At 42.7% G+C, this 57,671-nt stretch carries 55 protein-coding genes and 4 tRNA genes (1 of these 59 running past the window's edge); 29 read left to right on the top strand and 30 right to left on the bottom strand.

Translation table 11 applies throughout. The annotated features are described in order from the left end of the window. On the bottom strand, positions 1–116 hold the start of the coding sequence (locus ACHUFW_RS07160) for a M2 family metallopeptidase (RefSeq protein ID WP_394201805.1). Its footprint begins 1,732 nt before the window's first position; only the first 116 of its 1,848 coding nucleotides appear in the window; its start codon is at positions 114–116; its stop codon lies off the left edge, out of view. Between the two features lie 430 nt (positions 117–546). Here ACHUFW_RS07160 and psrA point away from each other — a divergent pair, with 430 nt between their 5' ends. Both psrA and ACHUFW_RS07150 read left to right on the top strand, forming a co-directional pair. Further along, positions 547–1,191 (top strand): TetR family transcriptional repressor PsrA, encoded by a 645-nt coding sequence (psrA, locus tag ACHUFW_RS07155; protein WP_394201803.1) that lies wholly within the window; start codon positions 547–549, stop codon positions 1,189–1,191. 10 nt (positions 1,192–1,201) lie between these two features. Continuing rightward, positions 1,202–3,478, top strand: coding sequence for an acyl-CoA dehydrogenase (locus ACHUFW_RS07150; protein WP_394201802.1), 2,277 nt, complete (start codon positions 1,202–1,204; stop codon positions 3,476–3,478). A 65-nt stretch (positions 3,479–3,543) separates the two neighbouring features. On the opposite strand, the gene pyk is transcribed toward ACHUFW_RS07150, so the two are convergent. Further along, on the bottom strand, positions 3,544–4,983 hold the full coding sequence (gene pyk, locus ACHUFW_RS07145; protein WP_394201801.1) for a pyruvate kinase: 1,440 nt from the start codon (positions 4,981–4,983) through the stop codon (positions 3,544–3,546). Positions 4,984–5,166: 183 nt separating this feature from the next. Beyond that, the gene (locus tag ACHUFW_RS07140) at positions 5,167–6,021 is read right to left on the bottom strand and encodes a MurR/RpiR family transcriptional regulator (RefSeq protein WP_394201799.1); all 855 of its coding nucleotides are present in this window, start codon (positions 6,019–6,021) and stop codon (positions 5,167–5,169) included. A 308-nt stretch (positions 6,022–6,329) separates the two neighbouring features. On the opposite strand from ACHUFW_RS07140, the gene zwf reads away from it, so the two are divergent. From zwf to ACHUFW_RS07120, 4 genes are read left to right on the top strand one after another with little or no spacing between them, the layout of a single operon-like run. Further along, positions 6,330–7,802 (top strand): glucose-6-phosphate dehydrogenase, encoded by a 1,473-nt coding sequence (gene zwf, locus ACHUFW_RS07135; protein WP_394201797.1) that lies wholly within the window; start codon positions 6,330–6,332, stop codon positions 7,800–7,802. A 12-nt stretch (positions 7,803–7,814) separates the two neighbouring features. After that, entirely contained in the window at positions 7,815–8,513 is a 699-nt protein-coding gene (gene pgl / locus ACHUFW_RS07130; RefSeq protein ID WP_394201796.1) for a 6-phosphogluconolactonase, read from the top strand. A 9-nt stretch (positions 8,514–8,522) separates the two neighbouring features. Further along, positions 8,523–10,349, top strand: a complete 1,827-nt coding sequence (gene edd / locus ACHUFW_RS07125; RefSeq protein ID WP_394201794.1) for a phosphogluconate dehydratase — start codon at positions 8,523–8,525, stop codon at positions 10,347–10,349. Positions 10,350–10,369: 20 nt separating this feature from the next. Further along, positions 10,370–11,011, top strand: coding sequence for a bifunctional 4-hydroxy-2-oxoglutarate aldolase/2-dehydro-3-deoxy-phosphogluconate aldolase (locus ACHUFW_RS07120; protein ID WP_394201792.1), 642 nt, complete (start codon positions 10,370–10,372; stop codon positions 11,009–11,011). A gap of 53 nt (positions 11,012–11,064) precedes the next feature. Here the strand turns inward: ACHUFW_RS07120 and ACHUFW_RS07115 are convergent, their stop codons facing one another. From ACHUFW_RS07115 to eco, 3 genes are all read right to left on the bottom strand, one after another. Beyond that, on the bottom strand, positions 11,065–11,892 hold the full coding sequence (locus ACHUFW_RS07115) for a GGDEF domain-containing protein (protein ID WP_394201790.1): 828 nt from the start codon (positions 11,890–11,892) through the stop codon (positions 11,065–11,067). Next, the gene (locus tag ACHUFW_RS07110) at positions 11,892–12,149 is read right to left on the bottom strand and encodes a hypothetical protein (RefSeq protein WP_394201788.1); all 258 of its coding nucleotides are present in this window, start codon (positions 12,147–12,149) and stop codon (positions 11,892–11,894) included. Before ACHUFW_RS07110 ends, ACHUFW_RS07115 begins: the two co-directional genes overlap by 1 nt. A 197-nt stretch (positions 12,150–12,346) precedes the next feature. After that, entirely contained in the window at positions 12,347–12,907 is a 561-nt protein-coding gene (eco, locus tag ACHUFW_RS07105) for a serine protease inhibitor ecotin (RefSeq protein ID WP_394201786.1), read from the bottom strand. Between the two features lie 339 nt (positions 12,908–13,246). Between eco and ACHUFW_RS07100 the strand changes: the two genes are divergently transcribed. After that, positions 13,247–14,275 carry a GGDEF domain-containing protein gene (locus ACHUFW_RS07100; RefSeq protein ID WP_394201784.1) on the top strand — a complete coding sequence of 343 codons (1,029 nt, stop codon included), beginning with the start codon at positions 13,247–13,249 and terminating at the stop codon, positions 14,273–14,275. 91 nt (positions 14,276–14,366) lie between these two features. On the opposite strand, the gene ACHUFW_RS07095 is transcribed toward ACHUFW_RS07100, so the two are convergent. From ACHUFW_RS07095 to ACHUFW_RS07075, 5 genes are all read right to left on the bottom strand, one after another. Further along, the gene (locus ACHUFW_RS07095; RefSeq protein WP_394201782.1) at positions 14,367–17,060 is read right to left on the bottom strand and encodes a bifunctional acetate--CoA ligase family protein/GNAT family N-acetyltransferase; all 2,694 of its coding nucleotides are present in this window, start codon (positions 17,058–17,060) and stop codon (positions 14,367–14,369) included. A gap of 159 nt (positions 17,061–17,219) precedes the next feature. Beyond that, positions 17,220–17,296: transfer RNA gene (locus ACHUFW_RS07090), tRNA-Val, on the bottom strand. Between the two features lie 9 nt (positions 17,297–17,305). After that, positions 17,306–17,382, bottom strand: a tRNA-Met gene (locus ACHUFW_RS07085). A gap of 16 nt (positions 17,383–17,398) precedes the next feature. Further along, positions 17,399–17,475: transfer RNA gene (locus ACHUFW_RS07080), tRNA-Val, on the bottom strand. A gap of 189 nt (positions 17,476–17,664) precedes the next feature. Then, positions 17,665–19,035 carry an MATE family efflux transporter gene (locus tag ACHUFW_RS07075; RefSeq protein ID WP_394201780.1) on the bottom strand — a complete coding sequence of 457 codons (1,371 nt, stop codon included), beginning with the start codon at positions 19,033–19,035 and terminating at the stop codon, positions 17,665–17,667. A 33-nt stretch (positions 19,036–19,068) separates the two neighbouring features. Here ACHUFW_RS07075 and ACHUFW_RS07070 point away from each other — a divergent pair, with 33 nt between their 5' ends. Next, positions 19,069–19,683: a riboflavin synthase subunit alpha gene (locus ACHUFW_RS07070; protein WP_394201778.1), complete on the top strand. Its 615-nt coding sequence runs from the start codon at positions 19,069–19,071 to the stop codon at positions 19,681–19,683. Between the two features lie 283 nt (positions 19,684–19,966). On the opposite strand, the gene ACHUFW_RS07065 is transcribed toward ACHUFW_RS07070, so the two are convergent. From ACHUFW_RS07065 to ACHUFW_RS07055, 3 genes are all read right to left on the bottom strand, one after another. Beyond that, a complete protein-coding gene (locus tag ACHUFW_RS07065) occupies positions 19,967–20,167 on the bottom strand; it encodes a CPXCG motif-containing cysteine-rich protein (protein ID WP_394201776.1) in 201 nt (66 codons plus the stop codon). Beyond that, on the bottom strand, positions 20,167–20,907 hold the full coding sequence (locus tag ACHUFW_RS07060) for an SDR family oxidoreductase (protein ID WP_394201775.1): 741 nt from the start codon (positions 20,905–20,907) through the stop codon (positions 20,167–20,169). Before ACHUFW_RS07060 ends, ACHUFW_RS07065 begins: the two co-directional genes overlap by 1 nt. Positions 20,908–21,072: 165 nt before the next feature. Further along, positions 21,073–21,324 carry a hypothetical protein gene (locus ACHUFW_RS07055; RefSeq protein ID WP_394201774.1) on the bottom strand — a complete coding sequence of 84 codons (252 nt, stop codon included), beginning with the start codon at positions 21,322–21,324 and terminating at the stop codon, positions 21,073–21,075. Positions 21,325–21,630: 306 nt separating this feature from the next. Here ACHUFW_RS07055 and thrS point away from each other — a divergent pair, with 306 nt between their 5' ends. The 4 genes from thrS (at position 21,631) to rplT (ending at position 24,764) form a co-directional block, all read left to right on the top strand. Beyond that, the gene (gene thrS, locus ACHUFW_RS07050; RefSeq protein WP_394201772.1) at positions 21,631–23,559 is read left to right on the top strand and encodes a threonine--tRNA ligase; all 1,929 of its coding nucleotides are present in this window, start codon (positions 21,631–21,633) and stop codon (positions 23,557–23,559) included. A gap of 3 nt (positions 23,560–23,562) precedes the next feature. Then, positions 23,563–24,105 (top strand): translation initiation factor IF-3, encoded by a 543-nt coding sequence (gene infC, locus ACHUFW_RS07045; protein WP_394202251.1) that lies wholly within the window; start codon positions 23,563–23,565, stop codon positions 24,103–24,105. Positions 24,106–24,191: 86 nt separating this feature from the next. Further along, positions 24,192–24,386: a 50S ribosomal protein L35 gene (gene rpmI, locus ACHUFW_RS07040; protein ID WP_011865828.1), complete on the top strand. Its 195-nt coding sequence runs from the start codon at positions 24,192–24,194 to the stop codon at positions 24,384–24,386. Between the two features lie 18 nt (positions 24,387–24,404). Next, a complete protein-coding gene (rplT, locus tag ACHUFW_RS07035; RefSeq protein WP_028775125.1) occupies positions 24,405–24,764 on the top strand; it encodes a 50S ribosomal protein L20 in 360 nt (119 codons plus the stop codon). Positions 24,765–24,877: 113 nt separating this feature from the next. Here rplT and trxB read toward each other — a convergent pair whose 3' ends face one another. Both trxB and ald read right to left on the bottom strand, forming a co-directional pair. Further along, positions 24,878–25,828, bottom strand: coding sequence for a thioredoxin-disulfide reductase (gene trxB, locus ACHUFW_RS07030; protein WP_394201771.1), 951 nt, complete (start codon positions 25,826–25,828; stop codon positions 24,878–24,880). Between the two features lie 143 nt (positions 25,829–25,971). After that, on the bottom strand, positions 25,972–27,087 hold the full coding sequence (ald, locus tag ACHUFW_RS07025; protein WP_394201769.1) for an alanine dehydrogenase: 1,116 nt from the start codon (positions 27,085–27,087) through the stop codon (positions 25,972–25,974). A 180-nt stretch (positions 27,088–27,267) separates the two neighbouring features. On the opposite strand from ald, the gene lrp reads away from it, so the two are divergent. From lrp to serS, 6 genes are all read left to right on the top strand, one after another. Further along, positions 27,268–27,771 carry a leucine-responsive transcriptional regulator Lrp gene (lrp, locus tag ACHUFW_RS07020; RefSeq protein WP_394201767.1) on the top strand — a complete coding sequence of 168 codons (504 nt, stop codon included), beginning with the start codon at positions 27,268–27,270 and terminating at the stop codon, positions 27,769–27,771. Between the two features lie 197 nt (positions 27,772–27,968). Continuing rightward, entirely contained in the window at positions 27,969–30,464 is a 2,496-nt protein-coding gene (locus tag ACHUFW_RS07015; protein ID WP_394201765.1) for a DNA translocase FtsK, read from the top strand. A 46-nt stretch (positions 30,465–30,510) separates the two neighbouring features. Beyond that, positions 30,511–31,137, top strand: a complete 627-nt coding sequence (lolA, locus tag ACHUFW_RS07010; RefSeq protein ID WP_394201764.1) for an outer membrane lipoprotein periplasmic chaperone LolA — start codon at positions 30,511–30,513, stop codon at positions 31,135–31,137. A gap of 6 nt (positions 31,138–31,143) precedes the next feature. Beyond that, a complete protein-coding gene (locus tag ACHUFW_RS07005; RefSeq protein ID WP_394201763.1) occupies positions 31,144–32,475 on the top strand; it encodes a replication-associated recombination protein A in 1,332 nt (443 codons plus the stop codon). Next, complete coding sequence (gene crcB, locus ACHUFW_RS07000) at positions 32,468–32,842, top strand: fluoride efflux transporter CrcB (protein ID WP_394201761.1); 375 nt, start codon at positions 32,468–32,470, stop codon at positions 32,840–32,842. The genes ACHUFW_RS07005 and crcB overlap by 8 nt, the downstream gene beginning before the upstream one ends. A 19-nt stretch (positions 32,843–32,861) precedes the next feature. Next, positions 32,862–34,148 (top strand): serine--tRNA ligase, encoded by a 1,287-nt coding sequence (gene serS, locus ACHUFW_RS06995; RefSeq protein WP_394201759.1) that lies wholly within the window; start codon positions 32,862–32,864, stop codon positions 34,146–34,148. Positions 34,149–34,406: 258 nt separating this feature from the next. On the opposite strand, the gene ACHUFW_RS06990 is transcribed toward serS, so the two are convergent. The 6 genes from ACHUFW_RS06990 to punR all read right to left on the bottom strand — a co-directional run bounded on the left by ACHUFW_RS06990 (position 34,407) and on the right by punR (position 37,556). Further along, positions 34,407–34,745 carry a TusE/DsrC/DsvC family sulfur relay protein gene (locus ACHUFW_RS06990; RefSeq protein ID WP_394202250.1) on the bottom strand — a complete coding sequence of 113 codons (339 nt, stop codon included), beginning with the start codon at positions 34,743–34,745 and terminating at the stop codon, positions 34,407–34,409. Then, entirely contained in the window at positions 34,739–35,026 is a 288-nt protein-coding gene (gene tusB / locus ACHUFW_RS06985) for a sulfurtransferase complex subunit TusB (RefSeq protein ID WP_394201757.1), read from the bottom strand. The genes ACHUFW_RS06990 and tusB overlap by 7 nt, the downstream gene beginning before the upstream one ends. After that, positions 35,023–35,376 (bottom strand): sulfurtransferase complex subunit TusC, encoded by a 354-nt coding sequence (tusC, locus tag ACHUFW_RS06980; RefSeq protein ID WP_394201756.1) that lies wholly within the window; start codon positions 35,374–35,376, stop codon positions 35,023–35,025. Before tusC ends, tusB begins: the two co-directional genes overlap by 4 nt. 15 nt (positions 35,377–35,391) lie before the next feature. Continuing rightward, positions 35,392–35,781 carry a sulfurtransferase complex subunit TusD gene (tusD, locus tag ACHUFW_RS06975; RefSeq protein WP_394201754.1) on the bottom strand — a complete coding sequence of 130 codons (390 nt, stop codon included), beginning with the start codon at positions 35,779–35,781 and terminating at the stop codon, positions 35,392–35,394. 84 nt (positions 35,782–35,865) lie between these two features. After that, positions 35,866–36,525 (bottom strand): Bax inhibitor-1/YccA family protein, encoded by a 660-nt coding sequence (locus ACHUFW_RS06970; RefSeq protein WP_179024708.1) that lies wholly within the window; start codon positions 36,523–36,525, stop codon positions 35,866–35,868. A 128-nt stretch (positions 36,526–36,653) separates the two neighbouring features. Next, positions 36,654–37,556 (bottom strand): DNA-binding transcriptional activator PunR, encoded by a 903-nt coding sequence (gene punR / locus ACHUFW_RS06965; protein ID WP_394201752.1) that lies wholly within the window; start codon positions 37,554–37,556, stop codon positions 36,654–36,656. Between the two features lie 119 nt (positions 37,557–37,675). Here punR and punC point away from each other — a divergent pair, with 119 nt between their 5' ends. Together punC and ACHUFW_RS06955 are read left to right on the top strand one after the other, a co-directional pair. Beyond that, on the top strand, positions 37,676–38,932 hold the full coding sequence (gene punC, locus ACHUFW_RS06960; RefSeq protein WP_394201751.1) for a purine nucleoside transporter PunC: 1,257 nt from the start codon (positions 37,676–37,678) through the stop codon (positions 38,930–38,932). Positions 38,933–39,012: 80 nt separating this feature from the next. Further along, positions 39,013–39,103: transfer RNA gene (locus tag ACHUFW_RS06955), tRNA-Ser, on the top strand. A gap of 412 nt (positions 39,104–39,515) precedes the next feature. On the opposite strand, the gene ACHUFW_RS06950 is transcribed toward ACHUFW_RS06955, so the two are convergent. The 4 genes from ACHUFW_RS06950 to ACHUFW_RS06935 all read right to left on the bottom strand — a co-directional run bounded on the left by ACHUFW_RS06950 (position 39,516) and on the right by ACHUFW_RS06935 (position 46,208). After that, positions 39,516–42,692, bottom strand: coding sequence for an efflux RND transporter permease subunit (locus ACHUFW_RS06950; protein WP_394201749.1), 3,177 nt, complete (start codon positions 42,690–42,692; stop codon positions 39,516–39,518). A gap of 5 nt (positions 42,693–42,697) precedes the next feature. Continuing rightward, a complete protein-coding gene (locus ACHUFW_RS06945) occupies positions 42,698–43,888 on the bottom strand; it encodes an efflux RND transporter periplasmic adaptor subunit (protein ID WP_394201747.1) in 1,191 nt (396 codons plus the stop codon). 151 nt (positions 43,889–44,039) lie between these two features. Beyond that, positions 44,040–45,017, bottom strand: a complete 978-nt coding sequence (locus ACHUFW_RS06940) for an ABC transporter substrate-binding protein (RefSeq protein WP_394201745.1) — start codon at positions 45,015–45,017, stop codon at positions 44,040–44,042. A 219-nt stretch (positions 45,018–45,236) separates the two neighbouring features. After that, positions 45,237–46,208: a phosphotransferase gene (locus ACHUFW_RS06935; protein ID WP_394201744.1), complete on the bottom strand. Its 972-nt coding sequence runs from the start codon at positions 46,206–46,208 to the stop codon at positions 45,237–45,239. Positions 46,209–46,400: 192 nt separating this feature from the next. Here ACHUFW_RS06935 and ACHUFW_RS06930 point away from each other — a divergent pair, with 192 nt between their 5' ends. The 7 genes from ACHUFW_RS06930 (at position 46,401) to ACHUFW_RS06900 (ending at position 50,746) form a co-directional block, all read left to right on the top strand. After that, positions 46,401–46,706, top strand: a complete 306-nt coding sequence (locus tag ACHUFW_RS06930; protein WP_394201743.1) for a hypothetical protein — start codon at positions 46,401–46,403, stop codon at positions 46,704–46,706. 101 nt (positions 46,707–46,807) lie between these two features. After that, the gene (locus ACHUFW_RS06925) at positions 46,808–47,503 is read left to right on the top strand and encodes an SDR family oxidoreductase (protein ID WP_394201741.1); all 696 of its coding nucleotides are present in this window, start codon (positions 46,808–46,810) and stop codon (positions 47,501–47,503) included. A gap of 28 nt (positions 47,504–47,531) precedes the next feature. Next, positions 47,532–48,092, top strand: coding sequence for a GNAT family N-acetyltransferase (locus ACHUFW_RS06920; RefSeq protein WP_394201740.1), 561 nt, complete (start codon positions 47,532–47,534; stop codon positions 48,090–48,092). A 1-nt stretch (position 48,093) separates the two neighbouring features. Continuing rightward, positions 48,094–49,443 carry an NAD(P)/FAD-dependent oxidoreductase gene (locus tag ACHUFW_RS06915; protein ID WP_394201738.1) on the top strand — a complete coding sequence of 450 codons (1,350 nt, stop codon included), beginning with the start codon at positions 48,094–48,096 and terminating at the stop codon, positions 49,441–49,443. Positions 49,444–49,503: 60 nt separating this feature from the next. Then, positions 49,504–49,779 carry a hypothetical protein gene (locus ACHUFW_RS06910; protein WP_394201737.1) on the top strand — a complete coding sequence of 92 codons (276 nt, stop codon included), beginning with the start codon at positions 49,504–49,506 and terminating at the stop codon, positions 49,777–49,779. 111 nt (positions 49,780–49,890) lie between these two features. Beyond that, positions 49,891–50,280: a glycine zipper family protein gene (locus tag ACHUFW_RS06905; protein WP_394201735.1), complete on the top strand. Its 390-nt coding sequence runs from the start codon at positions 49,891–49,893 to the stop codon at positions 50,278–50,280. A 127-nt stretch (positions 50,281–50,407) separates the two neighbouring features. Then, on the top strand, positions 50,408–50,746 hold the full coding sequence (locus tag ACHUFW_RS06900; RefSeq protein WP_394201734.1) for a hypothetical protein: 339 nt from the start codon (positions 50,408–50,410) through the stop codon (positions 50,744–50,746). A 55-nt stretch (positions 50,747–50,801) separates the two neighbouring features. Here the strand turns inward: ACHUFW_RS06900 and bfr (ACHUFW_RS06895) are convergent, their stop codons facing one another. Both bfr (ACHUFW_RS06895) and bfr (ACHUFW_RS06890) read right to left on the bottom strand, forming a co-directional pair. Next, positions 50,802–51,281 (bottom strand): bacterioferritin, encoded by a 480-nt coding sequence (gene bfr / locus ACHUFW_RS06895; protein ID WP_394201733.1) that lies wholly within the window; start codon positions 51,279–51,281, stop codon positions 50,802–50,804. Position 51,282: 1 nt separating this feature from the next. Beyond that, positions 51,283–51,753: a bacterioferritin gene (gene bfr, locus ACHUFW_RS06890; protein ID WP_394201731.1), complete on the bottom strand. Its 471-nt coding sequence runs from the start codon at positions 51,751–51,753 to the stop codon at positions 51,283–51,285. A 330-nt stretch (positions 51,754–52,083) separates the two neighbouring features. Between bfr (ACHUFW_RS06890) and ACHUFW_RS06885 the strand changes: the two genes are divergently transcribed. Further along, positions 52,084–53,400: a transporter substrate-binding domain-containing diguanylate cyclase gene (locus ACHUFW_RS06885; RefSeq protein ID WP_394201729.1), complete on the top strand. Its 1,317-nt coding sequence runs from the start codon at positions 52,084–52,086 to the stop codon at positions 53,398–53,400. Positions 53,401–53,532: 132 nt separating this feature from the next. Here ACHUFW_RS06885 and gap read toward each other — a convergent pair whose 3' ends face one another. Continuing rightward, the gene (gap, locus tag ACHUFW_RS06880) at positions 53,533–54,543 is read right to left on the bottom strand and encodes a type I glyceraldehyde-3-phosphate dehydrogenase (RefSeq protein ID WP_394201727.1); all 1,011 of its coding nucleotides are present in this window, start codon (positions 54,541–54,543) and stop codon (positions 53,533–53,535) included. Between the two features lie 234 nt (positions 54,544–54,777). Then, a complete protein-coding gene (locus tag ACHUFW_RS06875) occupies positions 54,778–55,611 on the bottom strand; it encodes a DUF2989 domain-containing protein (protein WP_394201726.1) in 834 nt (277 codons plus the stop codon). Positions 55,612–55,815: 204 nt separating this feature from the next. Between ACHUFW_RS06875 and ACHUFW_RS06870 the strand changes: the two genes are divergently transcribed. After that, positions 55,816–57,252, top strand: a complete 1,437-nt coding sequence (locus ACHUFW_RS06870) for a glyceraldehyde-3-phosphate dehydrogenase (RefSeq protein WP_394201725.1) — start codon at positions 55,816–55,818, stop codon at positions 57,250–57,252. The last annotated feature ends 419 nt before the right edge of the window (positions 57,253–57,671 follow it).

The following is a 57,671-nucleotide window of genomic DNA, read 5'->3' as shown; positions in this document are numbered from 1 at the left end:
CTATTACTTGTTTGTTCTTCAGCCAAATTTTCTTTTTGGTTCGAACAAGCTGTTGCGAGTAAAGTCACTGAGATTGCAGCGCTAACTAATGATAGTCGTGAGGGGATTGTTATCATTTGTTCCATCCTTGTTATTATTTTCGACTCTAGTGTACCTAAATTAGTGCGGTGCTGTTTATCTTTCGAGCGGAAATTTTTAGAACTCACCGGATTGAGTGTAAAGCAACGAATTTAGTTGCCTTGCGAGCTAAGCAACTAGCTCTTTCTACAAGCATCATGAGTGGTAGCGCAGTGCTTTAATTCGCTTTAATGTCTTTATTGGTTTACTACAGTAAAACAGCGAGCTAATCATCAGCGCCACTTTGCATAGAAGCGTAAAACCTCATTGCAACAAAACCCATTAAAGGTCAACAGCCCCCTGTGATTGTAGTTTTTCGACAAAAATTGAGCTTACTAAGGTGTAAAGCAGGGGGACGTGTGAATTATGTTTGACAATAAGTGAACTAGTGTTTAATTTAAACGCACGTTTTAAATAAGAGGTCATGGAATGGCTAATCGATCCGACACAAAAACAAGAATATTGGACGCAGCTGAAAAACTATTTGCTGAACGTGGATTTTCCGAAACATCATTGCGACTAATCACCAGCAAAGCCGAAGTCAACTTAGCGTCTGTTAATTATCATTTTGGCTCTAAAAAAGAATTGATTAGAGCGGTATTAGCTCGTTATCTCGATCGGTTTATGCCGGCTGCTGCGACTGCGATAGTGAAACTTCAACAAGATGAGAGCGCGTCACTCAACGATATTTTTTCATCACTTGTGCAGCCATTACTTGATTTAAATGATTTTAAAGTAGAAGGAACTCGCACCTTCCTGCAATTACTGGGTCGTGGCTATATCGAAAGCCAAGGTCATTTACGCTGGTTTATCACTACTCACTATGGCGAATACCTGTCAGAGTTTGTCAAAGCGGTTGCCGACAGTGCGCCACATATTCCGCCTGCTGAAATGTTTTGGCGACTTCACTTCACCTTAGGAACGGTAGTGTTTACCATGGCATCGGCAGATGCACTGACAGAAATTGCAGAAGCTGATTTTGGCGAACATAATGATATAGAAGATGTGATTAGAAAAGTCATACCTTATTTGTCAGCGGGTGTATCTGTACCAATATCCGCTAAAATGGAGTAGGAGTGCTAGTATGACACTGTTTATTTTACTGCTACTGATAATCATCGTGTTATTTGCAGTCAAGAATATCCGGATGCAGTTTATAACGCGTCCGGTTTTTAGTTTTTTTAAGAAAGTACTACCGCCACTTTCAGCTACCGAAAAAGAAGCGATGGAAGCAGGCGATGTTTGGTGGGAAGGTGAGCTGTTCAGAGGTAAGCCAAACTGGGATACCTTGCATAGTTACGGCAAACCGCAATTAAGCGCTGAAGAAAAAGAGTTTATCGACAATCAAGTGATGACGGCATTGTCGATGATTGATGATTTTGACATCGTCCATAACCGCAAAGATTTGCCTCCTGAGTTGTGGGATTACTTTAAACGCGAAGGCTTTTTTGCACTGATCATTCCTAAACAATACGGTGGTAAGGCTTTTTCTGCCTACGCCAACTCGACGATTGTGAGTAAATTGGCGAGTCGTAGTGTCAGTGCTGCCGTCTCGGTTATGGTACCCAACTCGCTAGGTCCTGGAGAGCTGCTAACCCATTATGGGACTCAAGAGCAGCGCGACCATTGGTTACCTAAGCTGGCAAAAGGCGAAGCGGTTCCATGTTTTGCATTGACTGGTCCAGAAGCGGGCAGTGATGCCGGTGCCATACCTGACGAAGGAGTAGTGTGCCGCAAGGAGTTCCAAGGTGAAGAGGTTCTCGGCCTGTCACTGACTTGGGATAAACGCTATATCACCCTAGCGCCAGTCGCCACCGTATTAGGTTTAGCGTTTCAAATGCGCGATCCTGAAGGTTTATTAGGTGGTGAGTCAGATTTAGGTATTACTTGCGCATTGATACCAACCGATCATCCTGGTGTAGAAATAGGCCGGCGCCATAACCCATTAAATATGGGCTTTATGAACGGCACCACCAAAGGTAGTGATGTATTTATTCCATTAGATTGGATTATAGGTGGCCCCCAATACGCTGGTAGAGGTTGGAGAATGCTGGTTGAATGCTTATCTGCAGGGCGGGGCATTTCTTTGCCCGCGTTAGCTACCGCATCAGGGCATACCGCCACTAAGACCACCACAGCTTACAGCTATGTTCGTCATCAATTTGGTCTGGCTATTGGTCAATTTGAGGGCGTGCAAGAAGCGTTAGCACGTATCATCGCAAATACCTATCAGCTTGAAGCAGCAAGAAGACTAACCACCACAGGAATCGATCTTAAAGTTAAACCGTCTGTGGTGACAGCGATTGCAAAATACCATATGACCGAATTAGGTCGTGATGTGGTGAATGATGCAATGGATATTCAGTCAGGCAAAGGTATTCAGCTTGGTCCAAAAAACTATTTAGGCCATGGCCATATGGCAACGCCCATTTCAATCACGGTTGAAGGCGCTAATATTTTGACCAGAAGCTTAATGATTTTTGGTCAAGGTGCGACGCGTTGTCACCCTTATGTACTCGCTGAGATGGAAACTGCTGCAATGGACAATGAAGCCGATGCCTTAGAGCGTTTCGACTCATTGCTGCTTGGTCATATGGGATACGCTGCGCGCAACGGTATTCGTGCTTTTATTAGTGCGTTGACTGCAAGCTGGTTTAATACTTCTCCTGTATCAGGTGAAACCAAACAGTATTATAAAGACATGACACGTATGTCATCAGCGCTTGCATTAATGACTGACTTATCGATGTTAATACTCGGTGGTGATTTAAAACGAAAAGAGATGTTGTCTGCAAGAATGGGTGATGTGCTCAGTGAGTTATATTTAGCCTCTGCGACATTGAAATTATTTGAGGATAATGGCCGTCAACATGACGACTTGCCTGCGGTTCATTATGTCATGCAATTACGTCTTAAGCGCGCGGCAACGGCGTTGCAGGGTGCCACAAGGAATTTCCCTAATCGTCCAGTTGCATGGTTAATGCGTTTGATCATGTTCCCATTAGGTAATCACTTTAATGGTCCTACGGATAAGTTAGCTAGTGAGCTTTGCCAGTCTATGTTACAACCTGGGCCAGCCCGTGATAGATTGACTTTCCTTTGTCCAGATTTTGACGCTGATAAAGGCGGGATTGCTGAAGTTGAAGCGGCGTTTTTAGCGCAGTATCAATGTAAAAGTATCTATGGCAAGCTAAGGCAGGCGCAAAAATCTGGCCTTGTCGCTAGAAAGCTATCTAATCTTGCATTATTTGACGCGGCCAAAGCCAGTGATGTGATATCTGAGGATGAATACCAACTACTTGTAAATGCAAATGAACTACGTTTAGCAGCCATACATGTAGATGATTTTGAAAGCCTATAGCTTATAATGGGTTAAGTAAGATAAAAAAAGGAACGCGCTGCGTTCCTTTTTTTAAGACTTTGACTTTAGGCAACAATTAATACTTTGCAAGTATTCGTTCCGCCAATGGTCTCCATCGCATCACCTTTGGTCATCAATACCATGTCGCCGCTTTGCAGATCACCACTTTGAGATAGCGCTTCAAGCGCTTTTTGAGCTAACTCATCAGCTGCACACTGAGTTGAATCAAAGTGAACTGGCTTGACGCCACGATAAAGTGCCATCTTGGCTAAAGTGACATCATGACGAGACAGGGCATAGATTGGCAATGCAGAGCTGATACGGCTCATTAGCTGCGGCGTCGCGCCAGACTCTGTTAATGCAACAATCGCTTTGACCCCCTCAAGGTGGTTAGCGGCATACATCGTTGATAATGCGATGGTCTCTTCAACTGAGCTGAATTTCTCATCTAAGCGATGTTTTGACACCTGGACGCTTGGGTGTGCTTCGGCACCTAAACAAACGTTAGCCATTGCTTGTACGGTTTCTTCAGGGAAGTCACCTGCTGCAGTTTCAGCGGATAGCATTACCGCATCGGTGCCATCTAGCACGGCATTTGCTACGTCCATGACTTCTGCACGAGTCGGCATAGGGCTGCTGATCATCGACTCCATCATTTGAGTCGCAGTAATCACGCTCTTGTTCAACTGGCGAGAGCGACTAATTAGCTTTTTCTGTACGGCTACAAGTGCTGGATCGCCAATTTCGACGCCTAAATCACCGCGCGCAACCATGACAGCATCAGATGCTTTAATTACATCATCCATCGCTTCATCACTGGCTACAGCTTCAGCGCGCTCTACTTTAGAGACGATTAGCGCGTTACTGCCTGCTTGACGGGCAAGGTCTCGAGCATAGTTAAGATCAGCACCGCTACGAGGGAAAGATACTGCTAAATAGTCCACTTTAATCTGCGCAGCTGTAACAATATCTTGCTTATCTTTCTCGGTAAGTGCAGCGGCTGATAAACCACCACCTTTCTTATTGATACCTTTGTTGTTAGATAAAGGTCCCGCTACAGTAACTGTTGTGTGTACTTTTTTACCTTCTACACGCTCAACTTTAAGCTGTACACGACCATCATCAAGCATAAGGATATCACCAATTGTGACATCTTCTGGCAGGGCTTTATAGTCAATACCAACCTGGTTTTCATCACCAAGTCCTTTGTCTAACTCTGCATCTAGGATAAAAGCTTGGCCTAAATTAAGCTGAACTTTCTTGTTGTCTTTGAAGGTAGATACTCGGATCTTTGGACCTTGAAGATCACCAAGAATAGCAACATGAACACCTAGCTCTTTAGCTATGTTACGAACATCAGTCGCACGCTTTAAGTGATCCTCAGGCGAACCGTGAGAAAAATTTAAACGTACTACGTTAGCACCGGCTTTGATGATACGTCTTAAGTTATCGTCTCTATCGGTTGCTGGACCCAAAGTCGTAACAATTTTGGTTCTGCGGAACATGAGATACTCCGTTAAGTTTTAATTAATCTAACCCTATATTAACAGAGAATCTTATTTTTTGTAGGAAAATTACGAACAAATTGATCTATTTCAATATTATAATTTTGTGACGAGATTCATTCATTTGAGCAAAAAAAAGCGCAAGGATGACTCCTTACGCCTTACTTTTGTTACTAAACTGTCTTAAATCATCGGATCTTTGTCGATACGAGATTCTTTTAAAACCTCTTTGACGCGCTTCAAGCTCTCTCTAAATCTCGGCCCACGTCTTAAGGTAAAGCCGGTAGCCAGTACGTCAATAATCACTAATTGCGCCAATCTAGAGGCCATAGGTAGATACATGTCTGTATCTTCAGGTACTTCCATAGTGACTGGAAGGGTACATTCTGTTGATAACGGTGAGTTTCGCGCGGTAATTGCGATAACTGCTGCGCCATTTTCTCTAGCCAGTCTAGCTATATCAATCAGAGACTTAGTACGCCCCGTATGGGAAATTAACACCACAACATCCCCTTCAGTGCTATTGATACAGCTCATACGCTGCATCAGTACATCATCAAAGCAAATGACAGGGACATTAAAGCGGAAAAATTTGTTTTGTGCATCGTGAGCAACAGAGGCTGAAGCCCCTAAGCCAAAGAAAGAGATTTTCTTAGCTTGGGTTAAGATATCCACGGCTTTATTGATGGCAGCCGTATCCATGCTTTGCCTAGCGGTATCCAGTGATGCCATTGAAGACTCAAAAATTTTAGTGGTATATGAGTCAGGGCTATCATCTTCTTCAACATGACGGCTAACGTACGGCGTACCGTTGGCTAAGCTCTGTGCCAAATGGAGCTTAAAGTCTGGAAAGCCTTTAGTATCAAGGCGTCGGCAAAAGCGATTCACGGTCGGTTCACTGACGTCTGCCATCTTTGCTAAGGTGGCGATACTAGAGTGAATGGCTGTTTGCGGTGAAGCCAAAATAACCTCGGCCACTTTGCGTTCAGACTTACTAAAATGGGTTAGGCTCTTTTGAACCTTTTCTAGGGTATTCATATGCGTACATCCACTCAATAGTAATGTAATTATATTTATTCTTTTATGTCATTAACGAACCAAACTAGAAAGTGCTAAAGTTTGGTTGGTATGCCGAATTATGATCCAATTACTAGTTAAAGTTTGTACTAGATATAGTAATTTAATCACAAAAAGCATATCAGATATTGACCGCTTGTTGCTAGTTTACAAAACAGCGTTTTTTTATAAAATTTAGATGCAATTAACAAATTCTGTTGTTATATTACAACAAACATGTGAAAACCTCATTGAAATGTGGACACAGCGAAATAGGAGATTTAGCAGCTATGGGCATAACAACACCAGAAGCCAAAGCTTGTGATTTTGTGCTATTCGGTACCAAGGGTGATTTGGCTAGACGTAAGTTGCTGCCTTCGCTTTACCAATTAGATAAAGCGGGTTTGTTAAACGATGAAACTAAAATCTTGGGCGTCGCCAAAGATGCATTTACTCAAGAAGAATATCAAGAGCTAGTCAGCACCGCCTTAAACAGTTTTGTCAAAGAGCCATTGTGTGATGAAACTTTGCCTCGATTCATGAAACGCTGCATTTACATAGGCACTAACTTTACCGATGCTGCAGGCTACGCCGCTTTCCATGATGTATTAGAGCCAGAAAAGCGAGTTATGGTAAATTACTTCGCCACTCCGCCTGCTATTTTTGGTGATATCTGCCGTTGTTTACACGAACAAAACCTCATTTTCCCTGATACACGCGTCGTCCTCGAAAAGCCCATTGGTTCAGATCTCGCTTCTTCTAAAGTGATTAACGATCAAGTTTCAGCTTACTTCAACGAGAATCAAGTTTACCGAATTGACCATTATCTCGGTAAAGAAACAGTACAAAACCTAATTGCCTTGCGTTTTGCTAACTCATTGTTTGCCTCTAAATGGGATAACCGTACCATCGACCATGTACAGATCACCGTGGCTGAAGAGGTGGGTATTGAAGGGCGCTGGGGCTACTTCGATAAAGCCGGTCAAATGCGTGACATGATCCAGAACCACTTATTACAAGTGCTTACCTTGGTTGCGATGGACCCACCAGTAAATCTTGATGCAGACAGTATTCGTGATGAAAAAGTAAAAGTGCTTAAATCACTGCGCGAAATCAATTCTGACAATATCTATGAAAACACCGTACGTGGTCAATACTCTTCAGGATTTCTAAAAGGTGCGCCAGTACCTGGTTACCTAGAAGAAGAGGGCGCTAATACTCAGTCGAATGCTGAAACCTTTGTTGCTTTGCGCGTAGATATTGATAACTGGCGTTGGGCTGGCGTTCCATTCTACTTACGCAGTGGCAAACGCATGCCAACTAAGAGCTCTGAGATTGTGGTTTATTTTAAAAACCCACCACATAACTTGTATCGTTCTAGCTATCGCAATCTTCCACCGAATAAGTTAACTATTCGCCTCCAACCTCATGAAGGGGTTGAGATTCAAATGATGAACAAGGTACCTGGACTCGAGCAAAAGCAGCGCCTTCAAACAACCAAACTGGATTTGAGTTTCTCCGATACCTTTAAAAACGATCGTATTGCCGATGCTTATGAGCGTTTGTTATTGGAAGCAATGTTGGGTAACCAAGCACTGTTTGTTAGACGTGATGAAGTTGAACAAGCTTGGAGCTGGGTAGATGGCATTATCCAGGCATGGGAACAAAGCAATGAGAAACCTAAGCCGTATCCTGCAGGAAGCTGGGGTCCAGTAGCATCAGTTGCTTTGATAGCAAAAGATGGCCGTTCTTGGGATGAGTAGAGGATTATTGCAATGATTAAAGAATCTGTATTCAAATCTTTTGACGATAAAGCTGCATTAGAAACCCAGTTGGCTAAGCGTATCGCTGGACAGTTACAAGATGCAATTGATAGCCGTGGTAAAGCAAGCCTGGTGGTTTCAGGTGGCTCAACACCTTTACAGCTTTTTAAACTGTTAAGTAAACAAGCAATCGAGTGGAAAGATGTCTGCATCACATTGGCCGATGAAAGGTGGGTTGATGCAGAAGCTGACGATTCTAACGAAAAACTAGTTAGAGCGCACTTGCTGCAAAATTTTGCAAGTAGTGCCAAATTTACTGGTTTGAAGAATATGTTTGCTTCCCCTGAAGAGGGCTGTGCGATGGCCGTTGAGCAATTGGGTCATTTCCCAAAGCCTTTTGATGTGGTGGTACTCGGAATGGGTAATGATGGTCACACCTGCTCATGGTTTCCATGTTCTAAAGAAATTGATGAAGCACTAACGACATCGTCATTGTGTGTTGCAGTCAACCCAGGTGCAGCGCCACACCCGAGGATTTCTCTATCAAAGTCGGCGATTCTTGCTAGTCGACAAATCTATTTACATATCGTGGGTGAGCAGAAGCTGACTGTTTACCGCCAAGCGCTAGAAAATGAAGATGCGACGTCGATGCCAATACGCGCCGTATTGGCTCAGCACAAAACCCCTGTCGACGTATATTGGAGCGCTTAAGGAGATAACATGCACGCAGTAGTACAAGCTGTCACTGACAGAATTATTGAACGAAGTAAGGAATCGCGCGCGAAATACCTTGCAGCCATGAATGAAGCCCGATTAAAGGGTGTGCATCGTAGTAGCTTAAGCTGCGGTAACCTTGCTCACGGTTTTGCTGCGTGTAGTCCAAGTGAAAAAAGTGCCATTCGAGGTTTAACCAAGGCCAATATCGGCATTGTAACCGCCTTCAACGACATGTTGTCAGCGCACCAACCTTACGGCGAATATCCTGACTTGCTAAAGGCAGCTTGTGCTGAAGTTGGTAGTGTTGCACAGGTTGCTGGCGGTGTGCCAGCAATGTGTGATGGCGTTACCCAAGGTCAGCCAGGTATGGAGCTAAGCCTACTTAGCCGTGAAGTCATCGCTATGTCAACGGCGGTAGGCTTATCACACAATATGTTTGATGGCGCATTGCTACTGGGGATTTGCGATAAAATCGTTCCAGGCTTGTTGATAGGCGCATTAAGTTTTGGCCATTTGCCTATGCTTTTCGTACCAGCAGGTCCGATGAAGTCAGGCATTCCCAATAAAGAAAAGGCACGCATTCGCCAAAAGTTTGCCCAAGGGCAAGTTGATCGCGAAGCGCTACTAGAAGCCGAATCCAAATCATACCATAGTGCGGGTACTTGTACTTTTTACGGTACCGCTAATAGTAACCAGTTAATGCTAGAAGTGATGGGGTTACAGTTACCTGGCTCTTCTTTTGTTAATCCCGATGATCCACTGCGAGAAGCGTTAAATAAGACCGCGGCGACGCAGGTATGTCGCCTAACTGAGTTAGGTACCCAATACACGCCAATTGGTCAAATTGTGAATGAAAAGTCAGTTGTTAACGGTATCGTAGCGTTACTCGCGACGGGTGGTTCAACCAACTTAACCATGCACATTGTCGCTGCCGCAAGAGCAGCTGGAATCATTGTTAACTGGGATGATTTCTCAGAACTATCAGATTCAGTCCCGTTACTCGCCCGTGTATACCCTAATGGTCACGCTGATATTAACCATTTCCACGCCGCAGGCGGCATGGCGCTGTTAGTTAAGGAACTATTGGATGCGGGTTTGCTGCATGAAGATGTGGATACAGTTGCAGGACCTGGGCTACGCCGTTATACCCAAGAGCCGCGCTTAATTGATGGTGCATTGACTTGGGTTGATGGGCCTACTGCCAGTTTAGATGCTGAAGTACTCACAACTGTAGCAAAGCCTTTCCAGGCAAATGGTGGCCTTAAGCTGCTTAAAGGTAACCTTGGCCGCGCCGTGATTAAGGTATCGGCAGTGCAAGAGCAACATCGCGTTGTTGAAGCCCCCGCCATAGTTATTGACGATCAAAATAAACTCGACGCGCTATTTAAAGCCGGTGAGTTAGATAAAGATTGTGTGGTTGTGGTTAAAGGCCAAGGGCCTAAAGCGGTCGGTATGCCCGAGCTACATAAGCTCACGCCAATTCTTGGTACTTTGCAAGACCGTGGTTACAAGGTGGCATTGTTGACAGATGGTCGAATGTCAGGTGCATCAGGAAAGGTACCAGCGGCAATTCATTTAACACCAGAAGCGTTAGATGGTGGCTTAATTGCCAAAGTACAAAATGGCGATTTAGTCAGAGTTGATGCATTAACCGGTGAGCTTACTTTGTTGGTAGACGAGCAAGAAATCGCTAATCGCGTAGCAGAGCAAGTTGATTTACGCAGTACAAGTTATGGAATGGGACGTGAGCTATTTGGTGCGCTACGTTCAAATTTAAGTAGCCCAGAGACGGGCGCTCGCTGCACTTCTGCAGCGGATGAAATTTATTAATTTAGAGGAAGAATAACGCAATGGTTGAGAATAACTGGTCAATACAGCCACAGGATATTTTTAAGCGAAGCCCAATTGTTCCTGTAATGGTGATTAATAAAATCGAAGATGCCGTTCCACTAGCTAAAGCGCTAGTTGCTGGCGGGATTAGTGTACTAGAGGTGACTTTACGTACGCCGTGTGCGCTTGAAGCAATTACTAAAATTTCAAAGGAAGTACCAGAGGCTTTAGTTGGGGCAGGTACTATCTTGAATGAAGAGCAGTTACATCAAGCCGTGGAAGCGGGCGCTCAGTTTATTATTACCCCCGGTGCAACAGTCAACCTGTTAAAAGAGGCAATGAAGGGTAAAGTGCCATTGATTCCTGGTGTAGCGAGTATTTCTGAAGTGATGGAAGGTATGAGCTTAGGATATAGCAACTTTAAGTTCTTTCCTGCTGAAGCATCTGGTGGTGTTAATGCACTTAAAGCGTTTTCAGGTCCATTAGCTAACGTACGCTTCTGTCCAACAGGTGGGATCACGCCAAGCAGCTATAAAGACTATTTGGCGCTTAAGAATGTTGATTGTATTGGTGGTAGTTGGATTGCACCCACTGATGCAATGGAGCAGGGCGATTGGCAACGTATTACCGACTTGTGTAAAGAAGCGATTGCAGGGATCTAACCCTAAGTTAATCATTCAAAAGGCTGCTTCATGCAGCCTTTTTTCTTTGTCGACTAAGCCGTTTGTTGGCTTAGTTTAATACAGTTTCTACCTGCTTCTTTGGCTTGATATAAGGCTTTATCTGCCTTAATTAATAACCCTTTCAGACCATCAATTTTATGTTCGCTACTGGCGACTCCAAAGCTAGCAGTGCACTGAAGTATTTGTTCATCATCAATCATGATCTGCGAAATGGCAATTTCTTTGCGCATTCTTTCCGCGGCAGTTTTAGCGTCTTCAATTGATGTGTTTGGCATGGCTATCACAAACTCTTCACCGCCAATACGGGCACAAAGGTCGTGTTCTCTACAAATTTTTCTCAGGGTTTCAGTGACATGAACTAGGCACTTATCACCGACAAGATGTCCGTACTTATCATTGATATTTTTAAAGAAATCTAGATCAAGCAATACCAAAGAAAAGGGACGGTTATGTTTAGCTGCTTGCTCGTACAGAGAGTTTCCAGCATCAAAGAAATGATGTCGATTTGCTAAGCTGGTTAATGCATCTGTACTGGCTTGTTTAATCAATCTTTGTTCATGATGGTCAATTTGCTTGGCAAAAAGATAAAGTACCACAATCACTTCTAACATAGTAAACAGCACTACGGATTGGTAAATAAGTCCGTTCATTTGTTCACTTAATACAATCAATGGATTGGGGTTAGGCGTATTCTCACAGACGAAGAACAAAATCATTGCCACTAGGCTTAATGCTATCTGCTCTTTACGTTCTTTGAGTTGGAACAGTATAAATGCGCCGGTAGGCACAAGAAAATAATACAGATGAAAACCACTTTCATTAGTGACGTAAAAATTGGTACAGACCCATAGATGAACCATTAATACGACAAAAACCAGATTTTTGCAATTTTAGCTTGTCTGATTGCGGTCAGCAGGTTTGTACCTGCATAAGCGATGGTAAAAATCAGGTTAATCAGTCCAACCGTTTGATTACCAATGACTATTAAGTAATTTAATGAGTACAGCAATGAAATGAATACCGTGATTAAACCGATAACATTGGTTGTACGTATACGACTGGCAGCAGCAAATGGCAGTTCTGTAGCGCCTTTGTTTATTATTGTTTTTAATATCATTGGTGTGAAGCTAAGGTTGCAGACTTGTAAGCATTACCATGAATTCTGCTAAGGATCGCCTATTAAAAGCCGTGATTTAGTCTTCAGAGCAGCGGATTAACAAGATCGCAATCTTGCGAAATAAGCTTAGAAAGCGGGTAAAACAGAAAGTGGACCACTTTTTTATAAGGGGTGATTAAAGAGGTCCACCAATGGCCTTACTCGCTGTAGTGGTATTGGTTAGTAGTTTGCCATACTTTGTAACGTAACTGCGCGTCTTGTGGGATATAGAAAACTTTTGGGAGACGGCTATCATAATCAATTGTTAACGACTGTGTTGTGGTAACAAAAGCACGCTTGCTACTTCCTTCTGGGCATGCCATTAAGGTAGAAGGACCTTGGGTGAGCGTATCGACCTGATAATAACTATATCCCCAACCCTGAACAGTATGTTTATCTATGCTGCCAGCCAATCTAGCGCGATTACAGTCTTGCATCTGCCACTTACCGATTTCAAATTCGATTTTTAAACCAGTTTCATTGGTTTTAGCTGGCAAAGTGACAATGACCTGTTTCATACCATCTGCAGGTTTCGGATACATTTTCGACTGTTCATGACTTTGGTAGTTGTCAACAGTGTAGGTATTGATGGTTATCATGTTTGCTCCTTCAGCGGCAGGCTTTGTCGGAGATGTCGCGTGTGCAGCCAAGGCAAAGTTAGCGCCAATTAAAACCAAAATTGATGTTAGCTTAAAAGTGTTGGTTAGTGATCTTTTCATAATTAATACTCTCTAATTGGGTGTCGCTGTATTGTTGTTACTGGTATAAACGCGGTGGGTTGCAAAAAGGGTTATTTATTTTAATTATTTTTTTTATAGCGACTTTTAATCGGCTAAAGGGAGATTAACAAGCCTTAAATGTCATCATTTAGTCTTAAGGCAAAGGATAGCTATTGTCCTTTTGACTAATTACATTGTTTTGTTCTGGTTTGCTGTTTATTTGTACAAAAATGCTGGCAAGCAACTTTTTGTTATGCTTATATAAACTCTATACCTTTGGGCAGGTGCACTGAGTAAGTACTCTAGCCTAAACTCACATCTAGAGCATGGCGATCATATATGAATTTAGCAAAGCATATATCTGATACTGAACTATCCGCAAAAATCTTAAGACATGCCGTTCCGCAAATGTCTGAACTCAACATTCCAGTCACTCCCGATAATTATGCCGTGTGGTATGAATATTACCGTGGCGTTAATTTGGACTTAAAAAGAGCCATAGATGGGCTATTAGCTAATGGCGTGACCTTTACTGAAGAAGTGAATGCCGGATTACACAGTAACTTTGTACAGGAAAAGTCACCCGAAGTGATTGAGAATGTGCAAATCGAGACTCAGTTATTAATTAATAATCTGATCAGTAAAATCGCCCAATTAAGTCAAGGTACTGAAACACTCAATGCGTCTTTATCTGGGGTACAAGAAGAACTATCGCATTCACCGGATGAAGCAACGCTAATGCGATTGATAGATGGGTTAGCAGAAGAGGTCAACTCCGTTATCAGTAATAATGCTGAGATGGCGCAAAGTCTAAAGGCGATGGATGAGGAGGTCAGCTCGTTAAAGTCTGAAATGGAAAATCTAAACTTAGCGGCGATGACTGATCAACTTACTTCCTTGCATAATCGTCGGGCTTTTGAAGAACAAGTTTTGGGGCATATTCAGGATTTTCGTAAGAAAGGGTTAAATAGTAGTTTACTGATTGTTGATATTGATCACTTTAAGTCTTTTAATGATACCCATGGTCATGTGGTTGGCGATAAAGTGCTAGCTTATATTGCGCTGGCGCTTAAACATGGTGTTAGAGGCGAAGATTTTGTTGCTCGTTACGGTGGCGAAGAGTTTGTGTTGCTGTTACCAGACACTAACCATTCAGGCGCCTTGGTTGTTGCTGAACAGCTCAGGCAAAAAATTGCAGATAAAAAGCTCACCATCGGTAAAGATAAAAAGTTATCTCTTGGCAATATTACAGTGTCAATTGGCGTCGCTAGCTTAAAGTCTGACGATGATAAAGAGAGTTACTTTGTACGGGCAGATGAAGCCTTGTATCGGGCAAAATCAGCAGGCCGGAATTGCGTTATGGGCTAGCTTATAGGTTAAACAGAGCAATAAGTTGACAATATTGCAGCCTTATTCCGGCTATAAAGATCGTGAAGATAGCCGGAATATAAGCTAATAATTAAGACGTCAAGTCCATGTCCATTCTAATAAGTTGCTCTTCCATATCAAAGGTAACCGTAAACCCAAGGCGTTTAGCAAGGCTTGCCATAGAACGGTTTTCAAACATGGTGAAACCACTTAGCTTTTGAGTATCATTGTCTTTGTAGTAATTTATTAGCTTCTCTAGCAATAATTTACCAAGCCCTTGTCCTTGATGGTCGCTACGTACCGCCATGGCAAACTCTGCTTCTGTATTGTCAGGATCAATGGATGCCCTAATAGCACCTAAGGTGATCTCATCTCCATCTTCTTGTTTTGCGGTAGCAATAAAGGCCATTTCCCTTGCATAATCAATTTGGGTCAGGACAGCCATCTCTTCATGAGTCATTTTAGAGCGCACGCCAAAATAACGTTTATAGCGGTCTTCATCACTTAAGCTATTATCAAACGCCAAGTGTTTAGGTTCATCTTCAGGCAGGATAGGGCGAAGCATGATTTTGTCGCCGTTTTTAAGTTCGGCTTCTTGTTCTAGCTCTTTTGGGTAAGGTTGAATGGCTAAGCGATTATTGTTGTCGTCGATAGTATCGTGAAGCTGAATATTTACGTCGAGTAAAGTCACCTTTTCACCAGCACATAATACGGGATTAAGATCTAAACTGGCGATTTCAGGACAATCGATAATCAGGTGGCTCAATTGGGTCAACATCACACACAAAGAATGCATGTCTAAACCTAAAGGAAGGTGTCTGTCTTTCAATTTATTGGTTTTAAGCGCTTGAATCACCATGTACCTTGCCAAAGTCATGTTTAATGGCGGCAGGGCAACTGCGGCGTCTTTGGTTGGCTCCCATTCAGAGCCGCCTTCTCCTAATAAGATTGCTGGGCCAAATACCGGATCGTTTATCACTGCAACGCGGATCTCCTGTGCACCAGCCGTTAGCGCCATCTTTTGAACAATCACGCCTTCTATGCGCGCGTGCTCATTCAATTCTTTCACTCTAGCAATAATACTGTCTGTAGCATGGGCTACTTCATCTGCATTGGCTAAATTTAGCATCACACCGTGAACATCGGATTTGTGGTGAATATCGGGTGATTGAACTTTAATCGCGACTGGAAAACCAATTGTTTTTGCAAGTGAAACTGCAGCTGGTGCATTGTCTGCAAAATGCGTTTCTATAGTTGTTAATCCATAAGCTGCTAGTATCTGGCTTGCTTCGTGAGTCTCAAGAATTCGTCTGCCTTTACTATGGGCACTTTGCAACAACGAGCGCGCGGTTTGACTATCGGTTGGAATGTGTTGGGTGATTGATTGTGGTACTTCCTGCAACAGCTTTTGGTTTCTGCGGTATTCAACCATGTGCATAAAAGCGCCGACTGCCCCCTCGGGTGTACGATAGGTTGGTATGCCAACTTGGTTAAAATGTTTACGTGCTAGATAGGATGAGTCCTCACCGCTCCAGTTGGTTAAAATGTTAACTCGGTTGCGATTTGGATGGGTCGCTATCATGGCTGATATTGCCTCAGCGATGTCGACACTGTCACCAATTGCTGATGGGGAGTGAAGTACCAAAATAGCGTCGGCTATTTGGCTATCCATCAAAATCTTTAACGCTTCAGTATACCTTTTGGCATCTGCATCACCACCAATATCAACGGGGTTTTGCCCGGACCAGGTCGAGGGTAACAATGTGTTAAGTTTGTCATAGGTCTCAGTGTCTAACGTGGCGTTCTTTCCGCCTCCTAACATCAATTCGTCTAACGCAAGAACAGCAGGGCCGCCACCATTAGTGACAATAGCCAAGCGTTCCCCCTGCAATGCCGAGGAGTGTGCTAGCGTCTCTACCGCTGCAAATAGTTCGATCAAATCGTTGACGCGCAGCATACCTGCTCGGCGAAATGCGGCTTCATAAACGGCGTCGTTTCCAACAACTCCCCCCGTATGCAATTTCGCTGCATCGGTGCCTTCGAGGCTACGGCCAGATTTGATAACCAGTATGGGCTTGTTGCGTGCTGCCGCTCTGGCTGCCGATAAAAAGTGCCTCTTCTCGTTTATCGAGTCGATATACAACATAATGGCACTGGTTTTACTATCACGCCCCAAATAGTCCAATAGCTCATCAAAATCGATATCTGTTGCATCACCAAGAGAAATGAAAGATGAAAATCCAATGCCTTTGTTATTGGCCCAATCTAAAACTGTGGTGCAGATAGCAGCGGATTGTGACACAAAGGCGATTTTGCCTTGATGGGCGTTGCTATGGGCAAGACTTGCGTTGAGTCCAAGGGTAGGGAGGATCATCCCTAAACTATTTGGCCCGAGTAGTCGCATGCCATATTTTTTAGCGTGCTGCTTAGCGAGTGTTAAGCAGTCAATACCAGCACTATCAATTTCTTGGGCCATGCCTGACGCGTTAATAATGGCGACTTTACAACCAAATTGTGCCAGTGTTTCTACTATGTTCGGTACGCGGTGTGCTGCGGTACAAATAATTGCAAGATCAGGTATCAACGGCAAAGATTCAATATTTTGATAGGCCAATACACCTTGAACAGCTTGATACTTGGGAGTAACCGGCATGATAGGACCGGAGAAGGTGCCAGCTAATAAGTTTTTCATTATTACATAGCCAGCGCGCCTATGAGTATTTGAAGCGCCGATGATAGCGATAGACTTAGGGTTGAATAAGCTATTCAGGGTTCGTTGACTCATCTAGTACTCCGATCAAATACATGGCTAAGTCAGTGTACAATAAAGAAAAACAAAATGATGCTATAAAGCGAAGTTATGCGACCAATGGATAGGTTATTTACAGACTATTTCTTGGAAATGAGGTGCAAAAAAACCAGCAATTATGCTGGCTTAATAATATGGTACAACCGAGTGGATTCGAACCACCGACCCCCACCATGTCAAGGTGGTGCTCTAACCAACTGAGCTACGGTTGTATTATATATTGGTTGCGGGAGCCGGATTTGAACCGACGACCTTCGGGTTATGAGCCCGACGAGCTACCAAACTGCTCCATCCCGCGTCCGATATGACGTTAATGGTACAACCGAGTGGATTCGAACCACCGACCCCCACCATGTCAAGGTGGTGCTCTAACCAACTGAGCTACGGTTGTATTGTTTAACGCTGTTCTTGCATCTGTGCTTGAGAACGAGCGCTATATTACGGGATACAGCGCCCGTTGCAAGTAAAAATATGAAATTTTGCGATCAAATGGCTATTTGATGTGCAAGTTGATTCCATATCCGCCAAATTGGATTGCACTTAGGTATCAATACGCTATGACTAATTTAATTTAGACGAGTTAATCATTTTCAATTAAACGATGACCAAGCTGTTCAGACTTTTGAATGTAACCTAAGCGAATGGCAAACATCACTGCAGCACTGGTTAAACCGGCAATTAACCCTATCCAAAAACCATGAGCTCCCATAGCAGGGACCAATATGTCTGTCATAGCGAGCATATAGCCCAACGTCATGCCAATAAACCAATATGAAACTAATGTGATATACAGCGCGCTACGGGTATCTTTGTATCCGCGAAGCGCGCCGGCTGCAACCACTTGAATGGAGTCAGACAGCTGATAAAGGGCCGCTAAAAACATTAAACTACCTGCTAGCGTGATAACCTCAGGATTATCGTTGTATAACAAGGCGATCTCGGTTTTGAATACCACAGTTATAATGGCGGTAATGGCGGCTAATGAAAATGCCAAAATTAACCCCACTTTTGTCACTAACTTGGCAATGATGAGCTTATCTTGTCCAAGATAGTAGCCAACCCGAATTGATACCGCGATACCAATAGAGAGTGGCAACATGAATACGATAGATGAAAAGTTAAGTGCGATTTGATGGCCTGCGACCACATTGGCACCTAATGGTGCAAGTAACAGCGCAATGATGGCAAACAAGCTAACTTCAAAGAATAAAGCCATTGCAATAGGGAACCCATGCTTGGTCATGGTCCATATTGTGCCCCATTTAGGTTTGTGAAAAGCGCTAAATGGTGCAAGCTCGGCAAACTTTTTATGCAGTTGCATATAAATAACCATGGCCAAAAACATTGCCCAAAAAACTAATGCGGTAGCAATGCCACAGCCAGCGCCGCCCATCGCAGGCGCACCAAAATGGCCATTAATAAAAATGTAGTTAGCAGGAATGTTAACCGCTAACCCAACAAAACCGATGACCATGGTCGGCAGAGTATAGGAAATACCTTCGGCACAGCCACGCAATACTTGGTACAACACAAAAGCAGGTACACCCCACATAAAGCCATGTAAATATTGCTCACTCAAGTTAGCCAAATCTTCGTCGAGGGCCATCATTTTAAAGATATCGCCTGAAAATGTGAGGAAAACTAGCACACCTAGGCTTCCCATTATGGCAATATAAGCTGCTTGAAAGGCTAATGGTTGTATTGCTTTTTGATTATTAGCGCCGTGTTCGTGGGCAAATACCGGTGTAAAAGCGATAAGTAGCCCCTGTACAAAAAGCAGTGCTGGCAACCACAAGCTGGTACCAATGGCCACAGCGGCCATATCCACAGCACTGACTCGACCAGCCATGACAGTGTCGATAAAGCCCATCATAGTCTGCGTAACTTGGGCGATAAGTACAGGTAAAGCTAGCTGTACCAATTTTTTGGCCTGAAAGCCGAATTGATTCATGAATATAACGCCTTAATAGAGCGAGTTAAAAATATGTTTACAGGTATTGTTCAAGCCACATGTCGAGTGGCGGCGATTACACAGAAAAACGGTCTAAACACCATTGAGGTTTTCTTGCCAGCTGAATTAAGAGAGGGATTAAAAACAGGGGCGAGCGTGGCTAATAACGGTGTTTGTTTAACAGTGACAGCTATCGAGGATGATAGGGTGTTTTTTGATGTAATGGAAGAGACCTTGAGTGTGACAAACCTCTCAAATCTAACAATTGGTAGTGAGGTGAATATTGAGCGCTCTTTAAGTTTCGGAAGTGAAATCGGTGGCCATATTTTATCTGGTCATATCCACACCCAAGCGAATGTCAAAAAGTTGAGCGTCACTGAGCATCACCATAATCTTTATTTAGAAGTCGCGCCTAAGTGGATGGCGTATATTCTCTATAAAGGCTTTGTTGGGGTAAATGGCTGCAGTTTGACCGTTGGTGAAGTTACTGAAACAGGATTTTGGTTGCACCTTATTCCTGAAACTTTGGCGTTAACCAATTTAGACTCAGTTAAAGTCGGCCAAGGGCTGAATATTGAGATTGACAGTCAAACCCAAGCAATTGTTGATACGGTTGAGCGTGTGCTTGCCAAACGAAACTTAGTATAAAAATCATTCTATGGCCCGAGTTTACATGACTTGGCCATTAAGCCAGTTAGCCTGTAATTACGATAAAAGAACAGGTTAACTGGTTTATTAACGGGGCTAAAGCGGATCTAACGCCCACGGTTAACGTGTCTAGCCATCTTTTTTGCTTCTTTTTTGCGTCCTTTTTGTGTCTTAGCGTATTTATTTATAGATCAAACTGGCGCTAATTTTATCTCGCTGTCAATCACCTTTATCATCTAAGTGGCTAATTTTATTAACTAATATAAGCGCCCAATATAAAGGATTAGTAATACTGTTCATCGTCATCATCGATAAAAATGGTGAGTTTTTGGTGCACCCTGTCTAAGTGGGTTCGAAAGTGGATCGGGTTACAGCAAATTTTACAATCTTGGTAATATTCTTGATCATTGCCACTTGTATCTATATCTACATGTTGATGATGTCCACAATGTGGGCAACTTATGGTTTTATTGATCAGTTTCATTAGACTGCTCCTTGGTAACCCACTGCGCTTCTGCCACCATCGACATTAATCACTTGCCCCGTTATGTATGGCGCTTGCACTAAAAACATCACCGCATCGGTAATATCTTTAACGGTGCCGGGCTTACCCAATGGGATTGAGTTAACTACCTGACTGATTTGTTCATCGCTACCTTCTTTTGGCCAAAGAATCGCGCCTGGCGAAACCCCATTAACTCGAACGTCAGGGGCTAACTCTTGAGCGAGAGTTAATGTCGCCATTTTCAAGCCAGCCTTTGAAATTGAGTATAGTCCATGACCAGCTAAAGGTTTGTCTCCATGGATATCAATTAAGTTGACAATCGCGCCCTGTTGTTGGCCTATTACCTGACTTAAACCCGATGCTAATGTTATTGGTGCAACAAGATTTACCGATAAAACATCATCTATTTGTTGTTTAGCAAGCTGCTTCATGTCATTGGGGTAAAACACGGATGCATTGTTTATTAGGACTGCAAGATCTGGATAGTGTGCGTTAACATGCTCGATGAGTCGCTGAATGTCGTTTGGGTCAGCGAGATCCGCTTGAGTAGTCGCTGCGGAATCGGGTCTTATGCTGTTTAGACTTGTCGCTAGGCGATGTGCAGCATCGCCATTATTGTTGTAATGAACGATGACATTATATCCGTGTGCATGGAGCTGTTGGCATAGGCTTTTACCTATACGCAGCGCGCCGCCAGTGATTAGCGCCCAAGTTGGCATGATGACCTCACTAATTGATGTAACCTAGTGAAGATGCTACCACACCTTTAGCCATTTACTTGAAATGGTAATTCGTTGTAGAAGAAGTGATTGGAATTTGCACTAAGCGCCGAGTGTACCTCGCTTTAGTGCGCTTAAGTTCAATATCCTTAATTAGCTGTCTGATTAATCAATTACCATCACCACTTCTGCAGGTGTTGCTGACGGGGAAGGAGAGGCGAGTTCTACCAATAAATCCATTTGTTCGCCTATTGCATGGTCTAACTCTAGCCACAGTTCGCCCGAGTATATGTGCTTATCATCGAGTGTTTCTTGGACATTGCTCTCTACTAGTGCAGTTTGGTGTTTTGCTTGCTCAAGCAATTCTGTATTTTGACTATTAATTAAGGCGCTCGTAAGAATCATCGTATTCAACATAACTATTAATCATACAATTTATCAATGATGGTGGTGATTGTGCTGACTTTAGTTGACAACAAAATGACAAAACGATGAGTAAATTATGAACTTAGTTAACGTATCCTGATGGATACAGCTAACACTATGGATGCGGGATAAAGCTGAGATAAGCGCTTGCCTAAACGTGGTTAGATCCCTAGAATGTTGGGTTCGCACTTTGGAATATCAAAACTCGAGTATGTTTTGCTCCATAGACGCGACACACACTTAAATACATTACCAAGTGGCCCTACGTAGGGGTCACCACTGGATAAAGGAAATTTCATGCCTGTAATTACACTTCCCGATGGCAGTAAGCGCGAATTCGCCAACGCTGTTTCTACATACGATGTTGCCGCTGATATTGGTCCTGGTCTTGCTAAAGCTTGTATCGCTGGACGAGTAAATGGTGAGCTAAAAGATGCTTGTGACCTAATTGCTGAGGACGCAGAACTTTCAATCATTACCGCTAAAGATGAAGACGGTGTTGAAATTCTTCGCCATTCTTGCGCACACCTATTAGGCCATGCAATCAAGCAACTTTGGCCAGAAACCAAGATGGCTATTGGTCCTGTTATTGATAACGGCTTCTATTATGACATCGACTTAGAGCATAAGTTGACTCAAGAAGACATCGATGCATTAGAAAAACGTATGCTGCAGCTTGCAAAAACAAACTATGCAGTCGATAAGCGTGTAGTTTCTTGGCAAGAAGCGCGTGATACATTTGAAGCGCGCGGCGAAGAATATAAAGTGGCGATCCTTGATGAAAATATCAGTAAGGATGATTCGCCAGCACTTTATCATCATGAAGAATACGTAGATATGTGCCGTGGTCCACACGTGCCTAATATGAAGTTTTGCCATCATTTTAAATTAATGAGTGTAGCTGGTGCATACTGGCGCGGTAATTCTGACAACAAGATGCTACAGCGCATCTACGGTACAGCATGGGCTGACAAAAAGCAGCTTAAAGCGCATCTAACCCGTTTAGAAGAAGCGGCGAAGCGTGATCACCGTAAAATTGGTAAAGCATTAGATTTATTCCACTGGCAAGAAGAAGCGCCGGGAATGGTCTTTTGGCATGCTAATGGTTGGAGTCTGTTTAAAGACTTAGAAGCCTTTATGCGTGGTCAATTAGATAAATATGGCTATGAAGAAGTACGTGCTCCGTTGATTCTTGATGTCGGCATGTGGGAAAAGTCAGGTCACTGGGATAAGTATGGTGACATGATTTTCTCAACCGAGTCAGAAAAACGTACCTACGCCGTTAAACCGATGAACTGCCCAGGTCACTTACAGATCTTTAACCAAGGTCTTAAGTCTTATCGTGACCTACCTTATCGTATGGCAGAATTCGGTTTAGTACACCGTAATGAGCCATCGGGTTCATTGCATGGACTGATGCGTGTTCGTTCTTTCACTCAAGATGATGCTCACGTATTTTGTACTGAAGAACAAATACAGCAAGAAGTTAGTGCATGTATTGAAATGGTCTTCGATACCTACAAAACATTTGGTTTTGAAGAGATTGAAATTAAACTTTCAACGCGTCCAGAACAACGCGTTGGCAGTGATGAAGTATGGGATAAATCAGAACAAGCACTTGCTGATGCGTTAACCGCTAACGGGCTTAAGTATGAAATCCAAGAAGGTGAGGGCGCATTCTATGGCCCGAAAATTGAATTTACTTTACACGATTGCTTAGGTCGTGAGTGGCAATGCGGTACGATTCAATTAGACTTCTCTATGCCTGGCCGCTTAGGCTCAAGCTTTATTGGTGAAGACGGCGAACGTCATATTCCGGTAATGATCCACCGAGCGATTCTCGGATCGCTAGAACGTTTCATCGGTATTTTGATTGAAGAGTACGCTGGTAAATTCCCAACTTGGCTTGCGCCAACGCAAGCAGTTGTGATGAATATCACAGATAAACAGTCAGATTATGTAGATGAAGTGGTCAATTTGTTCAAAGAACAAGGAATTCGTGCATCGAAAGACTTGAGGAATGAGAAAATTGGCTTTAAAATACGCGAGCACACGTTAAGGCGTGTCCCCTATTTATTGGTCGTTGGTGATCAAGAGATGGAAAATAGGGAAGTTGCGGTGCGAACACGTGACGGCGTTGACTTAGGTAAAATGCGAATCGATGATTTCGCTGCTAAAGTCAAACAACAAATTTCGCTCCGTAGTCTCAATTTGTTGGAGGATTAGGTCATAAAGATCAAAAAAACAGCAGGACGCCAGGCGGCTGCAAATAGAATTAACGAACTTATTACCGGCGTATCAGAAGTACGTTTGAACGGTTTAGACGGTGAAACTATTGGTATTGTTAGTATCAGGGAAGCACAAGACCTAGCTGATGAAGCGGGTGTAGATCTTGTGGAAATTAGCCCTAATGCTGAGCCACCTGTATGTCGCATAATGGACTACGGAAAGTTCCTATTTGATAAGGCTAAGGCCCAAAAGGAACAAAAGAAGAAGCAGAAACAGATACAGGTGAAGGAAGTTAAATTCCGTCCCGGTACTGATGAAAACGACTATCAGGTAAAACTACGCAACCTGAAGCGTTTTCTTGATGACGGCGACAAAGCGAAAGTAACGCTGCGTTTCCGTGGTCGTGAGATGGCTCACCAAAGCTTAGGTATGAATCTTTTGAATCGTATCAAAGACGATTTGGTTGAGTTAGCAGTGGTGGAGTCTTTCCCTAAAATGGAAGGTCGCCAAGCTGTAATGGTTCTTGCGCCGAAAAAGAAATAGTAGGGCAACCAGAAAAGTAGCAGGGGTCTTTTAAGGTCTCTGCTCGCCTTGCGTTTTATTAATTGTCCCAATGCGGAGTTTTAGCAATGCCTAAAATGAAAACAGACAAGGGTGTACAAAAGCGTTTTAAGAAAACCGCTAATGGTTTCAAGCGCAAACAAGCCCATTTACGTCATATTTTGACCAAGAAGAGCACTAAGCGTAAACGTCACTTACGTGCTAAATGTTTAGTTGCAAAGTCTGATGTGCCAGCAATCGCACGTCAACTACCATACGCTTAATTAGAGGAGTAAAGAACAATGCCTAGAGTTAAGCGTGGTGTAACCGCTCGTGCTCGTCACAAGAAAGTACTTAAATTAGCCAAAGGTTATTACGGAGCTCGCTCTCGTACTTACCGCGTTGCAGTTCAAGCTGTAACTAAAGCTGGTCAATATGCTTACCGTGACCGTCGTCAGAAGAAACGTCAATTCCGTCAACTATGGATTGCACGTATCAATGCGGCTTCTCGTCAAAATGGTCTGTCTTACAGCCGTTTCATCAACGGTCTGAAAAAGGCGTCTATCGAAATCGATCGTAAGATTTTGGCAGATATCGCTGTATTCGACAAAGTTGTTTTTGCAACTTTAGTTGAAAAAGCAAAAGAAGCACTAGCTAAGTAATTAGTTATTGTGACTGATTGAAAGGGACCTTTGGGTCCCTTTTTTTATGGCTGACAAATTCGATAAATAAAAAAAGCGAGCATAGGCTCGCTTTTGAAGTATTTTAAGATGATTTATTTAGCATCTAAGTATCTTTCTGCGTCGAGAGCGGCCATACAACCGGTCCCCGCAGAGGTAATAGCTTGGCGGTAATGTTGGTCCATAACATCACCAGCAGCAAATACACCTTCAATGCTGGTTTGGGTCGCATTACCTTCTAAACCACTTTGGACTTTAATATAGCCATGGTTCATTTCTAGTTGGCCTTCAAACATTTGCGTGTTTGGTTTGTGACCAATAGCAACAAAGACACCCATTACATCGATTTCTTTAATGCTGCCATCTTTAGTGCTTTTCATCTTTAAGCCGGTCACACCCATATCATCACCGACAACTTTATCTAAGGTGTTGTCTAGATGGAGAATGATATTGCCATTCTCGACTTTATCCATCAAACGCTTGGTTAAGATCTTTTCACTGCGGAAAGTATCGCGACGGTGAATAAGGTGTACTTCTGAAGCAATGTTGCTTAGGTAAAGCGCTTCTTCTACGGCAGTGTTACCACCACCAATAACAGCAACTTTCTGATTACGATAGAAGAAACCATCACATGTAGCACATGCAGATACACCTTTACCTTTAAATGCTTCCTCTGATTCAAGACCAAGGTACATGGCAGATGCACCGGTTGAAATGATTAAAGCATCACAAGTGTATTCGCCACTGTCGCCTTTTAGCTGGAAAGGGCGCTGTTGAAGATTCACTTCATTGATATGATCAAACAGAATTTCTGTTTCAAATTTTTCGGCATGCTTTTGCATGCGTTCCATTAGCGCTGGGCCAGTTAAATCGTCGGCATCGCCTGGCCAGTTTTCAACTTCTGTTGTGGTGGTTAATTGACCACCTTGCTGCATGCCTGTTATCAGAACAGGCTTTAAGTTAGCTCGAGCAGCGTATACCGCAGCAGTATAACCTGCTGGGCCAGAGCCCAAAATTAGTAAATTACAATGTCTAGCTTGGCTCATTATTTTCTCCGTGCCTTTAGCGAATTGCAGCGATTGTAGGAAATTTAGCTGGAAGGGTAAAGGCTTGGCTATATATTCTTTTAGATTAAGCTAATCGAAAAAAGGGAGCTTAGAGCTCCCTTTTACAAATCAACATAAAACAATTAGTTAAGTAAAATTGTTGGCTCTACAAATTCAAAATCTAGTGCTTCAGCAACTTCTTTACAGGTTACTTTACCGTGCATTACGTTAAGACCATTAAGCAGGTGTTTATCTGCCAACAATGCTTTACGGTATCCAAGGTCTGCTAGTTTAATAATGTACGGTAAGGTCGCATTATTAAGGGCAAAGGTTGAAGTACGAGCAACAGCACCAGGCATGTTAGCAACGCAGTAGTGAACAACGTCATCAACAATATAGGTTGGATCTTGGTGAGTTGTTGCATGTGAGGTTTCAATACAACCACCTTGGTCAATCGCAACGTCAACAATTGCGGCACCCGGTTTCATGTTAGCAATATGCTCTTTAGTCACCAGTTTTGGTGCTGCTGCACCAGGAACAAGTACACCACCAATAACAAGATCGGCTTCTAAAACATGCTTTTCAATTGCATCAGCAGTTGAGTAAATCGCTTTAACTTTATTGTCAAACTGAGCGTTTAAGCGACGCAGTGCATCAATACTGCGGTCTAGAATAACGACATCAGCACCAAGGCCAACGGCCATTTGAGCTGCGTTAGTTCCTACCATACCGCCACCGATAATAACGACTTTAGCAGGCTCTACGCCTGGTACACCACCAAGCAACATACCACGGCCAGCCTTAGATTTTTCTAGAGCCATGGCGCCAGCTTGGATAGACATACGACCAGCAACTTCAGACATTGGGGCGAGTAGGGGTAGCGCTCCGCGATCATCGGTTACTGTTTCATAAGCGATACAGACTGCACCGCTTTTAATTAAATCTTCTGTTTGAGGTAGGTCAGGGGCTAGGTGCAAATAGGTAAATAGCAATTGGTCTTCACGTAACATAGCACGCTCAACTGCTTGAGGTTCTTTTACCTTCACGATCATTTCTGATTTTGCAAATACTTCAGCAGCAGTGTTTAAAATAACTGCACCTACATTGACGTAATCTTCATCACTAAAACCGATACCTGATCCCGCATTGGTTTCTACAAAAACTTCATGACCTTTCGCTGTTAGTTCACGAACGCTTGATGGAACCATGCCTACACGATATTCGTGGTTTTTGATTTCTTTAGGTACACCAATTATCATCTTCAAGCCTCAAATTGCATAAAAACCCATGATTTCTGGGTCAAATTGTTATTTTGTCGTGTCCTGAACGTGATTGTTTCAGGGAAATCTAGTATAGTATCAGTTCAGCAGTTAATGCTGCTGAAGTTTTGACATACGTAGCAATAAATATTGTTTTAGTGATAAAACAAGGTTAATAATATGGTTAATAATAAAAAGAGTCCTATAAAAGACTTAGATCGTATAGATCGTAACATACTTAATGAATTGCAAATTGATGGTCGCATTTCCAATGTAGAACTTTCAAAGCGAGTAGGGCTAAGTCCTACACCTTGTTTGGAAAGGGTTAAAAGACTTGAGAAACAAGGTTATATCAACGGTTATACTGCACTAGTGAACCCGCATTTCCTCGGCGCTTCACTACTCGTATTCGTTGAAATTACGCTCAATCGTGATACAGCAGAAGTGTTCGATAAGTTCAACCGTGCAGTTCAGTTACTTGATGACATTCAAGAGTGTCATCTTGTATCAGGCGATTTCGACTACTTGTTGAAAACGCGTGTATCTGACATGTCAGCATACCGTCGTCTATTAGGTGAAACGTTACTAAAATTACCTTCTGTCTCCGACACCCGTACATACGTGGTAATGGAGGAAGTTAAGCAAACTAATAAAGTCGCGATAAATGTGACATTAGAATCTTAATTTTCTTTTGTAGTAATAAAAGGAACCTAGCGGTTCCTTTTTTTATGCCTGTCAGATACTTGTAGGTTTAGTTTGTTTATTCCGCAATCAGTTTTTTTATTGATTAAATTGTTGTCATGTCAGGTTAAACCACTGCACATTTTTGGGCTTTTTTGGTATCTTTAGCCTACCTGTCATTTATTTACTGTGGTTTTCGTTTGTCTAAGGGAAATAGTGTTAAAACCTTGAGCGGAGTGCAACGCCTTCTAGAAGGCGGTCTTATCGTGTGCTGCATGCTCGCAACCTATGTTTTATTGGCATTAAGTAGTTTTCACTCTTCAGATCCAGGTTGGAGCCAATCAAATTTCGATGGTGAGATACAAAATGTCACCGGCGCGGTAGGCGCTTGGATGGCTGATGTGTTGTTTTATATGTTTGGCTACACCGCATACATTATTCCCATTGTGATGGCATTAACGGGATGGGTATTGTTTAAACGTACCCATAAACTTCTTGAAGTTGATTACTTTTCTGTAGGCTTAAGATTAATAGGCTTTTTGCTAATCATTTTTAGCTTGGCAGCGCTTGCAAGTATGAATGCCAATGACATTTACGCTTTCTCGGCAGGTGGTGTTTGCGGTGATGTCATTGGTCAAGCAATGTTGCCATATTTTAATCAACTCGGTACCACACTACTGCTTTTATGTTTTGTCGGAGCTGGGTTTACCTTATTAACTGGAGTGAGCTGGTTAACCGTTGTTGAGCTAACTGGGTTTGCCACTATTTGGTTAGTTAAGGCTATCATCGCCTTACCACAACGATTTGATAGAGAACCAGAAACGGAAGATACCCGCGGTTTTATGTCTGTTGTCGATAAATTTAAAGAGAAGCGAGAACAACGTAAATTAGAAAAACAAGCAGAGCAATCGCAACCAGATGACTTTGAAACGGATGAACAACCCGTTGATGTGGCTGAATTCACCCAAGGACGAGTAAAAGAAGTTAATGACAGTGAGCAGCGAGTTGAGCCAACGCTTGATATTAATGTTGACGACAATTTAACGGACGAAGACAGTAGCATCGATTTCAATGAAGCGCAGTCAAGTGGTGCAAAACCGACAGACAACAAGCCAAACAAACAACAAGATAAGGCTAAAATCGTTGATGGAATCGTGGTACTGCCAGGTAGTGAGAACGAAGCACCTGCTAAACCTATAACACCATTGCCTGAAATTTCTCTTTTAGATGTGCCTAACCGTAAGAGTAACCCGATAAGCCAAGAAGAGCTCGATCAGGTCGCTCGTCTTGTTGAAGCCAAGCTCGCTGATTTTAATATTGTAGCCAAGGTCGTTGGGGTGTTTCCAGGCCCAGTGGTAACCCGTTTTGAACTTGAGCTTGCCCCAGGGGTTAAAGCGTCAAAAATTACCAACTTGTCTAAGGACCTAGCCCGCTCACTTCTTGCAGAGAGTGTGCGCGTCGTTGAAGTGATTCCAGGTAAAGCTTATGTGGGTCTTGAGTTACCAAACAAATTCCGCGAAACGGTGTTTATGCGCGATGTCCTAGATAGTCAGGCTTTTGCTGATCACTCTTCACATTTAAGCATGGTGTTAGGTCAAGACATATCAGGTGAGCCTGTCGTGGTTGATTTGGGTAAAATGCCACATTTGCTAGTTGCAGGTACGACAGGTTCCGGTAAATCAGTGGGTGTAAACGTGATGATCACCAGCTTGCTGTATAAGTCTGGCCCCGAAGATGTGCGTTTTATTATGATTGACCCCAAAATGTTGGAGCTTTCGGTGTATGAAGGCATCCCACATTTATTGTGTGAGGTCGTGACTGATATGAAAGAAGCTGCAAATTCATTGCGTTGGTGCGTAGGTGAAATGGAGCGGAGATATAAATTAATGTCAGCATTAGGCGTACGTAACCTTAAAGGTTATAACGCAAAAATTAAGCAAGCCAAAGACAATGGTGAGGTGATTACTGATCCATTATGGCGCTCAACTGATGGCATGGAAGAAACCGCTCCCGAGCTTGATAAGCTACCGTCAATTGTCGTTATTGTTGATGAATTTGCCGATATGATGATGATTGTCGGTAAGAAAGTTGAAGAGCTCATCGCCCGTATTGCGCAAAAAGCCCGTGCGGCAGGTATTCATCTGATTCTTGCCACGCAGCGACCTTCAGTCGATGTTATCACAGGCCTAATTAAAGCGAATATTCCCACACGTATGGCATTCCAAGTCTCATCGCGTATCGATTCGAGAACCATTTTAGACCAGCAGGGAGCAGAGACGCTTTTAGGTATGGGTGACATGCTTTATTTACCGCCAGGTACTAGTGTCCCTATTCGAGTTCATGGCGCGTTTATTGATGACCATGAGGTTCATGCTGTAGTGGCAGATTGGCATGCTCGCGGTAAACCACAATATATCGATGAGATTTTACAAGGCAGTGCAGAAGGTGAACAGGTGCTTTTACCCGGCGAGGCGCCGGTATCTGATGAAGACACAGATGCGTTATATGATGAGGCTGTCGCGTTTGTTACCGAAACCCGCAGAGGCTCAATATCCAGTGTGCAGCGCAAATTTAAAATAGGTTATAACCGCGCCGCTAGGATTATTGAACAAATGGAAGCTGCCGGCGTGGTGAGTCCACAAGGACACAATGGCAATCGTGAGGTTTTAGCACCTCCGCCGCCTAAAGATTTTTAATAGAATTCCATCAATAGGGCGCTTTTAACGCCTATGAGGACCCCAAATGAAATATTTAGTAAAAGGCTGTGTAGTATTACTACCAATGCTTTTTTCTGGGCAAATACTTGCTGATGACGCACAAGCGTTAAAGAGTAAACTTGCAACCCTTGATACGCTGCAGGCTAAATTTGAACAAACTGTTACTGACGTCAATGATAAATTAATACAACAAGGGCGTGGGGTGTTTTCTTTGGCCGTTCCCAACCAGTTTTATTGGCATCTACAACAACCTGATGAATCTCTGATTGTAGCCGACGGCACTGATGTTTGGATTTACAACCCATTTGCTGAAGAGGTTTCTGTGTTAGATCTTAATGACGCAATCAATGCTTCACCGATTGCGTTGCTAGTGCATCGTGATGAAGCGACTTGGCAAGGCTACCAGGTGAATCAACAGGGCAGCTGTTTTGACATTAAGCCGAAATCAATTGATGCGTCAGTGGTGAAAGTGTCGGTTTGCTTTGAAGATGAAACACTTGCAAGTATGGCGCTTGAAGATCAACAAGGTAATTTAAGCCAGTTTGTGTTAGCGCAACAAAGTCCAATAACTGATGCAGAACGAAATCGTTTTCACTTTGTGGTACCTGAAGGCGTTGATATCGACGATCAACGTTTAAAGTCAGTGGATTAATCAACATTGTCTAGCTTAAGCTTTGATTTTGCACCTGACTTTCGACCACTGGCAGCGAGGATGCGGCCAGGAAGCTTAGAACAATACGTCGGTCAGTCTCACATATTAGGAGAAGGCAAACCATTAAGGGTAGCTTTGGAGTCTGGCCGTGCCCACTCTATGATGTTTTGGGGGCCGCCTGGCACAGGTAAAACGACCTTGGCAGAACTAGTCGCTAATTATACTAATGCGCATGTTGAACGAATTTCTGCAGTAACATCAGGAGTCAAAGAGATTAGGGCCGCCATCGAACATGCCAAAAGTGTGGCCCAATCTAGGGGGCAACGTACGTTATTATTTGTTGATGAGGTTCATCGTTTTAATAAAAGCCAACAAGATGCTTTTTTACCTTTTATTGAAGATGGCACCGTTATCTTTGTCGGCGCGACCACTGAAAACCCATCTTTTGAGATCAATAATGCATTGTTATCGCGTGCTCGAACTTACATTATTAAAAGCCTTCAAGAAGACGAAGTGATTGACATAGTTCATCAAGCGCTAAGTGATAACACGCGAGGATTAGGTAAGCGTAAGCTGCAATTAGAGCAAGATGTTGCAGTCTTGCTTGCAAAAGCGAGTAACGGCGATGCCAGACGCGCATTAAACTTACTCGAATTAATGGCTGACATGGTTGAAGACGGTCAAAGCTTAACTGCTGAGCTGGTCACTGAAGTGGCAGGGCAATCCCTTGCGAGCTTTGATAAGAGCGGCGATCAATATTACGATCTGATATCGGCCGTTCACAAGTCTATACGGGGTTCATCACCCGACGCTGCTCTATATTGGTTTTGCAGAATGTTAGAAGGTGGCTGCGATCCTCTATATATAGGTCGCCGGTTATTAGCAATCGCTTCAGAAGATATTGGCAATGCAGACCCAACAGCAATGACCGTGGCGTTAAATGCTTGGGAGTGTTTTCATCGAGTTGGTCCAGCCGAAGGGGAAAGGGCACTGGCACAGGCGGTGATTTATCTAGCAAGCGCGCCAAAAAGTAATGCTGTGTATACCGCTTTTAAGGCTGCGAGGCGGGCTGCAAAAGAAACTGGGCATTTGCCAGTTCCCCACCATTTACGAAATGCACCAACGCAATTGATGCAAGAGCAAGGCTTTGGAAAAGACTACCGTTATGCTCATGATGAATTACATCACTATGCGGCTGGCGAAAATTATTTTCCACAAGAGTTAAAAACTGCACAGTTTTATCATCCAACTGAGCACGGGTTTGAAAAAAGGATCGGTGTTAAACTCAAGCAGTTAAATGAGTTAGATCAGTTAAGCGAGCGTAAAAGATATGATTAATGTTCTTTATGTTGCTATGGGCGGCGCGATAGGCGCAGTTTTTCGTTATCTAATCTCAATTTTAGCGATTTCGCTATTTGGCTCCGGTTTTCCATTTGGTACACTTATCGTCAATGTTTTGGGGTCCTTCATGATGGGGATCATATATGCGTTAGGTCAGGTAAGTGAAGTCAGTCCAGAAATCAAAGCAATGATTGGCGTCGGCTTACTCGGGGCACTAACGACTTTTTCAACTTTTTCAAATGAAACCTTGTTGCTGATCCAATCAGCACAATGGATAAAAGCATTTTTGAATATTGCGCTGAACTTAAGCTTATGTATCTTTATGGTATATCTAGGGCAGCAACTCGTTTTTTCACGTATTTAAATAGATAAGAAACAATAACATGTTAGATCCAAAATTTTTGAGAACTGAACTCGCAACTACAGCAGAGCGCCTAGCGACCCGTGGATTTATTTTAGATGTCGATCGTCTGAGTAAATTAGAAGACAAACGTAAGTCACTACAGGTGGCTACCGAAGAGTTACAAGCTTCTCGTAATGCGATCTCGAAGTCTATCGGTCAAGCTAAGGCTAAAGGCGAAGACATTGCGCCAATCATGGCGAAAGTGGGCGATCTTGGTGCGCAATTGGATGCCAAAAAAGCAGAGCTTAGCGTGCTATTGGAAGAGCTTAACGGTATTGCGATGAGCGTACCAAACTTACCTGATGAATCAGCGCCTATTGGAGCTGACGAAAACGAAAATGTAGAAATCCGTAAATGGGGTGAACCAAAACAATTTGATTTTGAGGTTAAAGATCATGTTGATTTAGGTGAAACACTTCAGGGGCTAGATTTTAAAAATGCCGTTAAGTTAACCGGTTCTCGCTTCATTATTATGAAGGGGCAGATTGCTCGTTTACATCGTGCGTTAAGCCAGTTTATGTTAGATCTTCATACCACGGAGCACGGTTATACTGAAACTTATGTGCCATTGTTGGTCAATGAAGATAGTCTGTTAGGCACGGGACAGTTACCTAAATTTGGTGAAGATCTATTTCATACTAAGCCTGCGACAGAAGAGGGGCAGGGCCTAAGCCTTATTCCAACAGCAGAGGTACCGCTAACCAATATTGCGCGAGATACTATTATTGATGAAGCGGAATTGCCGGTTAAACTCACTGCACACACCCCTTGTTTTCGTAGTGAAGCCGGATCTTATGGTCGTGACACACGTGGTCTAATTCGCCAACATCAATTTGATAAAGTTGAGTTAGTTCAACTGGTTAAGCCTGAAGAGTCAATGGCGGCTTTAGAGGCATTAACAGGGCACGCTGAAACAGTATTGCAAAAATTGGGCTTACCATATCGCACTGTAGTCCTATGTACTGGCGATATGGGCTTTGGTGCAGCTAAGACTTTTGATATTGAAGTTTGGCTTCCAGCACAAAAAACCTACCGTGAAATCTCATCTTGTAGCAATATGCAGGATTTCCAAGCGCGCCGCATGCAAGCAAGGTACAAGGCGAAGGCAGCTAAAAAGCCTGCTTTGCTGCATACGCTAAATGGCTCAGGCTTGGCGGTAGGTCGTACCTTAGTAGCGGTATTAGAAAACTACCAAAATGCAGATGGCTCAATCACAGTACCGGAAGTATTACGCCCTTATATGGGCGGTACAGAGGTTATTGGTTAAAACCAGTTCCGTGATATATCACAAGGCAGTTAAGTGATGTATCACGGTCAATCGGGGCAGTGTTAGTCGAGTAGTTGTGAAATGAATGATGAATAAGGGAAGTCGCTATTTTCAGTGGCTTGCTTATGTAGCGGTCATTTGTGTCTTTGGCGGAATCATGTTTGCCACCTTTGGCGAAGCCTTATGGGTGGTATTACAAAATCTGACATAAGCACCTAATAAAAAACCTAGCCATAGCTAGGTTTTTTTATATCTTGATTAAATACATTTAGCCGGTTTAGGTAAGCCAGCGATTTTAGTTGCTTGCTTAGCAGGTCCAACAGGAAATAATTTATAAAGATACTTGGAGTTGCCTTTCTCTTCTCCGAATGACTGCTTCATCGCCTTAACCAGCACTCTAATTGCTGGGCTGGTATTGTATTCAAGATAAAACTCCCGAACAAAATTAACGACTTCCCAGTGGGCTTCCGTTAGAGTGATATTTTCTTTCGCAGCGATAACTTGGGCGGCTTGTTCAGTCCAAACCTGGCTATCAAGCAAGTATCCTTGTTTATCTGTGGCTAGTTGTTGCCCTGCAACTTCGATATGGTTCACCAGCTAATGACCTTCTTATGAACTAGGGTTAATGATACAAACTCATCATAGCTAATAAGCTGATGGTTTTGGTAATGTTCGCTAAGCCCGCGGGCCACAACATCATTTTCAATTAATTTGACGCTATACTGATGCAGATAGTCATGCTGTTGAAGACCTTGTGCTAATGGGTAAACAGCATCTCCACTTAATACAATGGTGTCATCTTGCTGAACATAAGCAAGGCAAACAGCTAACGCATTGTCTTGGTTTGTTGATGTTGAGATATGATGTAGTACGTTCAAAATACTAATACCTCATCTGCCTGATTAATTTGCTGTTTAATGGCTGCTTCATTAATAACATCCACAGAAAAGGGGCTTTGACCCGCATCAACGCCATAACGCTTTAAGCTTGATTGGCAGGCGTATACGTTGTCAATATCATACATAGGTAACGCTTTAAAAGTAGATAAAAAATCACGGTTGCCAGTTAATGCTGCTTGTTGTTTGGGTAAGTTATAGACACCCTCATCACAAAATAAAATAGTGACTTGCTGCTCAAACGTCGCACTCAGTAAAGCGACATCTAACCCTTCGCGACTAGCGCTGCCGCCTTGGGGGCTGTGTCTAAAAATGATTAGCAACTTCTTCATCTAAGTTAACCTACTTTAAAAACTGATTAAACGATCGGCATGCTCAATGCCAGTGACAAGCTCACCTAAACCGCCCATGGTAAATCGATTGTGAAGGTTCCAGTGAGGCAGCTGGTTATCTTGAGCTTCGGCTTGTGAAATTATCCCACGACGTAGGGCCGCTGACGCGCAATTAACTAGTTTAACATTGTGTCGTTCGCTAAGTTCCTGCCAAGCGCCTGCCAAATCAAATTCATCCGATGCAGGTAGATGTAAGGCTGAGCTGTTGTGTACGCCGTCTTGATAAAAGAATACACAAATCACTTCATGGCCCTGCTTGAGCGCTGCTTCAGTGTATTTATATGCTGTATAGCTAGTTTGTTTGCCATAAGCGGGTTGATTAACTTGAATGATGAGTTTACTCATTGTCACTTATATAGCTTTAGGTATCTGTAATGAAAAATGGCTCCGAAGGGAGCCATTTTATACTATCTGTTTTTAAAATTGGGATTAATCGTCGTTACCCATACCCATTAAGTGCAAGATAGAAACAAATAAGTTTAAGAAATCTAGAAATAGCGCGATGGTAGCACGGATATAGTTAGTTTCGCCGCCATTCACAATGCGACTGGTATCGTACAAAATAAAACCGGTCATCAAAAGTGCAATACCTGCATTAAGTGCCATAAACACTACACCGCTGCCGATGAAGATGTTGGCGATACCCGCTACGATGGCGATAACTAAACCAGCAAGTAAAAAGCCACGCATGAAAGAGAAATCTTTCTTAGTGGTGATGGCATAGGCTGATAGGGTGACAAAAACGACTGATGTAAGGCCAAACGCTTGCATAATCAACTGCGGACCATTTGCCAAGCCTGCGTAATGATTGAGTATGTAACCGAGTGATGCTCCTTGCATACCGGTGAAAGCGAAAATCCAGATTAGACCAGATGCGCCTTCTGCTTTTTTCAGTGTCACAAACAACAATACTAGGCTGCCTAGCGATAGGCCAATCGACATCATAGGCCCAATTTGCATCGCCATGGCTAATGCAGCGCAAACAGCTGAAAAGGCCAATGTCATCGAAAGTAACATATAGGTATTTTTCAGTAGCTTGTTCACTTCCATTGTTGAACTTTGGCTAGCGTGAAGCGTCTCTTGTCTCATTACTGGTCTCCATTAACCTTAAATTTACTAAGCGCTATGCATGAGTTGCACAATTCACTTTAGACAATAAATTACTGAAATCATACCTTAGCTCGTTTAGGACTTAAAGCGTTGTCGCGGTTTATTGACTAGTTAAACCAGTCTCTTTGCAGTTTCTCTGTATCGCCGAGGTATTCTAATACCCATTTCATTGCTGGAGATTGATTGGCACTATTCCATGCTAGACAGCAAGGGCTAGGCGCTTTAGGGCGATCTAGTTGCTTTTGAACTAAGGCGCCAGATTGAATGAAGGGCTCGGCAAAATGCATTGGCATATAACCAATGCCTAGGCCTTCTCTAAAGCAATTGATCGCTCGAATCCAGTCAGGAACGACTAGTCGTCGCTGATTTTCTAACAGCCAGGTCATGCGCTTGGGGATCTCTCGTGATGTGTCCTCTAAGCATATGGAAGGGTATTGCTTTAGCATTTCATCTTTTAACGGGCCTTCAATCTCTGCCAATGGGTGATTTTTGCTGACTAAAAATGCCCATTCTATCTCTCCCATATCGCGGAAATGATAATCCCCACCAACTGGGATTGCTGTTGTTGCGCCAATTGCTATGTCACTTCGACCACTGGCTATTGCTTCCCATACACCGTTGAACACCTCTATTCGAATAATCAGCTCAACATTGTCAAAGTTACGATAAAAGTTTGCAATTAGGGCACTAAGCTTGTCGGCACGTACAATATTATCTAATGCAATGGATAGCGTTGGTTGCCAACCATTGGCCACGCGCTGAGTATCTTCTCTTAGTGACGCTATATTTGTCAGCATAAGGCGGCTTTGCTTGACGAAGTGTTCTCCTGCTGGGGTTAAGCTCACACTGCGATGATGGCGTTCAAATAATATAACCCCTAGTTCTTCCTCTACTTGTTTAACAGCATAGCTTACCGCTGAGGGAACTTTATGCAGTTTGTTAGCAGCGGCTGTAAAGCTACCAACTCTGGCAACCATATCAATTAGTTGCATGGTTTGTTCAGAAAACATTGATGTCAGTCCTTTGCTGTGAGAAAAATTGAAAGCTCTAAGCAAAAATAAACGTTTCACTTTCATTTATCAAGTCTTTAGACTGCGCGTTCTGTTTTTCAAGTTAGTGTAATATTTTAATGAAAGTGTTTTCTAAAACCCAGTACTACGTGTTTTTAGGCTATTTAGCATTACTAAGCATGCTAGGATTTGTTGCGACAGATATGTACCTTCCTGCCTTCAAATCAATTGAGGTTTCGTTACAAACAAGCGCATCTCAAGTTGCCGGTTCGTTAACTGCTTTTTTGGCAGGTTTAGCGATTGGTCAACTCATCTATGGCCCTTTGGTGGCACGTGTTGGTAAACGTAATGGTTTAATTTTCGGACTTGGTCTTTTTGCGTTAGCGAGCACCGTGTTAGCGTTTGCTGAATCTATTGCAGTATTTAATGCCGCGCGTTTCTTACAAGCGATTGGTGCTTGCAGTGCCGGTGTGATTTGGCAGGCGATAGTCATTGAAAAGTATGATGCCGAAAAAGCACAAAAAGTGTTTTCTAACATCATGCCGTTGGTCGCACTTTCACCAGCATTGGCGCCGTTACTGGGCGCGTTTGTGTTAGGTTTGGCAGGTTGGCAGGCTATTTTTATTCTGTTAACAGTGTTAGCGATACTGTTAGTTGCAGCGACAAGTTTTTTTGTTGATAAGGAAACGATTGCCGACAACCATCAAGTTAGTCAAGGTCGAAGTTATTGGCAGCTCCTTAAATCACCACGTTATGTTGGTAACGTCGCTATTTTTGGTGCGTGTTCAGGCGCATTTTTCTCTTATTTAACTGTCTGGCCGATCGCGATGGAGCATTATGGCTATAGTGCTAATGAAATTGGCCTTAGCTTTATACCACAAACAATCATGTTCATCGTTGGTGGTTACAGCGGTAAAGTACTGATACGCAAGTTCGGTGCAGAGGTCGCGTTAAAACTTTTGCTTGGTCTGTTTTTCTTTTGCGTGGCAGCGATTGCAGCGGTGACTTTACTCATTGACACCAATAGTTTGATTCCACTACTGGCGATATTTGCGGTACTGGCAGCAGCGAACGGTGCAATCTATCCCATCGTTGTTAATAATGCACTGCAAACCTTTAAAGAAGATGCGACGAAAGCGGCAGGGTTACAGAACTTCTTGCAAATCAGTATCGCCTTTGGTGCATCAAGCATAGTTGCAATGTTCGCTGAACATACAACGGTAGCAATTGGCATTGGTATTGTTGTGTGTGCTTTTGGGGTGTTACTTGGTTATCAAGTGAGTCTACTAAAAAGTTGGAAGGCAATCTCACAGCACATCACCAAGCCAGATCCAGCTAGGATTGCACTATCTGAACAGGTGAATAAACAAGATTGATGGTAACTTAACCGCTTGGAATAAAGTGTTGAATTAAAGCTTTACAAACGGCCTTTAGGCTTATATTATTCGCCGCGTTCGGAGAGATGGCAGAGTGGTCGAATGCACCGGTCTTGAAAACCGGCACGGGTTTATAGCCCGTCTAGGGTTCAAATCCCTATCTCTCCGCCATATTTAGGAAAAAGGCTACTCGAAAGAGTAGCCTTTTTTCGTTCTATTTAAATGAACCCAGGGTTCCTATCGTTTAGGTCCGCTATCACTCTACCTATTTTCGTTCTTCAATATCAAACGCAAACTTATCAACAATTGAGCCGCTATTTTTATAAGACATCATATAGGTTTTTAGTAAAAACATTTTCATCGGCTATTGACGAAAATGGGTTTTAGACAGTTATTGTTATGGAGTAGGGCGCTCGCGCCTGTTTCCTTTTTTTGGGTTACTTAGCCTCAGTTGTATTTGTTTGCTGTCGATGACAGCCAAGTAGCAATTGCTATATGACTAATAAAAAAGCCCACTTAGAAAGTGGGCTTTTTAATAACTCGCTTAAAGCGTGTTTAGTTTGTTAAATTTTATCTTTGCGCGCTATTTCACGTCTACCGCTTGGCTGCTGGTAGGGCGATATAGGTCTATTAAACGGGTAAACTGACGCTTGATATCCTCTATCGCTAAATATAAGCATGGGATAAGCATGAGTGTCACCACAGTGGCAAACAGTACACCAAAGGCTAAAGATACCGCCATTGGGATAACCATTTTTGCCTGCATACTGGTTTCTGTCATGATTGGCACCAGTCCGATAAAGGTGGTTAACGAGGTCAGCAAAATGGCTCTAAAACGACGACATCCCGCATCTAAAACGGCTCGCTTCATTTCAACACCGGCCGCCCTTGCTTTGTTGATGTGGTCAACCATGACTAATGAGTCATTCACCACAACACCTGCAGCAGCGATGATGCCAAACAAAGAAAGTGCACTTAAATCAATTCCCAGTATTTTATGGCCCATGACTGAACCAATCACACCAAATGGTATTACCGCCATTATCATCAGTGGTTGAGAATAAGACCTTAGAGGCACAGCAAGAAGGCTATAAATCACCATGAGTGAAATAACAAAGTCGCGCAATTGCGTGCTGGCGCTTTCCATTTGCTCTTGGATATTGCCTGCGACCTCACTTTTAACCGAAGGATAGCGTTTGAGTAGGTCTGGGATAAAGTTGTCTCTAATGTCTTGTGCCAATTTGAAAGGCTCTGCTTGGTCTGCATCGACCGAGCCCCATACATTAATGGTGCGGTTACCATTTTCACGACGAATACCACTTACCCCTTGGGTAACATGAATTTCAGCGACTTCTGATAGCGGAACTTCTGCGCCTAGTGGTGTTTGGATCATCACTTCATGAACTTGCGCGATAGAGTTACGTTGCTCCTCTGGGTAACGTAGCATTACTTTAATCTCTTCACCGTTACGGATAATGCGCTGTGCTTCTAACCCATAAAAGCTGTGACTAACTTGTGATGCAATGTTGGCTAATGTCAGCCCCAGACCATGAGCGAGGGGTTTAAGTTCAAATTGAACTTCTTTAGCGCTCGATTGGCGACTATCGTTTACATCTCCAACACCTTGTAGGGTATTAAGCTTGTCTTTAAGCTCTTTTGCTGCAGCAACTAGCTGTGCATCATTTTTACCTTCTAATCTAAAGCTAATGTCACCATCATCTCGACCACCACCAAAGAGATTGTCTTGAATGGTAAATGACTTCATACCAGGAATAAGCGGCATTTCTCTGCGCCACAATTCCGCTAGCTCAAAGGTATTAATCGGGCGTAGTTCTGGATCCACTAACTTGGTCATGACTTCAGCATTGGTACGACCGCGCAGATCCACCTGAATATCTGAAATCATCTTCTGACCGTATTGCGCCTCAAGGTCACTATCGACCTTTTTAAGCGCCTTTTCTATCGCTAACGCGCCGGATAGCGTGGCTCGTTCTGACGCATCGACGTTCATCTCTAGATTGACGCGAGGGAAGTCGTGGGGGATTTTAGGTTGGCCAATATAGCGAATGATGCCACCACTATACATTCCCGCACAAAGTAAGATGAGACTGAAAAATACCATGATCACGGTATAACGGTACTTTACTCCCGCAGCGAGGCTAGGACGGTAGATGTTTTGGATCACATGTTGCAGCCCGTTATCTACCTTACTTTGCAAAAAGTTAACTCCTAGGCGTAACCAGTCGATAGGGTTTTTAGAGCCAGGTTGAACTTGCGTTTTTTGCTTCATTCTTGCTAAGTGGGCAGGCAAGATGAGCTTAGACTCAACGAGGGAAAACAGCAGGCATAGGATCACTACAAAACCAATTGCTTTACCAAATGCAGAGGAAGGACCGTCGTCGAGAGTGAGTGGCAGGAATGCGGCGATTGTCGTCAGTACGCCGAATGTTGCCGGCATGGCGACTCTTTGAACACCACGAATCACGTTGTCGATATTTTGGCCGTGTTTTTCGCATTCACTGTGGGCGCTTTCTCCCATCACGATTGCATCATCAACCACAATACCTAACACCAAAATAAACGCGAATAGGCTTATTACATTAATGGTCACATCAATCATCGACATTGGCATGAATAGTAAGGTACCGAGGAAACATACCGGTAAACCCATCATGACCCAAAAAGCTAAACGCACCCGCAAAAACAACGCCAACATTAAAAAGACTAATACCGCACCGCTTTTCATGCTATCGAGCATTAAGTTAAGGCGGCCTTCTAGGTAGTAGGTCATATCGACCCATGTCTCAAGTTTAAGGCCTTCAGGTAACTCTGCTTGCTTCTCCTCCACATAGCGCTTAACGACTTCAGCAACGTCGGTCATACTTTGATCTTTTGACGCGCCAACAAAGAAGGTTACAGAGTTTTTGCCATTAAACTTGGAATACTGAATGCCTTCTTCAAACCCATCAATCACTTTGGCCACATCGCCTAAAAGCAGGTTAGTACCATCTTGCAATGTGATTAAAGGCAGGTTTTCAAACTCGTAGCCAACATAGGCTTGGTTTTGCACACGTAAATTAATGTATCCGTTTTCGGCGCGAATTTGCCCAGCAGACATATTTCGAGAGTAGCCCCGGACTGCATTGGCGACATCGTTAAAATTTAAGCCATATTCACGTAGTTTGTCTTTGCTGACCTCAATACCGATTTCGTAGCCTAAGCCTCCATAAAAGTCGGTAATATTGACCAACGGCAACTGCATCAATTCATCGTGTATCGTTTCACCAAGCTGTTTTAGCTGCTTATGACTGAGATCGCCATAAAGGCTGATATAAAATACTTCTTGGCGGATTTTAATGCGTTCGACTCTAGGGCGCTCCATACCATCAGGAAAGCTTGATATCGAATCAATTTCTGATTTAATTTCATCGAGTACAACTTGGGGGTCATAGGAGTCTTCGATACGAAAGTAGCCGCGGGCAGCGTTGCGGTCTGAATAGGTGATCACCCGCTTTAAGCCTTGTACACTTTCTAACGCTTCTTCAACTTTAATGGTTATGCCTTCTTCTACCTCTTGAGGCGCAGCGCCAGGGTAAAATGCACTGAATTCAACCCAGTTGATGTCTACTTGGGGGAAAAACTGTTTACGTATGGTATTGGCCGTGAGCAACCCACCGATGATAATAATGATCATCAACAAGTTTGCAGCAACACTATTGCGGGCAAACCAAGCGATAATCCCTTTGTTAGTATCAGTCACTGCCATTACTCCTTATCTTCCATTGCGAGTTGAGTGTCAGTGTCTTTGTCAATGTCTTGTGGATTTGATTCATCGCCCATCAGCGCGACAGCCATACCTTCAACCGGATAGTCTAATGCAGAGGTAATCACTTTCATGCCTGACTCAAGCCCATCAGCGATGATGACCTCTGAGCCGACTTGACGTAGCACATCGACGGTTTGGTATTTAAGTTTATTATCACTGCTGATCACGGCAACTTGATTTGCAACCACTAAGTGCCTTGGAATACGGGTAACCGATCCTGCTTGTGAGCCTTGAATTTCAGCAGTGACATAGGTACCGAAACGAAGCTGTTTTTTCTCACTAACTAGGCCATAGGGGTCTTTAACATCAGCAACCAAATAAGTCATACGGCTGTTATCGTCGATTACCCCTTCGCTGCGAACGATAGTGGCTTGCCATTGGTGTTTTTCACCTGCGTAATCACCAGTAATTGTCACGTTTGCATTTTGGCCGCGATTAGTGAGGTAACGTATCTCCTTGTCACCTATTGGTAAACGAATTTCGGCATCATCGGTTGAATACACTTTACCTAGCATGCTCCCTTTTGCGACATAGGAGCCCAAACCAATTTGCCGTGACTCAATTAGGGCATCGTAAGGTGCTCTGATTAATGTTCTTTCTAAATCACGTTTTGCTCTTTTCAATCCCGCTTCTGCAGAGTTAAGCTTAGCTAACTCTTGCGCGAGCTGTGGTTTACGAAGACTCAATTCGGTCGGGATTCCGTTTTCAATACGTTTCCACTCTTCTTCGGCCACTTTACCAAACGCGCGTTCTTGTACGAGTGTGGCTTTTGCCGAAGCAACCGCAGCTTCAGCATCGAGTAAATTCGCTTCATAATCGCTTGGATCGATTTTAGCCAGTACCGTCCCTTTCTTAACAAAGCCACCACGGACAAACTGCTCTGACAAGTACAATATTTCACCATTGACCTGGGAAACGAGTTCAGTTTCATACTTGGCTTTAACTAAACCGTAGGAGCTAACTGAATAGTTCATTGGTGCTTTAACGACTTCTGTGTAAGCCACGATAGGGGTGTTATCTACTTCCTCTTTTTCTGCTGGCGGTTTTTTCATTGAAGAGATAGCAACAAAACCGCCTATACCAACGGCAAGTACGATAATAGGTAAGATCATCTGTTTACGAGTAGCCACAAATCGGTCCTCTTATTGAAGCTAATAGCTGGTTTCCCAGCTGATAAATCGGCGAAAGTATAATTAGTTTGCCATGTTATAGAGTTGTGGCATTTGTTAAAGCTAGATTATGTAAAGATGTATGTCAGCTCTGTAATACAGGGGAGTTGAATTAAGGAACGAGTTTGGCTCGACGCTTAATATTTTCAGGTAAACTAATCTGCCATTTATCAAGTTGAGCTTGGCTATAAACTAACTCGCCTCGGTTTGGCGTGCTGATACTCGGCAGGCTGCCGTATTTAAAAAAGTGATTGGCTTTGTTTGCAGCTTCTGCACCTTGTTGGTAGCCATTAATGGTAAGCCCTCCTATGGCCTTGTCTTTGCCGATCGAATAATCCCAAAATGCAAACAGTGGAACGGGGCTATGCGCACTGGTCCATTGACTTACCTCATCTAGACTTACATTTTGCCCAATCTTGTTACGTAAGGCTGCATAGTTAGCGATGATGACAGCGTCAAAGCCTTTGGTTTTGCTTTGCTTTAATGCAGATTGCCAATCATCAAATGTTTCGAATAACTGGGTTTCAACGTTTATGCCTGCAATAGTCTGTTTGAATTTATTATCAAAAGAGGTTGCTAGGATGGCGTAAGATGTTGGATTGTTGTCCATCATTACCAATATACTACTGGTTTCTGGTAGCAAACTTTTCAAACTAGATACTGACCGCTTCAGCAGGGGTCTTTCGAGAGCGCCGCTAATGTTATTGGATAGCTTGATATAATTGCGCGGGTTATTGTTGATGCCTAAAAATATCAGTGGAATGTTTTTTTGTACAACGACAGGACCAACGAGTCTTAGTGCATTGTCATCGGCGATGACAACGATTTTAGGACTAACCAAACCTATCATGGCAATGGCATCATCCGCAGCTTGATTGAATTGGGTTTCAGCTATACGTTTGGTGTCCATCTGGTGCTCAATAACGTTATTAGTTTTAACGTTGTCAAGAAAACCTTGCCGGTATTCCTTTACCCATGGGTAGTCGAGGTGGTAACTGTGTATAAAAAGTACTTCACTCGCAGTACTAGAGACAGGTAGTAGTAATATCAAGAAGATGAGTGGGTGGTATTTTTGGCGCAAATTAGTCATTAAGCTCTCCATGCCTGTCAACATGACTATGATTAAAGCATGCTTATTGTAACAAAAACAACTGACTATATTGCATCAAATAAAAAGAGAGCCAAGTTCACGTGGTATTGAGGTGTCCCTCTAAGTGGCGTTTGCCTATTCACGTGCGCTGTGTGCTCTCTATAGCTGAGTCTATACCTTAAACCAGATTACACTAAATAACTTTTGGCAATAAAAGCACTAACTATGCTGAAGTTCAGTAATAGCTTGTTGGACCATATCGTCAGTAAATGAGTTACGCTTGCTGTGAGTGGGAGCCCAGCCAGCTAAAAACCGTTCAAAATCCGCAAAAGCAAAAGGAATTAAGCTTCTCCATTGCTGCCTTAATTCAATAAAGTTAATGCTTGATGATTTCAGGCTGGCGGCAAGTTGCTCAAAATAGAACTCAGTCAATGTTGAAGCATGCTCTGCAAGTTGTGACCCATCTAAGCTACTTCCTAGTAAATAAACCAAATCGGTCACCCCGACACCAAAACCGATGTATTGAAAATCCACAGCTACTGCTTGGCTAAGGTCCCTTTTTAGGCAGAAATTAGCAATTTTTGCATCTCCGTGGATGATAGTTTGGTATTGACAGCTTGTCAGTTTCTGACTGATTTGCTGCGCGTGTTGCTTTAACGGACAAGCTGCCATCGAGCGGAACTCTTCAGGCCGAGTTTCAAGATGCCAATAATTGCCTTGTGCCCATATGTTAATGTTTGGCCGTTCACTGATTGATGAGCATAGATAATATCCATGAAGTTTGGCTAACCAAACAATCATAGGTTTGAGTTGCGCGATATTGCCAGATGCTGACCTTAAGCTATATCCCATATCATCGAGATCGCTAAGTACGAGAGAAAACTCATCTTCGTGAGCACCAGCAATAAAATCTATTAGCTCAGGCATAACGTAAGGAATAGCCTGCTTACCTTGATGGTATTGGTACCAACTTTTCTCTACTTGATAGGAGGCCAACTTTCGTTGATGACCTATATCTGTATGCCAGCCCCTTGGATGGGCCTTACTATCGGGCGCACTTATCGATTTAATCACCACTGCTTGTTGGTTTAATTGGTATTTATCGATGCTACCGTAGTTGCTCCATAGCGGCTGAAGTTTCTGCAGGTGTTGATGACGATGTCTGATCAAATATTGCGTAAGATAGTTCAAGATTAAAGACTTTTAACGAGTTTTAGCTGATATTCTCAAAAACTAAACCGCAGGTAAATGGAGAAGCAAAGATAAATAGTGAGGTTTTATAGCGTGTGCCCAGACTTTGTTTAGGCTCGGGCTATACTTATTATCAAATTTGGCTTTAATTGATTTGCTAATGTCTTTATGAAAAGAGTCAGTAAGATAACTATGTGGTGCCGAATCGAGCCTGGATGCCTAGGGCCCAATGGCGCTGAGTTGGTCGAATCATTTTGTAAGCATGCTTATGAAGAGCTTAAGTTATTTCATCCTAAACTGGTGAATTGGATACCTTTACCTCGCTATGATAAGTCGCTGCCTGAATTTGAATATAGGGTTTTAGACAAGAAAATTAGCCGCCAGCAGGCCATCAAGCTTGTCGAGGTACTAGGTGGAGACTTGAGCGATTTAGAGGATTTGTTTAATGACAAGATCACCGAACTTATTTTCGTTTTTCTGGCACATCACGGTAGGTAAAATAGCAGACTGTAGCGGATTACTTAGTTGTCATCGTTGCAATTAGTCAATATTTCCTTAATCTATCCACACCATCAGATTACCTAATTCGGAGTTATCCCGTGACAAAACATGTTGTTATTTCCGGCGCTAATAGAGGCATAGGTTTAGAATTAGTCCGCCACTATCTAAAGCGTGATTTAAAAGTGACAGCATGTTGCAGAAAAATAGATAGTCAAGATCAGCTGCATCAGTTGCTAGATAACTATTCAAATCTGTCTATTCGTCGGTTAGATGTGACCTGCGCGGAATCAATCAGCGAGTTTTCAGCAAGTATCGACGATAGCAGTGTTGATTTATTGATTAATAATGCAGGTTACTATGGCCCGAAAGGATACCGTCTAGGTGAAACCGATGTCGATGAATGGTTAAAAGTGCTGCAAATTAATACCATTGCCCCACTAAAAGTCGTTGAGGCATTATTGCCTAAGCTTAATACCAAGCAACCAGCAGTCATTGCCTGTATTAGTTCTAAAATGGGCAGTATGGCTGATAATACAAGCGGTGGTTCCTATATTTACCGTTCTTCTAAGGCCGCATTAAATGCGGTTGTTAAAAGTTTAGCGTTAGATCTTAATTCCATGGGGGTTTCCTGTATCGCGCTGCATCCAGGTTGGGTGCAAACTGATATGGGCGGACCTAATGCGTTGATTACCACAAAAGAGTCAGTTGCTGGTATGACCCGAGTGCTAGAAGATTTAACGATCGACCAATCTGGGCAATTTATCAATTACGATGGTCAACCAATACCTTGGTAGAACGTCACCATCATTTAATAGGCTGAAGATGCATACAATAATAAGACCATTACTCGAAACCGATTTTAATGATGTTATCCAACTAGGCAATCGTGTTCACGGTGAAGGCTATCTCGATGTTGATAGTCTTAAAAAAATACAACAATTGGCTTTTAGCGATGGAGTTAGTGCAAATTATGTTGCCGTTATTAACCAAGAAATTGTAGGTTTTAGATTAACTTATGCGGCGGGCCAATGGCCATTAGATAAGTGGTGTACTCCAGCTAGATGGCCTTTTGCGGCAAATAAAATGTGTTACTTTAAATGTAATACCGTGGATGAGAGTGTTCGTGGTAAAGGAATAGGTAAGCAACTTTTGAACGCTTCCATCGAAGCTGCGAAAAAGCAGGGCGCCCTTGGAGGAGTTAGCCACTTATGGCAGGAAAGCCCTAACAATTCTGCTGTAGGCTATTTCACCAGCGCAGGCGGCAAGTTGATAAAAAAACACCCCAAACGTTGGAATAATACACCTGATCATCCAGACTACCTTTGTGTAATATGTGGCAAAGATTGCCACTGCAGTGCATGCGAAATGGTTTTGGTGTTTTGATATGTCAATGTTACCTAAGTGCCAATACGATCCGTTAATTAATGATTTCCCTAGCAACCAAGCGTGGCCAAACAGTTATTGGGCGAGTACAGTAGTTCAACCCCAAAGTCACGAACCGCTGGCGGGCACCATTAAAGCGGATGTTGCGATTATCGGCGCCGGCTATACCGGCATGTTGACAGCTTATTATTTAGCAAGCCAATTTAATATAGATTGCGTTGTGCTAGAAGCCAATCAAGTTGGTTTTGGTGCCAGCGGTAGAAACGCTGGCTTTGTTCTTAAGGGCTCTGGTCGAGTCGGTTACGGTCAAATGGCTAAAAAGTGGGGTTTAGAAGTAACAAAAGGCATTTATAACGAATTTACCCAAGCTGTAGAACGAGTGGATGGGTTGATTCAAGACAACCATATTGCCTGCGATAAGCAAGAGCAAGGTTATTTGAAAATTGCTCATAACCGAAAGCAAGTTACTCAATTACAAACCGCAGCGGAATTTGTCAGCCAATCTCTTGGCGGTAAAGCAGAATTTATTGTTGCTGAGCGCTTTAAACAACAATATATGGCGCATTCACAATCGTATGGCGCAATGCGGTACCCAGATGGCTTTGGTATTAACCCTCTCAAATTAGCTTTAGGTTATCGAACACTGTTAGCGAAGCTTGGTATCGCCTTATATGAACAAACTCCGGTAACAGGCTGGTATTCAACTGATTCAGGTCATATTCTCACGACACCAAATGGCAAAGTTCAAGCTAACACTGTGATTAGTGCAGGCAACGCCTATACGCCAAAGCGGTTTAACTCTGGTTTAGATAATCGCTATTTACCCATACTGAGCAATGTCATTGTAACGAATGTACTTAGTGATGATGTATTAACAGCAGCAGGGATTTCTACTCATCAAATGGCAATGGATACGCGTAGATTAAAGTACTATTACCGCTTATTACCGGATAATCGGCTGTTGTTTGGCGGCCGAGGTGCAATAAATGGCAGTGAGAGTGATGATCCTAAATATGCTCGCCGATTACATAAAGCGATGATAGAAGCTTTTCCCCAATTAAGGCACAGTCAAATAGACTTTAATTGGACCGGATGGATCGCTGCTGCGCTTGACGATATGCCTCACGTTTATCATAAACAGCATACCGCTTATAGTATTGGGTATTGTGGGGCAGGCGTGTCTTTTAGCGCCCAGGCGGCATATCGACTTGCGCAGTCAGTGGTTGGTGAAGCAGTACCGGCATTACCCTTATACCAACAACCTTTGCCCGCTTTTCCTTTTAGTCGATTACGACGTGTGGGGCAAAGAGCTTACTATCATTATGCTTGGTTAATGGATAAATATGGTTGAGGAGATTTTTCTTAAAATCTTCTATAATGTGTAGCTCCCAATTTAACCCTAAGGAAGACCATGAAACACGTCGTTGATCAAATGTTGGATAAACATAAGCAATTGGTGCATTCCGAAGGTGTAAAAATCTTATCCCATACGCAAAGAGATGTGGATGATTGGGTTCAGCATACGGTAATGATAGAAGGCTGCGATGCACCGTTTAAGTTTAAACGTACTAAGCGTTTTCGTTCACTGCAAGGCCAGAAAGTTAACATGACCTACTACCCAGAAACGGAAAACGTCGCCGGGTTTGACTTTGAAATCATGAAAGTAGTGAGAATTAAGCGCTTCTAACCGTTATAGAATAACAAAAGTTAATCACATTAAGCTTCTATACAGGCTTATCCTAGTAGGCTAGCCCCCATGTAACAAACTCAACACTGAGTTTATTCTGAGGAGTGTTTAATGAGAGCCATTTTAGTTTTATGTTTTGCTTCACTTATCTCTGGTCATGCCACTGCTAATATTGTAGTGGATAAGAGTAATGTCGATGAAAAAGACTATATCTACGATCATCATCAATGTAGTGAGCTAGCAAGCCAGGCTAAATTGGAACAAGCTGGCGGTGGTATGGTGTCAGGCGCAGCCAAAGGCGCTGCTGTTGGTGCCGCCGCGGGAGCAATATCAGGTGGTAGTGGAACCAGTGGAGCACAAACAGGCGCAGCAATCGGCCTTGCCGGCGGATTTTTACAGCGTAATAGTGATAAGCGTAATAACAAAAAAGCCCACGAAGAAGAACAAAAGCTCATTATGCGTAATTGTATGACTAATCGCGGATATACCGTACTTAACTAGCATCATTGAATGTGAACTTGGTCGCAAATCAAACTAATTAAGTGTGTGCAACATTAGTGGTTAAGCATTCATTCAGTATTGGCCACAGATAATAGCCTTACTAAGTCTATTACCTTGAGGTTAGCCAATGCTACAAGACAATTATCAGTCGGCAGTTGACAGTGTCATTATCAATTCTGTTAGTGAACAGGCTAGGGCATATAAAGCAACTCAAACCAAGGCTTTTGAGTTAAAAACACTCATTGTTAATCACTTAACGCTTACTTCCAACCTGTTAATGCCGAGTGAGTTGGAAAGTAATATAGATAGGCAACGTAAATTGCTATCTAATAAAAGTGAGTGTTTAGAGTTGTATCGATTTGTAATCACAGCGCAGTTACAGTTTCAGGAAGAAGCAATTCTATTAAGTTACTTAGACCACGGGCTAATGATGATAGAAGAGGCAATGAGTACTACGGTTAACTAAGCTGAGTGATTCAAAGAGCCAGATTGTCCTGGCTCTTTGTCATTAGCCCCAATCGTTATGGTGTTTCGCTCATTTGTGATTGAATATAATTTTGTAGACCAATTTTATCGATCAGTCCTAAATGTTGCTCCAACCAATAGATGTGATCCATTTCGGTGTCATCCAAGAGCGTTTCAAGGATTTCTCTGGTAACGTAATCTTTTTCTTGCTCACACACGGTAATAATTTTAGTGAGACTCGCTGCAACCACGCGCTCAGCGGCTAGGTCATTCTCTAGCATCTGTTTGACGTTATCGCCCACATGAATGGCTTGGCGACTCGCGGTATCAGGGGTACCTTCTAAAAATAAAATACGCTCTATCAGTTTCTTCGCATGGTCTAACTCTTCTTCATATTCGTGGGCCAGTTTGTGTGCAAGTTTATGCAAACCCCAGTCTTCATATATTTTGCTATGGGCGAGGTACTGATCCATGGAGGTTAATTCCAGAGTCAGTTGCTGATTAAGGTGATCTATGACCAATTGGCTACCTTTCATATTAATCCTCCATCATCGACTGTTGATAATTCTCTATACCGACTTGCGAAATTAAGAATTGTTGCGCTTCAATCCAGTCTACATAGTCCTGTTCTTTTTCTAATAACTCTTCCAATAACTCACGAGAAACATAGTCCTGTTCTGCTTCACATAGGGCAATATGTTGAGTTAGCAGGTCTATTTCTTCCATTTGTAAGGTCATATCGCAGTCGATCATCTCTTCAGTATGTTCGCCTATGCGCAGTTTATTGAGTTGTTGCAGATTAGGAAGTCCCTCGAGAAATAGAATTCTCTCGATCACTTTATCGGCTTGCTTCATATCAAGTATGGATTTTTTGTAGGCTTTTTCGTTTAGTTCTTCTAAACCCCAATTTTTGAACATTCTCGCATGGAGAAAGTATTGGTTAATGGCGGTTAGCTCTACAGTTAACACCTGATTAAGTGCACTTACCACTTTCGGGTTTCCTTTCATAACAGTTTCCTAGCAGGTTAATTTATTTAATCCTAGTACTGGGGTGGTAGTTTTCCAGATTAAATTTATATAGTTAAACCGCTTTACTAGTACTGAAAAGATAAGCAATTGCGATGAAAACTGAGACTCATTTTCATTACACCTTTTGCGCAGCCGTAATACAAAAGATGGAAAAAATGTAAAGTCCGCTAAGTGATTGCTTAATGTGATAAATTATTGGGGAACAGCAATATAACAGGATGTATATACTCTGCTATGACTAGGATGCTCAGCTTGGTGAGGTTTACCAAACCGATATTACTTATTTTTAGTCTTTTAGTGCCGTGTAGCATGACGGTAAGTGCTTCTAACGAGACGCTCGTAGTTGCAAACTCTAAAGCTTGGAAACCCTTTTCCTACCTTGACAGTAATAATCAGCCACAAGGCTTACTTATTGATTATTGGCAAGCCTATGGGGATATCAATAACATCAATATTGAATTCAAACTGACTGACTGGAACCAATCTTTAGCACTCGTACGTAATGGTAAAGCAGATGTGCATGCGGGCTTATTATGGTCAAACCAACGTGACCAGTTTTTTGACTACCTACCTGGCCTCATAACCATAGAAACTCAACTCTTTTTTGCTAACGCGTTATTGGGAACCAGTGTTGAATCCTTTTTAGTAAGCGGCGAGGTTGGGGTAGTCAGTGGCGGCTACGAAAAAGAGCATATGCAGCAACACTTCCCCAATACAACCTTGATTGAGTTTGCTAACAATGAACTCATGCTAAGTGCAGCTTTTGCCGGAAAAATTGCAGCGTTTGTTGCTGACTATCAAGTCGCTAATTTTTATCTCTACACCGAAAAGCAGTCAAGTAAGTTTGTCGCGGTGAAACATTTATACAGTGGCACGGTAAGGCCTGCAGTTAAACAAGACAACCATTTTCTACATCATCAACTTGCACAGGGTTTTGCCAACATTACCGATAATGACCGCGCTAGAATTGAGAGGAAATGGTTTCATATTGAAACCATTTATCCTAGATATTGGCTGCATTTCGCAACATTAATATTGGCATTGGTCATAGTGTCCTACACCATACATTTACGCCGAGCCGTTGCATTTAAAACGCAAGAGCTACAAGTAAAAAATGCCGAGCTTACCCAGCTTGCTTGGCAAGATCAGTTAACTGGGATTGCTAATCGTCGCTGCTTTATTGACAAGTTAACCTCAGGTGAAATGCAGCAGGCTGTTTCGGTAGGTTTAGTGATTTTCGATATTGATGATTTTAAAAAGATAAATGATCAATATGGTCACCCAGTTGGCGATCAGGTCATTGCTAAGTTAGCCAATCGAGTCGCGGCCATGACTAAAGCAGAGCAAGTTTTTGCCAGAATTGGTGGCGAAGAATTTGCTTTATTGGTCAGCAACATAAACAAGCAAAATTTAACAGCGTTCGTGCATGATGTTTGGCAATGCGTGCAAGCTGAAAAATTTAATACTGATGTTGGGTTGCTTCAAATTACTATTAGTATTGGGGCGGTGTGGCGCGAGGTGTCAGCAGACTTAGATTTTAATGAACTGGTTTCATTAGCAGATAGACAAATGTATGTTGCAAAGGCCACCGGCAAGAATAGCTATAGGATCGATGATAACCTTTGAAAATGATGACAAATTTCAAGTTAAGAAACAATCGCTTGTGATCAACAAAAAAGCCAGTCAATTGACTGGCTTTTTTAGATAGTGATATTTTGGTACTAATGTGTTGGTACCAATTTTTTTGGTACTAGGGCGTTATTTGGCTGTCATTAATGCAACTGCATTATCTAACATACGGTTACTGAAGCCCCACTCATTGTCATACCAGGCCATTACTTTAACCAAGCGGCCGTTAACACGTGTTTGTGTTGCATCAAAGTTTGATGAGAACGGATTATGGTTAAAATCAATAGAAACCAATGGCTCTTTGTTCACGGCTAGCACTTCGCTCATAGGTGCTTGGCTTGCAGCGCGCTCAATGATCGCATTGATCTCTTCAACTGTTGTGTCGCGAGCGGCAATGAAAGATAAGTCAACTAACGAAACGTTTACGGTTGGTACACGAACAGCCATACCGTCAAATTTGCCCGCAAGTTCAGGAACTACTAGACCTACAGCCGCTGCTGCACCTGTCTTGGTTGGGATCATAGACATTGCTGCCGCACGTGCTCTGCGCAAATCAGTGTGGTAAACATCTGATAAACGTTGATCGTTAGTGTACGCATGAATCGTAGTCATTAAGCCAGATTCAATACCGATCTCATCATTTAATGGCTTAGCAAACGGTGCCAGACAGTTTGTAGTACAAGAGGCATTGGAAATCACGGTCATATCAGCCGTGATCTCGTCGTTGTTGACACCGTATACTACGGTTGCATCAACATTCTTGCCTGGCGCAGAGATGATTACTTTCTTCGCACCCGCGTCTAAATGTGGTTGAACAGCTTCTTTTGACGTGAAAATACCCGTACATTCAAACACAACGTCTACATTGAGTTCAGCCCAAGGTAGTTTAGCTGGATCACGCTCAGAAAACGTCACGATTTTGTCTTGATTGACGTAAATTGCTTCATCGTCATGTTCAACTTTAGCGTTAAAACGTCCGTGAACTGAATCGTACTTTGTTAAATGAGCATTGATTGAGGCATCGCCCAAATCGTTAATAGCTACTATCTGAATTGGATACTCTTTTTCGCTTTCATATAAAGCGCGGAGTACGTTTCTGCCGATACGGCCATAACCATTAATCGCTACGCGGATAGTCATCTGATATCCCTCTGTTAAATGATAAAACTAAACTGGTAGTAAAATTACCAAATTGACAGCTATCGTCAAGTAATATTGGTTGAATTCACGTTAAAAAGGCAATTATTCGGCAATATTTACTTATTCTTTGATACTACTTTCAAATTTGGCCGTTAGTTTTGTAAAAAAATCACTTTTGGCAAACATTTTGCCTAGATGAAAATCAGCTGTGACTAAGATGTTTAGCCGCTGACTTTAATTAACCAGTTTTAACCTTAGTTGGCTTTGTTTAAACTCACCAGACTCGATGAGATCAACCAGTTCCTCTGCTTGGCTATCAAGAAACTTCTGTAACTGTGTATCGTTGTTGATTAACGCTAACATGTCGACCGTCGATGCTTTACTGTCTGACATTAAGGTGTTGGCTTTTGAAAGGATATAAGTAAGCTCAAAGTGACCTTGCTGATAGTAAATGCTAGATAGTCCAAGTAGCCAATCTGGATTAAATTCTTGCTGGGTCGCATTATCGAGGACAGATAAGTACAGTGTCTTAGCTTTTACGGCGTCAAACTTTTGATAGTAGGCAGCGAGTTGCGCGAGAATAAATATTTCATCGATCTGTCCATTTAACTCAGCGTCTAAAACTCGGCTTTGTGCCGCCTCATCACTAAAACGGGTCCAATGATAAAAGGATAAATAAAGATCATCAGAGCCTTTCGTCGTCGCTTGTAGCTCGGCAAGACTCTGAGCACTTAGACCATAGGCACGCATTCTGTCATTGGTGCGCTCTGGATGCAAAATATGTTGAACACCAGAGGCGAGTTCAATGCACTGGTTATACTTTTCCAGGTTAAGAAGATGTTTGTATATTTGCTTTCCAGTTGGGTTTGGGGTTTGTTTTAGCAAATATCGTTTACGAATTAGATCACCTTTTTCAAATCTACACCAACTATCGCGATGCAAGTCAGCACAAATTTCAGGATTATTTTTACAAATGGTGGCGGTATTAGCACCATTATCACAGCCAATTAGGCTTGAAAATGCGAATAAACTAATAAATGATGTAATTATTACAAAATTTGTCTTCAAAACAGGCTCCAAGCCAATATTTTTCTAATATTATTACATGGTTACGGAAAATATCTTACTAGATCGAAACGTCACTTTTCATTACAATAGCGCCGACCAAACAAGAGGACTTATTCGTCTATAACGACAGTATTAGTCTTTTTCTTTTGCTACTCAAACATTTCTATTAAAAATAGTCGATCAAGTGAGATAAAGGATCTGTACATGAGCGCTGATAAGCACCTACAAAGCTGGCAAGAACGTTTCGAAATGGCGGAGGCTATGCAGCCGCTACTAGGTAAGTTGTATCGTAACCAAGGTGTAGAAGTCGTTTTATACGGTAAGCCACTTTTAAATGCATCAACGATTGAGATTATTAAATCTCATCGCCTAGTAAGACGTCATGTTGGTGAAAAACTAAGATTACGTGAAAGCTTTCCATTTGTAGAAGTGCTAAGTAAGTTAGCCGTTAAGCAATGTAAAGTTGATATCGGAAAATTAGCTGTTAACTACTGGCGCGAGTATGAAGATGCTAGCCAAATCGAAGCTTATATGAGCCGTGAACTTTCTTCTGCTATTGATTTAGAAGATGTTCAAGAAGCGAAAGACGTAGTGCTATACGGATTCGGTCGAATTGGTCGCCTATTGGCGCGTCTGTTAATTGAACGTACTGGTGTAAGTAACAAGCTTCGTTTGAAAGCGATTGTTCTACGTGGCGGCCGTAAAGGTGATTTAGAGAAACGTGCTAGTTTGCTGCGTCGCGATTCCGTACATGGGCCGTTTAACGGATCAGTTGAAGTCGATGAAGAGAACAACGCAATTATCGCCAATGGTACATATATTCAAGTCATCTATGCTAACTCTCCAGATGAAATTGACTATACCCAATATGGCATTAACAATGCCCTTGTCGTTGACAATACCGGGATCTGGAAAGATGAAGACGGCTTAGGATTACACCTTAAGTCTAAAGGTGCGGCCAAGGTATTGCTTACTGCTCCAGCAAAAGGTGCAATCAAAAATATCGTATACGGTGTTAACGAAGCAGATATCCTAGATGAAGATACGATTGTTTCTGCTGCAAGTTGTACCACTAATGCTATCACGCCAGTTTTGAAAGCTGTTGATGATAAGTATGGTATTGAGAATGGTCACGTTGAGACTATTCATTCTTATACCAATGACCAAAACCTGATTGACAATTATCACAAAGCAGACCGTCGTGGTCGCAGTGCACCATTGAATATGGTGATAACTGAAACCGGTGCAGCTAAAGCCGTGGCTAAAGCGCTGCCTGTGCTAGCAGGTAAGTTAACGGGTAATGCGATTCGTGTTCCGACCCCAAATGTTTCAATGGCAATTATTTCTTTGAATCTAAATGCTGAAACCAGTAAAGATGATATCAATGAGTACCTACGTACTATGGCACTAAACTCGCCTTTACGTAATCAAATTGACTTCACCGAATCAACAGAGATCGTATCAAGTGACTTAGTAGGTTCTCGTTATGCTGGCGTAGTAGACTCTCAAGCTACAATTGCAGACGGTAATCGCGCTATCTTATATGTATGGTATGACAACGAATTTGGTTATAGCTGTCAGGTAGTTGGTGTAATGCAGAAGATGCTTGGATTGAATTATCAATCTTTACCAGCTCAGTAAGTAACAATAAAGCCTCGCTAAGCGGGGCTTTTTTTTGCATGTAATCTCTAACTAGTTATAGCAAGCAAGTGAGCATGAGGGCAGGGATGATAATTATTGAAAGGTTTCTATGAGCATCAACAAGCGGAGTTAGCTTTGATACCACTTTGGCTAGCTTACAGTTTAAACAGTTTTAAGCCGTTAATTATCAAAAAATATACTTGTTGCTCTAATTAACAGCAAACAGTCATATTATTGCAATTAAAGCGCTTTTGTTCGTTGACTCTTAGGCATATTTCGGTAGAATGCCATTCCGCAGTCAGGGGAAAGCTTCTAGCAGAACATTGATTGCTAAGTTAGAAGTGGTTTGCGACATTAGCTCAGTTGGTAGAGCGATACCTTGCCAAGGTATAGGTCATCGGTTCGAACCCGATATGTCG

Origin of the sequence: Shewanella waksmanii, from assembly GCF_043643685.1 — a bacterium.
Classification (GTDB): Bacteria; Pseudomonadota; Gammaproteobacteria; order Enterobacterales; family Shewanellaceae; genus Shewanella; species Shewanella waksmanii_A.
Note: the sequence above shows the minus strand (reverse complement) of the source record. Positions and strands in the feature narration are given on the sequence as shown.

Excerpts from the sequence above, each read along its gene's own strand:
- psrA (WP_394201803.1), top strand. The coding sequence starts at position 547 with ATGGCTAATCGATCCGACACAAAAACAAGAATATTGGACGCAGCTGAA.
- ACHUFW_RS07150 (WP_394201802.1), top strand. The coding sequence starts at position 1,202 with ATGACACTGTTTATTTTACTGCTACTGATAATCATCGTGTTATTTGCA.
- pyk (WP_394201801.1), bottom strand. The coding sequence starts at position 4,983 with ATGTTCCGCAGAACCAAAATTGTTACGACTTTGGGTCCAGCAACCGAT.
- ACHUFW_RS07140 (WP_394201799.1), bottom strand. The coding sequence starts at position 6,021 with ATGAATACCCTAGAAAAGGTTCAAAAGAGCCTAACCCATTTTAGTAAG.
- zwf (WP_394201797.1), top strand. The coding sequence starts at position 6,330 with ATGGGCATAACAACACCAGAAGCCAAAGCTTGTGATTTTGTGCTATTC.
- pgl (WP_394201796.1), top strand. The coding sequence starts at position 7,815 with ATGATTAAAGAATCTGTATTCAAATCTTTTGACGATAAAGCTGCATTA.
- edd (WP_394201794.1), top strand. The coding sequence starts at position 8,523 with ATGCACGCAGTAGTACAAGCTGTCACTGACAGAATTATTGAACGAAGT.
- ACHUFW_RS07120 (WP_394201792.1), top strand. The coding sequence starts at position 10,370 with ATGGTTGAGAATAACTGGTCAATACAGCCACAGGATATTTTTAAGCGA.
- ACHUFW_RS07115 (WP_394201790.1), bottom strand. The coding sequence starts at position 11,892 with ATGGTTCATCTATGGGTCTGTACCAATTTTTACGTCACTAATGAAAGT.
- ACHUFW_RS07110 (WP_394201788.1), bottom strand. The coding sequence starts at position 12,149 with ATGATATTAAAAACAATAATAAACAAAGGCGCTACAGAACTGCCATTT.
- eco (WP_394201786.1), bottom strand. The coding sequence starts at position 12,907 with ATGAAAAGATCACTAACCAACACTTTTAAGCTAACATCAATTTTGGTT.
- ACHUFW_RS07100 (WP_394201784.1), top strand. The coding sequence starts at position 13,247 with ATGAATTTAGCAAAGCATATATCTGATACTGAACTATCCGCAAAAATC.
- ACHUFW_RS07095 (WP_394201782.1), bottom strand. The coding sequence starts at position 17,060 with ATGAGTCAACGAACCCTGAATAGCTTATTCAACCCTAAGTCTATCGCT.
- ACHUFW_RS07075 (WP_394201780.1), bottom strand. The coding sequence starts at position 19,035 with ATGAATCAATTCGGCTTTCAGGCCAAAAAATTGGTACAGCTAGCTTTA.
- ACHUFW_RS07070 (WP_394201778.1), top strand. The coding sequence starts at position 19,069 with ATGTTTACAGGTATTGTTCAAGCCACATGTCGAGTGGCGGCGATTACA.
- ACHUFW_RS07065 (WP_394201776.1), bottom strand. The coding sequence starts at position 20,167 with ATGAAACTGATCAATAAAACCATAAGTTGCCCACATTGTGGACATCAT.
- ACHUFW_RS07060 (WP_394201775.1), bottom strand. The coding sequence starts at position 20,907 with ATGCCAACTTGGGCGCTAATCACTGGCGGCGCGCTGCGTATAGGTAAA.
- ACHUFW_RS07055 (WP_394201774.1), bottom strand. The coding sequence starts at position 21,324 with ATGTTGAATACGATGATTCTTACGAGCGCCTTAATTAATAGTCAAAAT.
- thrS (WP_394201772.1), top strand. The coding sequence starts at position 21,631 with ATGCCTGTAATTACACTTCCCGATGGCAGTAAGCGCGAATTCGCCAAC.
- rpmI (WP_011865828.1), top strand. The coding sequence starts at position 24,192 with ATGCCTAAAATGAAAACAGACAAGGGTGTACAAAAGCGTTTTAAGAAA.
- rplT (WP_028775125.1), top strand. The coding sequence starts at position 24,405 with ATGCCTAGAGTTAAGCGTGGTGTAACCGCTCGTGCTCGTCACAAGAAA.
- trxB (WP_394201771.1), bottom strand. The coding sequence starts at position 25,828 with ATGAGCCAAGCTAGACATTGTAATTTACTAATTTTGGGCTCTGGCCCA.
- ald (WP_394201769.1), bottom strand. The coding sequence starts at position 27,087 with ATGATAATTGGTGTACCTAAAGAAATCAAAAACCACGAATATCGTGTA.
- lrp (WP_394201767.1), top strand. The coding sequence starts at position 27,268 with ATGGTTAATAATAAAAAGAGTCCTATAAAAGACTTAGATCGTATAGAT.
- lolA (WP_394201764.1), top strand. The coding sequence starts at position 30,511 with ATGAAATATTTAGTAAAAGGCTGTGTAGTATTACTACCAATGCTTTTT.
- crcB (WP_394201761.1), top strand. The coding sequence starts at position 32,468 with ATGATTAATGTTCTTTATGTTGCTATGGGCGGCGCGATAGGCGCAGTT.
- serS (WP_394201759.1), top strand. The coding sequence starts at position 32,862 with ATGTTAGATCCAAAATTTTTGAGAACTGAACTCGCAACTACAGCAGAG.
- tusC (WP_394201756.1), bottom strand. The coding sequence starts at position 35,376 with ATGAAGAAGTTGCTAATCATTTTTAGACACAGCCCCCAAGGCGGCAGC.
- tusD (WP_394201754.1), bottom strand. The coding sequence starts at position 35,781 with ATGAGTAAACTCATCATTCAAGTTAATCAACCCGCTTATGGCAAACAA.
- ACHUFW_RS06970 (WP_179024708.1), bottom strand. The coding sequence starts at position 36,525 with ATGAGACAAGAGACGCTTCACGCTAGCCAAAGTTCAACAATGGAAGTG.
- punR (WP_394201752.1), bottom strand. The coding sequence starts at position 37,556 with ATGTTTTCTGAACAAACCATGCAACTAATTGATATGGTTGCCAGAGTT.
- punC (WP_394201751.1), top strand. The coding sequence starts at position 37,676 with ATGAAAGTGTTTTCTAAAACCCAGTACTACGTGTTTTTAGGCTATTTA.
- ACHUFW_RS06940 (WP_394201745.1), bottom strand. The coding sequence starts at position 45,017 with ATGACTAATTTGCGCCAAAAATACCACCCACTCATCTTCTTGATATTA.
- ACHUFW_RS06930 (WP_394201743.1), top strand. The coding sequence starts at position 46,401 with ATGTGGTGCCGAATCGAGCCTGGATGCCTAGGGCCCAATGGCGCTGAG.
- ACHUFW_RS06920 (WP_394201740.1), top strand. The coding sequence starts at position 47,532 with ATGCATACAATAATAAGACCATTACTCGAAACCGATTTTAATGATGTT.
- ACHUFW_RS06915 (WP_394201738.1), top strand. The coding sequence starts at position 48,094 with ATGTCAATGTTACCTAAGTGCCAATACGATCCGTTAATTAATGATTTC.
- ACHUFW_RS06910 (WP_394201737.1), top strand. The coding sequence starts at position 49,504 with ATGAAACACGTCGTTGATCAAATGTTGGATAAACATAAGCAATTGGTG.
- ACHUFW_RS06905 (WP_394201735.1), top strand. The coding sequence starts at position 49,891 with ATGAGAGCCATTTTAGTTTTATGTTTTGCTTCACTTATCTCTGGTCAT.
- ACHUFW_RS06900 (WP_394201734.1), top strand. The coding sequence starts at position 50,408 with ATGCTACAAGACAATTATCAGTCGGCAGTTGACAGTGTCATTATCAAT.
- bfr (WP_394201733.1), bottom strand. The coding sequence starts at position 51,281 with ATGAAAGGTAGCCAATTGGTCATAGATCACCTTAATCAGCAACTGACT.
- bfr (WP_394201731.1), bottom strand. The coding sequence starts at position 51,753 with ATGAAAGGAAACCCGAAAGTGGTAAGTGCACTTAATCAGGTGTTAACT.
- ACHUFW_RS06885 (WP_394201729.1), top strand. The coding sequence starts at position 52,084 with ATGACGGTAAGTGCTTCTAACGAGACGCTCGTAGTTGCAAACTCTAAA.
- gap (WP_394201727.1), bottom strand. The coding sequence starts at position 54,543 with ATGACTATCCGCGTAGCGATTAATGGTTATGGCCGTATCGGCAGAAAC.
- ACHUFW_RS06870 (WP_394201725.1), top strand. The coding sequence starts at position 55,816 with ATGAGCGCTGATAAGCACCTACAAAGCTGGCAAGAACGTTTCGAAATG.